Annotated in this window: 48 protein-coding genes and 2 tRNA genes (1 of these 50 running past the window's edge); 27 read left to right on the top strand and 23 right to left on the bottom strand. The window is 72.1% G+C overall.

The genetic code is table 11. The features are described 5' to 3' along the window. Positions 1-194 precede the first annotated feature (194 nt). Both ACFFJB_RS04365 and ACFFJB_RS04360 read left to right on the top strand, forming a co-directional pair. On the top strand, positions 195-2657 hold the full coding sequence (locus tag ACFFJB_RS04365; protein WP_376829822.1) for an ATP-dependent helicase: 2463 nt from the start codon (positions 195-197) through the stop codon (positions 2655-2657). A gap of 254 nt (positions 2658-2911) precedes the next feature. Then, complete coding sequence (locus ACFFJB_RS04360; protein WP_376829820.1) at positions 2912-3343, top strand: hypothetical protein; 432 nt, start codon at positions 2912-2914, stop codon at positions 3341-3343. 366 nt (positions 3344-3709) lie between these two features. Here the strand turns inward: ACFFJB_RS04360 and ACFFJB_RS04355 are convergent, their stop codons facing one another. Together ACFFJB_RS04355 and ACFFJB_RS04350 are read right to left on the bottom strand one after the other, a co-directional pair. Further along, a complete protein-coding gene (locus ACFFJB_RS04355) occupies positions 3710-4444 on the bottom strand; it encodes a carbonic anhydrase (RefSeq protein ID WP_376829818.1) in 735 nt (244 codons plus the stop codon). A 346-nt stretch (positions 4445-4790) separates the two neighbouring features. Further along, positions 4791-6614: an aminopeptidase P family protein gene (locus tag ACFFJB_RS04350; protein WP_376829816.1), complete on the bottom strand. Its 1824-nt coding sequence runs from the start codon at positions 6612-6614 to the stop codon at positions 4791-4793. A gap of 343 nt (positions 6615-6957) precedes the next feature. Here ACFFJB_RS04350 and ACFFJB_RS04345 point away from each other — a divergent pair, with 343 nt between their 5' ends. Beyond that, complete coding sequence (locus ACFFJB_RS04345) at positions 6958-7185, top strand: hypothetical protein (protein ID WP_376829814.1); 228 nt, start codon at positions 6958-6960, stop codon at positions 7183-7185. A 214-nt stretch (positions 7186-7399) separates the two neighbouring features. Here ACFFJB_RS04345 and ACFFJB_RS04340 read toward each other — a convergent pair whose 3' ends face one another. Next, positions 7400-8320: a 50S ribosomal protein L11 methyltransferase gene (locus ACFFJB_RS04340; RefSeq protein WP_376829812.1), complete on the bottom strand. Its 921-nt coding sequence runs from the start codon at positions 8318-8320 to the stop codon at positions 7400-7402. A gap of 251 nt (positions 8321-8571) precedes the next feature. Here ACFFJB_RS04340 and hisS point away from each other — a divergent pair, with 251 nt between their 5' ends. The 4 genes from hisS (at position 8572) to ACFFJB_RS04320 (ending at position 13166) form a co-directional block, all read left to right on the top strand. Further along, the gene (hisS, locus tag ACFFJB_RS04335) at positions 8572-10128 is read left to right on the top strand and encodes a histidine--tRNA ligase (protein ID WP_376829810.1); all 1557 of its coding nucleotides are present in this window, start codon (positions 8572-8574) and stop codon (positions 10126-10128) included. Positions 10129-10348: 220 nt separating this feature from the next. Then, positions 10349-11482, top strand: a complete 1134-nt coding sequence (locus tag ACFFJB_RS04330; protein WP_376829808.1) for an ATP phosphoribosyltransferase regulatory subunit — start codon at positions 10349-10351, stop codon at positions 11480-11482. An 18-nt stretch (positions 11483-11500) separates the two neighbouring features. Continuing rightward, the gene (gene hisG / locus ACFFJB_RS04325) at positions 11501-12484 is read left to right on the top strand and encodes an ATP phosphoribosyltransferase (protein WP_376829806.1); all 984 of its coding nucleotides are present in this window, start codon (positions 11501-11503) and stop codon (positions 12482-12484) included. Between the two features lie 283 nt (positions 12485-12767). Next, the gene (locus ACFFJB_RS04320) at positions 12768-13166 is read left to right on the top strand and encodes an META domain-containing protein (RefSeq protein WP_376832534.1); all 399 of its coding nucleotides are present in this window, start codon (positions 12768-12770) and stop codon (positions 13164-13166) included. A 406-nt stretch (positions 13167-13572) separates the two neighbouring features. Here ACFFJB_RS04320 and ACFFJB_RS04315 read toward each other — a convergent pair whose 3' ends face one another. The 3 genes from ACFFJB_RS04315 to groES all read right to left on the bottom strand — a co-directional run bounded on the left by ACFFJB_RS04315 (position 13573) and on the right by groES (position 18208). Beyond that, positions 13573-15369 carry an ABC transporter ATP-binding protein/permease gene (locus tag ACFFJB_RS04315; RefSeq protein WP_376829804.1) on the bottom strand — a complete coding sequence of 599 codons (1797 nt, stop codon included), beginning with the start codon at positions 15367-15369 and terminating at the stop codon, positions 13573-13575. A gap of 777 nt (positions 15370-16146) precedes the next feature. Beyond that, positions 16147-17787, bottom strand: coding sequence for a chaperonin GroEL (groL, locus tag ACFFJB_RS04310; RefSeq protein WP_376829802.1), 1641 nt, complete (start codon positions 17785-17787; stop codon positions 16147-16149). Between the two features lie 133 nt (positions 17788-17920). Further along, the gene (groES, locus tag ACFFJB_RS04305; RefSeq protein WP_376829800.1) at positions 17921-18208 is read right to left on the bottom strand and encodes a co-chaperone GroES; all 288 of its coding nucleotides are present in this window, start codon (positions 18206-18208) and stop codon (positions 17921-17923) included. 277 nt (positions 18209-18485) lie between these two features. Here groES and ACFFJB_RS04300 point away from each other — a divergent pair, with 277 nt between their 5' ends. After that, positions 18486-19001, top strand: a complete 516-nt coding sequence (locus ACFFJB_RS04300) for a MarR family winged helix-turn-helix transcriptional regulator (protein ID WP_376829798.1) — start codon at positions 18486-18488, stop codon at positions 18999-19001. 71 nt (positions 19002-19072) lie between these two features. Here ACFFJB_RS04300 and ACFFJB_RS04295 read toward each other — a convergent pair whose 3' ends face one another. Beyond that, positions 19073-19933 (bottom strand): DUF2076 domain-containing protein, encoded by an 861-nt coding sequence (locus tag ACFFJB_RS04295; RefSeq protein ID WP_376829796.1) that lies wholly within the window; start codon positions 19931-19933, stop codon positions 19073-19075. Positions 19934-20187: 254 nt separating this feature from the next. Here ACFFJB_RS04295 and ACFFJB_RS04290 point away from each other — a divergent pair, with 254 nt between their 5' ends. From ACFFJB_RS04290 to bfr, 7 genes are all read left to right on the top strand, one after another. Further along, on the top strand, positions 20188-20628 hold the full coding sequence (locus ACFFJB_RS04290) for a c-type cytochrome (protein ID WP_376829794.1): 441 nt from the start codon (positions 20188-20190) through the stop codon (positions 20626-20628). 303 nt (positions 20629-20931) lie between these two features. Beyond that, complete coding sequence (locus tag ACFFJB_RS04285; RefSeq protein ID WP_376829792.1) at positions 20932-21798, top strand: (Fe-S)-binding protein; 867 nt, start codon at positions 20932-20934, stop codon at positions 21796-21798. Continuing rightward, the gene (locus ACFFJB_RS04280) at positions 21795-23264 is read left to right on the top strand and encodes a lactate utilization protein B (protein WP_376829790.1); all 1470 of its coding nucleotides are present in this window, start codon (positions 21795-21797) and stop codon (positions 23262-23264) included. Before ACFFJB_RS04285 ends, ACFFJB_RS04280 begins: the two co-directional genes overlap by 4 nt. Next, positions 23261-23959, top strand: a complete 699-nt coding sequence (locus ACFFJB_RS04275) for a LutC/YkgG family protein (RefSeq protein ID WP_376829788.1) — start codon at positions 23261-23263, stop codon at positions 23957-23959. Before ACFFJB_RS04280 ends, ACFFJB_RS04275 begins: the two co-directional genes overlap by 4 nt. A gap of 77 nt (positions 23960-24036) precedes the next feature. Continuing rightward, entirely contained in the window at positions 24037-24273 is a 237-nt protein-coding gene (locus ACFFJB_RS04270; RefSeq protein ID WP_376829786.1) for a hypothetical protein, read from the top strand. 310 nt (positions 24274-24583) lie between these two features. Further along, the gene (locus ACFFJB_RS04265) at positions 24584-25045 is read left to right on the top strand and encodes a (2Fe-2S)-binding protein (protein ID WP_376829784.1); all 462 of its coding nucleotides are present in this window, start codon (positions 24584-24586) and stop codon (positions 25043-25045) included. 319 nt (positions 25046-25364) lie between these two features. Further along, complete coding sequence (gene bfr / locus ACFFJB_RS04260) at positions 25365-25844, top strand: bacterioferritin (protein ID WP_376829782.1); 480 nt, start codon at positions 25365-25367, stop codon at positions 25842-25844. Between the two features lie 165 nt (positions 25845-26009). On the opposite strand, the gene ACFFJB_RS04255 is transcribed toward bfr, so the two are convergent. Next, positions 26010-28985 (bottom strand): ATP-binding protein, encoded by a 2976-nt coding sequence (locus tag ACFFJB_RS04255; RefSeq protein WP_376829780.1) that lies wholly within the window; start codon positions 28983-28985, stop codon positions 26010-26012. 476 nt (positions 28986-29461) lie between these two features. On the opposite strand from ACFFJB_RS04255, the gene ACFFJB_RS04250 reads away from it, so the two are divergent. Further along, a tRNA-His gene (locus ACFFJB_RS04250) sits at positions 29462-29538 on the top strand. Between the two features lie 174 nt (positions 29539-29712). Here the strand turns inward: ACFFJB_RS04250 and ACFFJB_RS04245 are convergent. Both ACFFJB_RS04245 and ACFFJB_RS04240 read right to left on the bottom strand, forming a co-directional pair. Then, positions 29713-30831: a helix-turn-helix transcriptional regulator gene (locus tag ACFFJB_RS04245; RefSeq protein ID WP_376829778.1), complete on the bottom strand. Its 1119-nt coding sequence runs from the start codon at positions 30829-30831 to the stop codon at positions 29713-29715. A gap of 746 nt (positions 30832-31577) precedes the next feature. Then, on the bottom strand, positions 31578-32096 hold the full coding sequence (locus ACFFJB_RS04240) for a Ros/MucR family transcriptional regulator (RefSeq protein WP_376829776.1): 519 nt from the start codon (positions 32094-32096) through the stop codon (positions 31578-31580). A gap of 941 nt (positions 32097-33037) precedes the next feature. Between ACFFJB_RS04240 and ACFFJB_RS04235 the strand changes: the two genes are divergently transcribed. Further along, complete coding sequence (locus tag ACFFJB_RS04235) at positions 33038-33304, top strand: hypothetical protein (RefSeq protein WP_376829775.1); 267 nt, start codon at positions 33038-33040, stop codon at positions 33302-33304. A gap of 118 nt (positions 33305-33422) precedes the next feature. On the opposite strand, the gene ACFFJB_RS04230 is transcribed toward ACFFJB_RS04235, so the two are convergent. From ACFFJB_RS04230 to hemA, 5 genes are all read right to left on the bottom strand, one after another. Next, the gene (locus ACFFJB_RS04230) at positions 33423-34400 is read right to left on the bottom strand and encodes an NAD(P)H-dependent flavin oxidoreductase (RefSeq protein ID WP_376829773.1); all 978 of its coding nucleotides are present in this window, start codon (positions 34398-34400) and stop codon (positions 33423-33425) included. Between the two features lie 518 nt (positions 34401-34918). After that, positions 34919-35200, bottom strand: a complete 282-nt coding sequence (locus ACFFJB_RS04225) for a hypothetical protein (protein WP_376829771.1) — start codon at positions 35198-35200, stop codon at positions 34919-34921. 290 nt (positions 35201-35490) lie between these two features. Next, positions 35491-37038: an acetyl-CoA acetyltransferase gene (locus tag ACFFJB_RS04220; RefSeq protein WP_376829769.1), complete on the bottom strand. Its 1548-nt coding sequence runs from the start codon at positions 37036-37038 to the stop codon at positions 35491-35493. Positions 37039-37289: 251 nt separating this feature from the next. Continuing rightward, a tRNA-Thr gene (locus ACFFJB_RS04215) sits at positions 37290-37364 on the bottom strand. A 229-nt stretch (positions 37365-37593) separates the two neighbouring features. Further along, positions 37594-38817, bottom strand: coding sequence for a 5-aminolevulinate synthase (hemA, locus tag ACFFJB_RS04210; protein WP_376829767.1), 1224 nt, complete (start codon positions 38815-38817; stop codon positions 37594-37596). A 319-nt stretch (positions 38818-39136) separates the two neighbouring features. Here hemA and ACFFJB_RS04205 point away from each other — a divergent pair, with 319 nt between their 5' ends. Both ACFFJB_RS04205 and murA read left to right on the top strand, forming a co-directional pair. Continuing rightward, positions 39137-39313 (top strand): hypothetical protein, encoded by a 177-nt coding sequence (locus tag ACFFJB_RS04205; protein WP_376829765.1) that lies wholly within the window; start codon positions 39137-39139, stop codon positions 39311-39313. A gap of 358 nt (positions 39314-39671) precedes the next feature. Beyond that, positions 39672-40967, top strand: a complete 1296-nt coding sequence (gene murA, locus ACFFJB_RS04200) for a UDP-N-acetylglucosamine 1-carboxyvinyltransferase (RefSeq protein ID WP_376829763.1) — start codon at positions 39672-39674, stop codon at positions 40965-40967. Positions 40968-41134: 167 nt separating this feature from the next. Here the strand turns inward: murA and ACFFJB_RS04195 are convergent, their stop codons facing one another. Beyond that, entirely contained in the window at positions 41135-41266 is a 132-nt protein-coding gene (locus tag ACFFJB_RS04195) for a hypothetical protein (protein WP_376829761.1), read from the bottom strand. A gap of 494 nt (positions 41267-41760) precedes the next feature. Between ACFFJB_RS04195 and ACFFJB_RS04190 the strand changes: the two genes are divergently transcribed. The 4 genes from ACFFJB_RS04190 (at position 41761) to ACFFJB_RS04175 (ending at position 44759) form a co-directional block, all read left to right on the top strand. Beyond that, a complete protein-coding gene (locus tag ACFFJB_RS04190) occupies positions 41761-42219 on the top strand; it encodes a DUF2948 family protein (protein ID WP_376829759.1) in 459 nt (152 codons plus the stop codon). A gap of 2 nt (positions 42220-42221) precedes the next feature. After that, a complete protein-coding gene (gene hisD, locus ACFFJB_RS04185; RefSeq protein WP_376829757.1) occupies positions 42222-43538 on the top strand; it encodes a histidinol dehydrogenase in 1317 nt (438 codons plus the stop codon). Between the two features lie 181 nt (positions 43539-43719). Continuing rightward, the gene (locus ACFFJB_RS04180) at positions 43720-44253 is read left to right on the top strand and encodes a UPF0262 family protein (protein WP_376829755.1); all 534 of its coding nucleotides are present in this window, start codon (positions 43720-43722) and stop codon (positions 44251-44253) included. Between the two features lie 23 nt (positions 44254-44276). Then, positions 44277-44759, top strand: coding sequence for an arsenate reductase ArsC (locus ACFFJB_RS04175; protein WP_376832532.1), 483 nt, complete (start codon positions 44277-44279; stop codon positions 44757-44759). Positions 44760-44791: 32 nt separating this feature from the next. Here ACFFJB_RS04175 and ACFFJB_RS04170 read toward each other — a convergent pair whose 3' ends face one another. From ACFFJB_RS04170 to ACFFJB_RS04155, 4 genes are all read right to left on the bottom strand, one after another. Continuing rightward, a complete protein-coding gene (locus ACFFJB_RS04170) occupies positions 44792-45511 on the bottom strand; it encodes a TerC family protein (protein WP_376829753.1) in 720 nt (239 codons plus the stop codon). A gap of 201 nt (positions 45512-45712) precedes the next feature. Then, positions 45713-46900 (bottom strand): serine hydrolase domain-containing protein, encoded by a 1188-nt coding sequence (locus ACFFJB_RS04165; RefSeq protein WP_376829751.1) that lies wholly within the window; start codon positions 46898-46900, stop codon positions 45713-45715. 60 nt (positions 46901-46960) lie between these two features. Further along, on the bottom strand, positions 46961-47569 hold the full coding sequence (locus tag ACFFJB_RS04160; protein ID WP_376832530.1) for an NUDIX hydrolase: 609 nt from the start codon (positions 47567-47569) through the stop codon (positions 46961-46963). Positions 47570-47646: 77 nt separating this feature from the next. Beyond that, positions 47647-49182 carry an acyl-CoA synthetase gene (locus tag ACFFJB_RS04155; protein ID WP_376829749.1) on the bottom strand — a complete coding sequence of 512 codons (1536 nt, stop codon included), beginning with the start codon at positions 49180-49182 and terminating at the stop codon, positions 47647-47649. Between the two features lie 395 nt (positions 49183-49577). Here ACFFJB_RS04155 and ACFFJB_RS04150 point away from each other — a divergent pair, with 395 nt between their 5' ends. The 3 genes from ACFFJB_RS04150 to ACFFJB_RS04140 all read left to right on the top strand — a co-directional run bounded on the left by ACFFJB_RS04150 (position 49578) and on the right by ACFFJB_RS04140 (position 52286). Further along, the gene (locus tag ACFFJB_RS04150; protein WP_376829747.1) at positions 49578-50480 is read left to right on the top strand and encodes a DMT family transporter; all 903 of its coding nucleotides are present in this window, start codon (positions 49578-49580) and stop codon (positions 50478-50480) included. 220 nt (positions 50481-50700) lie between these two features. Next, positions 50701-51966: an alpha/beta hydrolase gene (locus ACFFJB_RS04145; protein ID WP_376829745.1), complete on the top strand. Its 1266-nt coding sequence runs from the start codon at positions 50701-50703 to the stop codon at positions 51964-51966. A 116-nt stretch (positions 51967-52082) separates the two neighbouring features. Beyond that, on the top strand, positions 52083-52286 hold the full coding sequence (locus ACFFJB_RS04140; protein ID WP_376829743.1) for a hypothetical protein: 204 nt from the start codon (positions 52083-52085) through the stop codon (positions 52284-52286). 152 nt (positions 52287-52438) lie between these two features. Here ACFFJB_RS04140 and ACFFJB_RS04135 read toward each other — a convergent pair whose 3' ends face one another. From ACFFJB_RS04135 to mscL, 3 genes are all read right to left on the bottom strand, one after another. Beyond that, the gene (locus ACFFJB_RS04135) at positions 52439-52762 is read right to left on the bottom strand and encodes a hypothetical protein (protein WP_376829741.1); all 324 of its coding nucleotides are present in this window, start codon (positions 52760-52762) and stop codon (positions 52439-52441) included. Positions 52763-52910: 148 nt separating this feature from the next. Then, entirely contained in the window at positions 52911-53225 is a 315-nt protein-coding gene (locus ACFFJB_RS04130; protein WP_376829739.1) for a GCG_CRPN prefix-to-repeats domain-containing protein, read from the bottom strand. 348 nt (positions 53226-53573) lie between these two features. Then, a complete protein-coding gene (gene mscL, locus ACFFJB_RS04125) occupies positions 53574-53987 on the bottom strand; it encodes a large conductance mechanosensitive channel protein MscL (protein ID WP_376829738.1) in 414 nt (137 codons plus the stop codon). Between the two features lie 261 nt (positions 53988-54248). On the opposite strand from mscL, the gene ACFFJB_RS04120 reads away from it, so the two are divergent. Further along, positions 54249-55690, top strand: the start of a protein-coding gene (locus tag ACFFJB_RS04120) for a PAS domain-containing hybrid sensor histidine kinase/response regulator (protein WP_376829736.1). It continues 2095 nt past the right edge of the window; 1442 of the gene's 3537 nt are visible here — the first part of the coding sequence; its start codon is at positions 54249-54251; its stop codon lies beyond the right edge, outside the window.

The following is a 55690-nucleotide window of genomic DNA, read 5'->3' as shown; positions in this document are numbered from 1 at the left end:
ATGGCCGCCGGGCGGACCGCCGAAGGGGCCGCCCGTCCTGGCCGGCCCGGGCGCGAAGCCAGTGGTCATGAATCTTCGGGCCATGAATCTTCGGGCCACAAATCTTTCGGCCATGGACCGCCCGGCCGCGGCGCCATGGCCTTGGCGGCGGCGGACAGGCGCCGCGCCGGCCGGACGGAAACAGAAGCAGGTCGATGCACGGTTCTGACGACACTTCCGGGCGCACGCCCGCGCCCGCCCATTCCCCGCGCCCAGGCGGCGTCGCCGCGCGCGCCCGCGCCGCCGCGGACGGCGACGCCGGTCCGCGCGCCGTGGCCCCGCGGCCGGCCGCCGGCTATCTCGACGGGCTGAACCCGGAGCAGCGTCGCGCCGTCGAGACCACGGAAGGCCCGGTGCTGGTGCTGGCCGGCGCCGGCACCGGCAAGACGCGGGTGCTCACCACCCGCATCGCCCATATCCTGGCCACCGGCCGCGCCCTGCCGTCGCAGATTCTCGCCGTCACCTTCACCAACAAGGCGGCGCGGGAAATGAAGGAGCGCGTCGGCCAGCTGGTGGGCCCGGCGGCGGAGGGCATGCCCTGGCTCGGCACCTTCCATTCCATCAGCACGCGGCTGCTGCGCCGCCACGCCGAACTGGCCGGGCTGAAGCCCACCTTCACCATCCTGGACACGGACGACCAGATCCGGCTGATGAAACAGGTTCTGCAGCTGGAGGGCGTCGATGAGAAGCGCTGGCCGGCGCGCCAGCTCGCCGGCCTCATCGACGGCTGGAAGAACCGGGCGCTGGGACCGTCGCAGGTTCCGGCCGGGGAAGGCGCCGCCTTCGCCAACGGCCGCGGCGTGAAGCTCTACGCCATGTACCAGGAGCGGCTGAAGACGCTGAACGCGGCGGATTTCGGCGACCTGCTGCTGGAGACCATCCGGCTGTTCCGCGAGCACCCGGACGTGCTGGCGCAATACCAGCAGCGCTTCCGCTACATTCTGGTGGACGAATACCAGGACACCAATGTCGCCCAGTACCTGTGGCTGCGCCTGCTGGCCCAGGGGCGGGCGCCGGAGGCGCGCAACATCTGCTGCGTCGGCGACGACGACCAGTCGATCTACGGCTGGCGCGGGGCCGAGGTGGACAACATCCTGCGCTTTGAGCACGACTTCCCCGGCGCCGCGGTGGTGCGGCTGGAGCTGAACTACCGCTCCACCGGTCACATCCTGCACGCCGCCTCGGAGCTCATCGCCCACAATGAGGGGCGGCTGGGCAAGCGGCTGCGCACCGAGGACGAGGACGGCGAGAAGGTCGTCATCACCGGCGCATGGGATTCTGAGGAGGAGGCGCGGCTCATCGGCGAGGAGATCGAGGCGCTGCAGGCCAGGGGCCACTCCCCCGGCGACATGGCCATTCTGGTGCGCATCTCCGCCCAGATGCGGGAGATCGAGGACCGGCTGGTGCAGCTGGGCGTCCCCTACCAGGTGATCGGCGGCCCGCGCTTCTACGAGCGCATGGAGATCCGCGACGCCCTCGCCTATCTGCGCTGCGTGGTTTCGCCCGCGGACGACCTCGCCTTCGAGCGCATCGTCAACACGCCCAAACGCGGCCTTGGCGACGCCACGCTGCAGGCGCTGCACGCCCACGCCCGCGCCGCGCGCATTCCGCTGATGGAGGCCGCGCGCTTCCTGGTGGAGACCGAGGAGCTGAAGCCGAAGGCGCGCAAGACCCTGCGCGACCTGCTGGCCGACTTCGCCCGCTGGAGCGCCGCCGCCAGCCACATGCGCCAGGGCGAGCTGGCCGAGCTGGTGCTGGAGGAGTCCGGCTATGTCGAGATGTGGCGGCGCGACCGCTCGGCCGAAGCCAGCGGGCGGCTGGACAACCTGAAGGAGCTGGTGCGCTCGCTGGAGGAGTTTCCGGACCTGCCCGCCTTCCTTGAGCACGTGTCGCTGGTGATGGAGGCGGCGGAGGGCGAGACAGGCGAGCGCGTGTCGCTGATGACGCTGCACGCCGCCAAGGGGCTGGAGTTCGACACGGTGTTCCTGCCCGGCTGGGAGGAAGGGCTGTTCCCCAACCAGCGCGCCCTCGACGAAAGCGGCCTCGCCGGCCTGGAGGAGGAGCGCCGCCTCGCCCATGTGGGCCTCACCCGCGCCCGCCGGCGGGCGCGCATCTATTTCGCCAGCAACCGGCGCATCCACGGCATGTGGAACGCCACCATCCCCTCGCGTTTCATCGACGAACTGCCGGAAAGCGCGGTGGAGGTGGCGGACGCGCCCGCCTCCTCTTACGGCGGTTATGGCCAGAGCCGCTTCTCCCGGGGAGAATACGCCGGGGCCATGCCCTCCAGCTACGCCACGCCCGGCTGGCGGCGGGCGGAGGCGCGCGGCTTCGGCCAGGGCGGTTTCGGCCGCGACGGCTACGGCGGCTCGCAGTTCGCCGCCGGCCGCGGCGGCGGGCGGGCCCGCGCCGGGGCGCGGCGCGACGGCCCGGTGATTGAGGGCGAGCTGGTGGCGCGCTCGACCGGCGTCTCCGCCTTCCAGGTGGGGGCGCGCATCTTCCACCAGAAGTTCGGCCCCGGCTCGGTGACCATGGTGGACGGCAACAAGCTGACGGTGGAGTTCGACAAGGCCGGCCGCAAGACGGTGCTGGACAGCTTCGTCGAGGCGGCGGGCTGACGGCCGCCGGGCGGCGCCGGCGCGGGCGGCCGTTGCGCATGGCGCCAAATCACCCGATGATGCGGCTAACCATTCGCGCAGGCCGCACGGGAATTGCGCGCAAACCGGATTGCGCCGCCACCGGCGCGCGCGGCAGGATGTCGGCAGCGCGCGACACGTTCATTCCGTTGCAGGGGCTGTTCCGGCGCGCCGCCGCGCCCCGCAACCGCCACGGTGCAGCGCCACCGCTCAACGTCGTTACAAGGAGATTCCGCATGGCGAACATCCCCCCGGCTTCCGATGCAGGCGACGCCGCCACACTTCCCGCCCTTGGCCTGCGGTGGGCCGCCCTGCGCGGCATGCTGGGCTCGCCGCTGATCGACGCCGAGGACCAGCGCGAGCTGCGGCGCGAGCTGCTGCAGGAACTGAAAACCGTCGAGCAGTCGATGTCGCGCGTGGCCGCCCGCAGCGGTCTGGAGCTGTCGACCAAGATCGACGTGCTCGCCCAGGCGCTGCGGGAGCTGAGCTTCCCTGACGGCCGCAACGCCCTTGACCTGCTGGAGAGCATCCGCGCCGACGTCGCCACCCTGGTGCCGCGCAATCCGGAGAAGCCCACGCATCTCAGCCGCGGCCCGATCCTGCAGCGCCCTGCGGACAGCAACCCGGGCGTTTCCTCCGGCCCGTCCGCCTCCGGCGGCGCCAGCTGAGCCGCTGCCGGCCGGCGCGCCTGAGGCGCCGGCAGGCGGCGCAGAGGCCGGCGTGAACATGGCCGCGCGGGCTCCCGCGCGGCCTTTTTGCTGCGCCCCGCCGTCGGCTCCCTGGCCTGACCGGGCCGCGGCCCGGCGCAGCCCCCATGGACCGCCGCCGCCGAAACGCCAAGACCGGGGACGCGCCGTGACCAGGGACGCGTCACGACCAGGGGGCGTCATGACCTGAGTCGCGTCATGACCTTGCCGGCCATGGCCCGGCGACGCCGCACGGCGGCGCGCTCCCCGGCGCTCCGCTCCCGTATTGCGACGCCCCGGCGTCTCTCCACGGTGTCGCCGCGTCCGGAGCCCCTGCGGAGGGCGGCCTCAGCCCTCGAGCGGCAGCACCCGGCCGGAAGCGATGTCGTAATAGGCGGCGGCGACCAGCAGGCGCCCCTGTCGCGCCGCCCCGGAGACGACGGCGCTCTGCGCCATGATGCGCCCGGCGGAATCACGGGCGGCTGCGGCGATGGCGCCCTCCAGCCGCATCTGGGCCGGCCAGCTGGCGGGCATGGCGCGCAGCGCCGCCCCAACCGCCGGCGTCAGCGCCGCCACCACGTCGCGGATGTGTCCGCCGGGCCGGGCGCCGCCCTCGATGGCGGCGACGGCGGCCTTCACCGCCCCGCAGCCGCTGTGGCCGATCACCAGCAGCAGCGGCGCTCCCAGTTCGGCGACCGCGTATTCGATGCTGCCGATGGACTGGGCGTCGGGCGCGGCGCCGGCGTTGCGCACGACGAAGATGTCGCCGAGGCCCTGGTCCAGGATGATTTCCGGCGCGACGCGCGAGTCGGCGCAGATGAACACGACGGCGAAGGGAGACTGCCCGCCGGCCAGCCGCCGGCGTTCGCCGGCGCCGACCGGCCGCCGCCCGGCGCCGCGGCGGAAACGTGCGTTGCCGGCCATGAGCCGCGCCATCGCCGCCTGCGGCGACGGCTGGGCGGCCGCGAGGGCCGCCTCCGCAGCCCGCGCCAGCGGACCGCCGGCGGCCATGAGCGAGGCCGCCGCCAGGCCGCCGAGAAAACGTCGCCGTCCCCACGCCGCAGGCTGGCACTGGTCGCACATGCGCGCGCTCCTCTCGTCAGGAGACCATCACGTCGTCAGGAGACCATCACGGGCGCCCGCCGGGAAAACCCGCCGGCGGGAAGAACCTCCGACAGGAAAACCCTCCGCCGGACCGAACCATCGCCTGGGCGGCACCGGAAACCGGGCCGCATTTCCGGAACATGCCGGCGCGGCCGCCCGTATCCCGCCCCGTCGCCCGGAACAACGGCTGGCCACGACCGCAGGCCGCCTGAAAAACAGGGCGGCGGACGCCGTATTTACGGTAACATGCGGAAAATTGCTTGCGGATATGCTAATGGACGGCGACGGCCGGCGCAATCGCCGGCGCCGTCCGGGGCGCTGCGGATCAGATCGGGCGGGTGGCGGCGCGCAGCCAGGCGCGGGCGGCCGCGTCGGCCACCTGCGGGGCCAGCTCCTCATGCACCCGGGCGTGATAGGCGTTGAGCCACGCCCGCTCGCTGTCCGTCAGCAGCGCCGGCTCCACCAGGCGCAGGTCGATGGGCGCCAGGGTGAGCGTCCCGAAGCCCAGCATGGGCCGTTCGGCCCCGGGGATCTCCCGCTCCTCCACCACCAGCAGGTTCTCGATGCGGATGCCCCAGGCGCCGGCCTTGTAGTAGCCCGGCTCGTTGGAGACGATCATGCCCGGCTCCAGCGCCACATTGCCGAGGCGGGAGATGCGCTGCGGCCCCTCATGCACCGAGAGGAAGCTGCCGACGCCATGGCCCGTGCCGTGGTCGAAGTCGAGGCCGGCCTCCCACAGCGGCCGGCGGGCGAAGCTGTCCAGCTGCGCCCCCCAGGTTCCGGCCGGGAACACGGCGGTGGCCACGGCGATGTGGCCCCTGAGCACCCGGGTGAAGCGGTCGCGCATTTCGGCGTCCGGCTCGCCCACGGCGATGGTGCGGGTGATGTCGGTGGTGCCGTCGCGATACTGGGCGCCGGAGTCGATCAGGAACAGGCCGGGGCCGATGGGGGCGTTGCTGGCGCCGGTGACGCGGTAGTGCACCACCGCGCCGTTGGGGCCGGCGCCGGCGATGGTGGGGAAGGAGATGTCCTCCAGCAGGTTGGTCTCGCGGCGGAAGGTCTCCAGCGCGGCCACGGCGTCGATTTCGGTGAGGCCGCCGCCGGGGGCAGCCGTGTCGAACCAGTGCAGGAAGCGGCAGACGGCGACGCCGTCGCGCAGGTGGGCGGCGCGGGCGCCGGCCAGCTCCACGGCGTTCTTGCGCGCCTTCATCAGCGTCAGCGGATCCTCGCCGACGTCAGCCTCGCCGCCGGCGTCGCGCACGATGCCGGCGAGGGCGGCGGCGCCGGTGGCGGAGTCGATGCGGATGCGGGCGCCGCCCGCGGCGCGGGCGCGCAGCCGCTCGGTCAGGGCGGCGGGCGGCGTGACGGCGGCGAAGGGCTCCAGCGCCGCGGCGGCCTCGCTGGTCAGCTTGCGCGCGTCAAGAAACAGCTCCGCCCTGCCCTCCAGCGGCACGAAAGCGTAGCCGAGGGCGAGCGGCGTGTGCGGCACGTCGGCGCCGCGGATGTTGAACAGCCAGGCGACGTTATGCGGATCGCTGACCAGCAGCCCGTCCACGCCCTGGCGCCCCAGCGCCTCGCGCAGGCGGCCGAGACGCGCGCCGGCGCTCTCGCCGGCGAGACTCTCCGGATGCACCCGCACCGGGGCGGCCGGCGCCGGCGGCCGGTCGCTCCAGACGGCGTCCACCGGATTGCCGTTCACCGCCACCAGCTCGCCGCCGGCGGCCCGGGCGGCGGCGCGGTAACGCTCCGCGGCGGCCTCCACATGCAGCCATGGGTCGTAACCGAGGCGCGCCCCTGCCGGCAGGCAGTCACGGATCCACGCCTCCGGCGCCGTCTGCGCCAGCGGAATCACCTCGATCACCGAGCCGTCCACCTGGCGCGGCGCCTGGAGCACGTAGCGGCCGTCCACGAACAGGGCGGCGCGATCCATCAGGATGACGGCGCAGCCGGCCGAGCCGGTGAAGCCGGTGAGCCAGGCCAGGCGTTCGGCGCAGGGCGGCACGTATTCGCCCTGGTGCTCGTCGGCGCGCGGCGCGATGAAGCCGTCCAGCCCGCGCCGGCGCAGCTCGGCCCGCAGCCGGCCGATCCGCTCCGCGCCGGCGGCCGCGGCGACGCCCTCGCCGAAGTCCTGAAACACTGCCCGGAACATGCCGCCCTCCGCTGTGGTCTTCCGCGCAGGGGATATGGCCGCAATCGCCGGCGCCGCGCAAGCGCGGCCGGGGGCGCGGCGGACGGCGCGGACCGCTGGCGGTACGACATGGCGCATGTCAAGTACCGGAAAGTACCAATTACGGAAAGTAATGTACGTGACTGATAACAGTCATCGTGACGCATCCGTACCGGATGCTTCTGTAACCAGTGCGGTCATGCGCTGGCGGGATGGCTCCCATGCGACGCAGATACTACTAAGGTCGCAGACAAAGTCATAGGTAAGGGCCACACAAGAACATAGAGGAACGCTGGGGCTGTCTTGCTTATCTGGAGATAGACCAATGGCTACCGCCACCCTCGCCAATGTTTCCGCCCGTCCGGCCGTCGTCCGCTCGCAGGACGCGTCCCGCCTCGGCGCCGCCATCCGTTCCTTCTTCGCCGGCTTCCGCAGCGCTGGCGTTCCGCATGACACGCTGCAGCTCGCCGCCCGGCTTGGCCCGGAGCAGCTGAAGGAAGTGGGCGGCTGCCAGGACCCGCAGACCGGCCTGGTATACGGTTCGCTGCGCTGAGCGCCCGCCCGGGCGCGCCGGTCCCCCCGGCGGCGGCGCCCGCCGGCCGCGCGACTGACGGCGAAACGCCGCCGGCCCGTCCGGCGGCCCAATGGCCAGACGCACGCGTCTGGCCATTGTTTTTTGCATGCTCCCCGTCACGGCCGGCCGAAACGGAAAGGGCGCCGCCCTGCGGCGACGCCCCTGAATTCTCCGTTGCGGCGGATGCGACCGGTCAGGCCGCGGCCAGCGGCCGGGGCGCGGCGCCGCCGCGCCGCAGCGTCAGCGTCGACCAGCCGTCGCGATCGCGGCGCTCCCACAGGGCGAGCCCCTGGGCGCGGTAGGCGGAGAGCACCCCCGGCACGTCGCGCGGCAGCAGGCCGGAGAGCACCAGCACGCCGCCCGGAGCCACGGCGCGGGCGAGCGACGGGGCCATCAGCCGCAGCGGCCGCGCCAGGATGTTGGCGAACACCAGCTCGAACCGGCGGCCGCGGGCGAGCGCGTGATCCACGCCCGGGGCGACGTAATAGCTGACGAGACCGGCGACGCCGTTGCCGCGGGCGTTGCCGGCCGCCACCTCGATGGCCACCGGATCAAGGTCGCCGGCCACCACCGGAACCTTCAGCCATTTGGCCGCGGCGATGGCGAGAATGCCGGTGCCGGTGCCGACGTCCAGAATGGAGCGCGGCCGGCGGCGGCTGGCGATGCGCGCCAGCGCGTCGAGACAGCCGGCGGTGGTGCCGTGATGGCCGGTGCCGAAGGCGAGCGCCGCCTCGATCTCCAGCCCCACGTCATTGGACCTGGCGACGCCGCGGTCATGGCCGCCATGGACGAGGATCCGGCCGGCGCGCACCGGCTTCAGCCCGTCGAGGGACGCGCGCACCCAGTCCTGCTCGCGGATGTCGTCGAAGGTCGCGGCGTTGGCCGCGGCCTCGCCGACGATGGGGCGAATGACGTCGATGATCATCTCCTCGTCCGGCGGCGTGGCGAAATAGGCTTCGAACAGCCAGCCGGCGTCAGTCTCGAACGTGGAGACGGCGGTTTCGGCGGGATCGAAAATCTCGCCGAGAATCTCGGTGATCTGGCGGGCGCGGGCTTCGTCGGTGATGAAGCGCATGACGCGCGTGGCCTTCTGGGGTTGCAGTCCTTCGATCATGGCGTCCGCCCTAGCACGACAGCCGCGCCGCGGCGAGGCGAAAGACGTCGCAAGCCAGCGCGGAGAGCGCCCCGGCCGCGTGATCACCGGCTGCAGGCCCCAGCTGTCCCCGGCGGGGCGTCCTGACGTTTTCCCTCTCCCCTGCATGCGCCCTCCTCTTTTGGGCTTCTTTCCGCCGCCGGGCGCGGAAACGGCGCCGCGCGCGCAATACCGCCTTGCCCGCGGACCTGTCGCGGAGTAATGCGAACCCCATGTCCCGGAACGACCTGACCAACGCCAGCGCCGGCAGCGAGGCGCAGTCGCAGCCCTCCGCGAAGGAGAAGGCGAAAGAGCGCCCGAAGGCGCGGCTCGCCCGCGGCTTCGTGGACCGCGGCCCCGTGGAGATCGCGGCCAGCGCCCGCATGCTGGAGAAGATCCGCGAAACCTACGAATTTTACGGGTTCGACGCGCTCGAAACGCCGTTTCTCGAGTATACCGACGCGCTGGGCAAGTTCCTGCCCGACCAGGACCGCCCCAATGAGGGCGTGTTCTCGCTGCAGGACGACGACGGCCAGTGGCTGTCGCTGCGCTACGATCTCACGGCTCCCCTCGCCCGCTACGTGGCCGAGAATTTTGACCGGCTGCCGAAGCCCTACAAGAGTTACCGCTGCGGCTGGGTGTTCCGCAACGAGAAGCCGGGTCCGGGCCGGTTTCGCCAGTTCATGCAGTTTGACGCCGACATCGTCGGCGCCGCTTCGGTCGCCGCCGACGCGGAGGTCTGCATGATGGCGGCGGACACGCTCGACGCCCTCGGCCTCGCCGGCAAGTACGTGATCCGCATCAACAACCGCAAGGTGCTGGACGGCGTGCTGGAGGCCATCGGCCTTGGCGGCGCGGAGAACGCCCAGCGCCGCCTCACCGTGCTGCGCGCCATGGACAAGCTCGACAAGGTGGGCGTGGACGGCGTGCGCGACCTGCTCGGCGAGGGCCGCTGGGAGCATCCGGAGACGCAGAGCGGCGACTTCACCAGGGGCGCCGGGCTCGCGCCGGAAGCAGCGGATCAGGTGCTGGCGGTGCTCGCCGCCCGCGGCGACGGCAACGCCGCCACCGTGGCGCGCATGGCGCAGGCGTTCTCCGGCACCGCCACCGGCCGCGAAGGCTGCGCCGAGCTGGCCGAGATCGCCCGCCTGCTCGCCGCCGCCGGCTATGACGACGGGCGCGTGATCATCGATCCCTCGGTGGTGCGCGGGCTTGAGTATTACACCGGCCCGGTGTTCGAGGCGGAGCTGACCTTCGAGGTGAAGGACGAGAAAGGCCGCCCGGTGCGCTTCGGCTCGGTGGGCGGCGGCGGCCGCTATGACGGCCTTGTCGGCCGCTTCCGCGGCGAGGACACGCCGGCCACCGGCTTCTCCATCGGCGTGTCGCGCCTGCTGGCGGCGCTGATGGCGGTGAAGAGCCCGGTCGTGGCGGTGGAGCCGCCGCCCGGCCCGGTGGTGGTGCTGACCCTCGACCGCGACCGCATGGACGATTACCAGGCCATGGTGGGGCGCCTGCGCGCCGCCGGCCTGCGGGCCGAGCTTTACATGGGCCAGGCCGGCATGCAGGCGCAGATCCGCTACGCCGACCGGCGCGGCTCGGTCTGCGTGGTCATTCAGGGCAGCAACGAGAAGGAAAAGCGCGAGGTCACCATCAAGGACCTGCGCCTCGGCGCCACGCTGCGCCAGATCAGCGACCGTGAGACCTATCTGGCCCAGCAGGCCAGGGCGCAGTTCTCCGTGCCCGAGTCCGAGCTGGAGAGCGCGGTGCGGCAGGTGCTCGCCCGCTACTGAACGGCGTCCCGCGGCCGCTCCGCCGCCGGTCGCAGGCGGGGCCAGTTGCTGGTATGTAGCGCCCGGGCAGGGGCTGGCCGCCCCCGGAGACTGGCTCCGGACGGGCCAGGCCCCGCCGTTTTTGTGGATTTCGCCGGAGCTTCCGCGCCGCCGCGCCGGAGAAGGCTTCCGGCGCATGCGCCGCCCGGCGCCGGCCGGCGGGCAGCACGGATGGAATGCGATGTCGCCGCAGCTGACTGACGAACCAGCCACGCAAGAGGCCTGCGAACGCCTGCTGGCGCTGTTCGCGCGCGAGGGTTACCGCCGCGTGGAGCCCCCCGTGCTGCAGCCGGCGGAGGTATTTCTGGACCTTTCCGGCGAGGACATCCGCCGGCGGCTGTTCGTCACCGCCAGCGGCGACGGCGCCGAGCTGTGCCTGCGGCCGGAATACACCATTCCGGTCACGCGCATGCTGCTGGCCGGCCATGACGGCGGGCCGCTGCGGGCGGCGGTGAGCTATCTCGGCCCGGTGTTCCGCCTGCGCGCCGGCGAAACCGGCGAGTTTCCGCAGGCGGGCGTCGAGTCGTTCGGCCGCGAGGACACTGGCGCCGCCGACGCGGAGATCCTGTCGCTGGCCATGGAGGCGGCGGCGGCGCTCGGCCTGCGCGATCCGGTGGTGCGCCTCGGCGACATGGGGCTGCTCAACGCGGTGGTGACGGCGCTGGGCGCCGACGCGCCGACGCGCCGGCGGCTGCTGCGCGGCGTGGCCGCCGGCCAGCCGCTGGCGGCGCTGGCCGGCAATGGCGACGGCGACGGCGACTACGCCGGACTGCTCGACGCCCTCGCCGGCCAGGATCCGCGCGCCGCCCAGGCGTTCGTGGAGGACGTGCTGGCCATCGCCGGCATTTCGCGGGTGGGCGGACGCAGCGCCAGCGACATCGCCCGGCGCTTCCTCGCCCGCGCCGAGCGGCGCGCCGCGGCCTTCGGCGATGAAAAGCGCGCCGTGCTGGAGCGTTACCTCGCCATCGCCGGCGATCCGGACGACGCGGTGACCGAACTGCGGCGGCTGGCCGCCGACGCCGGCCTCGACATTGGCGCGGCGGTGGACCTGTTTGAGGAGCGCCTCGGCTTCTTCGCCGCCCGCGACGTGGCGGTGGAGCGCATCCGTTTCTCGGCGCGCTTCGCCCGCAACCTCGACTATTATTCCGGCTTCATCTTCGAGATTGACGATCCGGCGCGGCCGGACCGGCGTCCGGTCGCGGCGGGCGGGCGCTATGACGGCCTGGCCGAGCGCCTCGGCGCCGCGGCGCCGGTTCCGGCCGTCGGCTGCGCCCTGTGGCTCGACCGTTTCGACAGCCTCACCCTGACCGCCTGATCTTTCGGGGAATCCATCATGTCCGCCGACGCCCCGCTCATCATCGCCGTTCCGTCCAAGGGCCGCCTGCAGGAGAACGCCGCCGCCTTTTTCTCGCGCGCCGGCCTTGAGCTGCACCGGCCCGGCGGCGCCCGCGACTACCGCGGCGCCATCAGGGGGCTGCCCGGGGTGGAGGTGATGTTTCTCTCCGCCTCGGAGATCGTCACCCAGCTGGCCAGCGGCGCGGCGCATCTGGGCATCACCGGCGAGGACCTGGTGCGCGAGCAGGCGCCCGACGCCGACGAGGCCATGGAGCTGCTGACGCCGCTCGGCTTCGGCAACGCCAATGTGGTGGTGGCGGTGCCGCAGGCGTGGATCGACGTGCGCACCATGGCCGATCTCGACGACGTGGCCTCGGAAATGCGCGCGCGCACCGGCGAGCGCATGCGCGTGGCGACGAAATACGTCAACCTCACCCGCAGCTTCTTCGCCGCCCATGGCCTCGCCGACTACCGCATCGTCGAGAGTCTCGGCGCCACGGAGGGCGCGCCGGCGGCGGGCTCGGCGGAGATCATCGTCGACATCACCACCACCGGCGCGACGCTGGCGGCCAACGATCTCAAGGTTCTGGACGACGGCGTGATCCTGCGCTCATGGGCGAATCTGGTGGCGTCGCTGCGGGCGCCGTGGGGACCGGCGGCGCGTCAGGCGGCGGCCGCCATTCTCACCCGCATCAACGCCGAGGAGACGGCCCGCGCCAGCCGCGAGGTCACGGCGCTGGCGCCAGGGCATGACGCGGAGGCGCTGGCCGCGCTGGCGGCCCGTTTCGGCGCCAGCCTGCCGTGGGGCGCGCCGGTCGCCGGCGGCCCGGCGACGCTGCTGTGCCCGGCGGAGCAGACCTTCGCCCTGGCGGAGGCGCTGTCGGCGGCCGGCGCCGACCATGTCAGCGTGCGGCGGGTGGACTACGTCTTCCGCCGGCACAATCCGCTGGCGGACCGGCTGTTCGCCCGTCTTGGCCGCTGAGGACGCGGCCCGGCCGGCGCGGACGCGCGGGGCGCGGAGCCGTCCGGCGACCGGGCCGTCCTTGCCCGGCGCTTGCAAAGTCTGCGACATTACGGGAAAAGACGCGGCGACAGCGACGGACGCCGTTTCGCCGGCAGGCCGGCCGCGCGGGCGTTCCGGAGCGGCGGCCCCGCCGCCCCGTCGTGACGCAGCGCCAGCACGCGCCTGGTTGAGGGAGAGGATGCACGTGAAGACAGTTCGCCTTGCACTGACAGCCGTCGCGCTCGCAGCCGGCGCCCTGACCATGGCCCCGGCTCACGCCCAGCAGGCGACGCGGACGGCGCCGCTGCAGCCCAGGAAGATCGAGAAGAACTTCCCGCTGGGCAAGAACTGGATCGCGGTCAGCCTGAACGGAAAGCGCTACACTGGCGCGGAACGTCCGTCCTTCGTGCTGGACTCCCAGTTCCGCGCCCGCGGTTTCGGCGGCTGCAACACGTTCAGCGCCGTGGCCTTCCCGCTGCGCGACCAGGGCATCGCCGTCGGCCCGCTGGCCCTCACCCGCCGCGCCTGCGACAGGCACGTCCAGGCGGCCGAGACGGCCTTTCTTACGGCGCTGCGTTACGCGCAGAAGTGGGATCTGGTGGGCGGCCAGCTGGTGCTGAAGGGCCCCGCCGGCGAGCTGCGCTTCGACCGCACCTTCTGACGGCTCCTCCCGGGGCGACGGTCCCGGACCGTCATGACCCGTGCGGGCGCGCCCGGCCGCGCCGGAGGGGCGCGCGGCGTCGCCCTGGCCGCGCCCCGAATGGCCCGATCAGGTCCGGCCATAACCGTCTCCGCAGCCGCGCCGGACGCAACGCGCCTCCGGCCTCATGCCCGGGCCTGGCCGGGCGTCCGTCCAGGCGCCGCGGCGCGACGCGCACGGAAAACAGGCGCGTAAAACAGCAAACAAAAGCCGGGTCACGTCCGGCCATGGCGGCGCCGGCGCCCGCATGGCGGCGGCGCAGGCCGGGCCATGCCCGCCGCCGGCGCACCCCCGACCGGCACGGCTCCGGCCGGGCCGGGGAGCGGCGCCCGGCGCCCGCGCCGGGGAGGCGACCCGCCGCGGCGCCCTACCCCGCCGCCGGAGCCGCGTCATAAACATCCCGCGGCTCGAACACCCGGCCGCCGACATTGATCATGTCGATGCGCCGCGCGTGCAGCGCGTGCAGCGTGGAGCGGTGACCGATCGACACGATCGTCGCCTGCGGCAGCGCCCGCGCCAGCAGGCCGTAGGACGAGGCCTCCAGCCCCTCGTCCATGGCGGAGGTCGCCTCGTCGAGGAACAGCCAGTCCGGACGCGCCAGCAGGGCGCGGGCAAGGGCGAGGCGCTGCTGCTCGCCCAGCGACAGCGTCTGCGCCCAGTGGTCCTCCTCGTCCAGCCGCGCGACGAGATGCGGCAGCTGCACCGCCGCCAGCGCTTCAGCCAGCTCCCCCGTGCTCCACGCGTCCGGCGCGGCGGGATAGCAGGCGGCGGCGCGCAGCGTTCCCACCGGCAGATAGGGCCGCTGCGGCAGCAGCAGCAGCGACGCCCCGTGCGGCAGGCGGATGTCGCCCGAGCCGAACGGCCAGATGCCGGCGATGGCGCGGAACAGCGTCGACTTTCCGGAGCCTGAAGGCCCGGTCAGCAGCGTGGTTTCGCCCGGGCGCAGGGTCAGCGCGCCCACCCGCACCACCTCGCGCCCGTCCGGCAGGCTGAGCGAGAGGTTGCGGATCTCGAGATTCGCGTCCGCGCCCTCCTCCCGCCGCAGCCGGGAGGCTCCGGAGCCGGCGATGCGCGCCGTCTCCACCGCGCTGGTGAAGGTGGTGAGGCGGTCCACCACCGCCTTGTAGTCGGCGAGCGTGGTGTAGGCGCTGATGAAGAACGACAGGCTGTCGCTCACCCGGTTGAAGGCGCTGGCGGTCTGCTGCATGCCGCCGAGGGTCACCTTGCCCGCGAAATAGTATGGCGCCACCAGGATGTAGGGGATGACGTTGCTGATCTGGGCGTAGGCGGCGGTCACCGCCGTCAGCTTCTTGGTGCGGCTGACGATGGCGAGGAAATTGTCGATCACCGAGCCGAAGCGCCCGGCGAGGTGGCGCTTCTCCGCCGGGGCGCCGCCGGTCAGCGCCACCTGCTCGCCGTATTCGCGCAGGCGCGCCAGCGAGAAACGGAAGTCCGCCTCATACTTCTCCTGCTCGAAGTTCAGCCGGATCAGCGGCCGGCCCACCCGGTGCGTCAGCCAGGTGGCGGCAATGGCGAAGACCAGGGCGCCCCACAGCAGGAAGCCCGGAACCCGCAGGTCAGTGCCCGGCAGGGTGAAGCTGGCGGACAGCTGCCACAGCACCACGGCGAAGGAGACCAGCGTCGACACCGACGACAGCAGCCCGAGGAACAGCTCCATGGTGCGCACGATGAAGGAATCGATGTCCTGCTGGATGCGCTGGTCCGGGTTGTCGGCGCCATGGCCGAGCAGCTGCATGTGGTAGTGGGCGTTGTGGTCGAGCCAGTGGCTGACGTAGCGCGCGGTGAGAAAGGCGCGCCAGCGGATGCGCAGGTAGGACTTCAGCGCGTACTGGTAGATGGCCGCCACGATGTAGATGACCGCCCAGAACATGAACACGGTCAGCAGCAGCGTCCAGAAGCTGGCGGCGTCCCTGTTCTGGATGGCGTTGAACCAGTCGCGCGAGAAATAGGACAGGCGCACGTTGATCGCCACCAGCGCGAATTCGATGCTGATGATCACCGCCGCGAAAATGAACGCCAGCAAGCGCTGCTGCACGGCGAAGGCCGGGAACGGCCAGATGCGCGCCTCGGTGAGCTCGCGGGAGGTGAAATAGGGCAGCGTGAGCCGCCAGATGTCTGTGAGAGCCTTTTTCAGTCCGTGCATGTCATCCGCCGGCTGGGGCGCGGCGCGCCCCGGGAAATGATGGAATGTCCGGGCGGTCAGGCGCGTCCGCCCCGCCGGGCCGCGGCCTGGCGGACGGCGCCCGGACCGCCCTCGCGGAAACGGGCGTGGCGGCCGCTCCGGCGGCGCAGCTCCTGCGCCGGGCGCCGGAAAGGCGCCGCTCCGGCCCCGCCCTCGCCGGACGACGCCGCGGCCGGCGACGGCCGCGGCCGGCCGCCCGCATGATCTTTAGAAAACTGATTGTGACATTTCCCATTAATCTTTTGTCATCATCTGCGACTGCGGGGCGGAAAAGAAAAAACGCGCCCCGGACGGGACGCGTTTCTCGCGCCGCAGGCGCGGCGCCATGGCGGATGCTTGCGCCTGCGGACCACGGCCCCGCCCTTTCAGGCGGAAGCCGCCGCCGGGCGGGCCGGGACTCAGCCGAAGATGTGCCAGCCGACGACGACGCAGGCGACGACGCCGAGAAGCAGGCTCCACCACACGCCCGAGACCGGGCTGTCGATATCGTCTTGCATGATGCACCTCTTGAGCTCACCGGAGCCGGATCGGCCCCACGGGCCCGGACCGGCCCATGCGCGCCTTCCGCGCGCTCCGGGCGATAATGGTCAGGGTCTGTCTAGCCTGTCGCCGGCGCGAAGGCAAACGGGGCCGGCGCCGGGAAGGTGAAAAACTGCGCGCTCCCGGCCCCTGCCGGCGGGCGACAAAAAAGGGGCTCCGGAACATCCGGAGCCCCCGTGACTGCGGTCGCAGCGTGGATCAGAAGTCCATGCCGCCCATGCCGCCCATGCCGCCCGGAGCCGGGGCCGTCTCCTTCTTCGGAGCGTCGGCGACCAGCGCCTCGGTGGTGATGAGCAGGCCGGCCACCGAAGCGGCGTCCTTCAGGGCGGTGCGGACGACCTTGGCCGGGTCGACGATGCCCGCCTGCATCAGGTCGCAGTACTCTTCGGTCTGGGCGTTGAAGCCGAAGGTGTTGCTCGAGGTGTTCTCGAGGATCTTGCCGACGACGATCGAACCGTCGACGCCCGCGTTCTCGGCGATCTGGCGGATCGGGGCCTCAAGGGCGCGGGCCACGATCTTGATGCCGGCGCGGATGTCGGCGTTGTCGGAGTCGAGCTTCTCGACCGCGGCCTTGGCGCGCAGCAGGGCGGTGCCGCCGCCAGGAACGATGCCCTCCTCGACCGCCGCGCGGGTGGCGTTCAGGGCGTCGTCGACGCGGTCCTTCTTCTCCTTGACCTCGACCTCGGTGGAGCCGCCGACGCGGATCACCGCGACGCCGCCAGCGAGCTTGGCCAGACGCTCCTGGAGCTTCTCACGGTCGTAGTCGGAGGTGGTCTCCTCGATCTGGGCCTTGATCTGGGCGACGCGGGCCTCGATGTCCTTGCGCGAGCCGGCGCCGTCGATGATCGTGGTGTTCTCCTTCTCGATGCGGACGCGCTTGGCGCGGCCCAGCATGTCGAGGGTGACGTTCTCGAGCTTGATGCCGAGATCCTCGGAGATGGTCTGGCCGTTGGTGAGGATGGCGATGTCCTCGAGCATGGCCTTGCGACGGTCGCCGAAGCCCGGAGCCTTGACGGCGGCGACCTTCAGACCGCCGCGGAGCTTGTTGACCACCAGGGTGGCCAGGGCCTCGCCCTCGACGTCCTCGGCGATGATCAGCAGCGGCTTGCCGGTCTGCACCACGGCCTCAAGCACGGGCAGCAGCGGCTGCAGCGAGGAGAGCTTCTTCTCGTGGATCAGGATGTAGGGATCCTCGAGGTCGGCGACCATCTTCTCGGCGTTGGTGACGAAGTACGGCGAGAGATAGCCGCGGTCGAACTGCATGCCCTCGACGATCTCGACCTCGGTCTCGGCGGTCTTGGCCTCCTCGACGGTGATCACGCCGTCGTTGCCGACCTTCTGCATCGCCTTGGCGATCTCCTCGCCGATGAAGCGGTCGCCGTTGGCGGAAATGGTGCCGACCTGGGCGATCTCCGAGGAGTCGGAAACCTTCTTGGCGCGGGCGGCGATGTCGTCCAGGGCCGCGGCGACGGCCATGTCAATGCCGCGCTTCAGGTCCATCGGGTTCATGCCGGCGGCGACAGCCTTGGCGCCTTCCTTCACGATGGCCTGGGCAAGGACGGTAGCGGTCGTGGTGCCGTCGCCGGCCTTGTCGTTGGTCTTCGAGGCCACCTCGCGCACCATCTGCGCGCCCATGTTCTCGAACTTGTCGGCCAGCTCGATCTCCTTGGCGACCGACACGCCGTCCTTGGTGATGCGCGGAGCGCCGAAGGACTTCTCCAGCACGACGTTGCGGCCCTTCGGACCCAGCGTGACCTTCACGGCGTTGGCGAGGATGTCCACGCCGCGCAGCATCTTGTCGCGGGCTTCGCTACCGAATTTTACTTCCTTGGCAGCCATGTGTGCTTGCTCCTGTTATCGGGTCCGGCGGCGTCTCGCGCCCGGGACCCCCTGTCCCTGGCCGGCGCTCGCGCGGCCCTGAAATCACTGTCGGGGAAAAATCCAGAAACCCGTTTCGCGCGTCAGCCGCTGGTCAGCCGATCACGCCGAGGATGTCCGACTCCTTCATGATCAGCAGCTCTTCGCCGTCGATCTTGACCTCGGTGCCGGACCACTTGCCGAACAGCACGCGATCGCCAGCCTTCACGTCGAGCGGAACCAGCTTGCCCTGCTCGTCGCGGGCGCCCGGTCCAACGGCCACGACCTCGCCCTCCTGGGGCTTCTCCTTGGCGGTGTCCGGGATGATAATGCCGCCCTTCGTCTTCTCCTCGCTCTCGATGCGGCGAACGACGACGCGATCATGCAGCGGACGGAACTTCATGGACCATTCCTCTTGATGGAGCGCAGGACGCGCATTGTGAAAACGGATCGTTAGCACTGTCGGCTGGTGAGTGCTAACCGATGGCCCGGAGATAGGACTGCCCCGGATGGGTGTCAAGGGACGCCCCGGCGGGCCCGGCGCCAAATTTTTCGTCGCCGTGAGGACGCCCGTTGCAGCCGCCGCGGCGTTTACCGCGGGCGCGCCCTGCGCCATGCTCCCCCGCCGCAGGCGCGCCGGCGCGTACGGGCGCGCCGCCAGCCGGGGAGCGAAACCGCCGATGACCAGCAGCGACGCCCGCGCCAGCCGCAAGCCCGCGCAACCGCCGGCGCAGCCGCGCGCTCCGGCCGGGCCGGAGGAGCGCTGCGCCTGCCTTGAGGCGCGCATGACGGCGCGCGCCCTCACCCGCATGTATGACGCGGCGCTGCGGCCCGCCCGGCTGAAGGCGACGCAGTATTCGCTGCTGGCGGCGCTCGAACGCGGCGCCGCAGGCTCGATCAGCGCCCTGGCGGAGGCGCTGGCGCTGGAGCGCACCAGCCTCACCCGCAACCTGCGGCTGCTGGAGACGGCCGGGCTGATCGCGCCGCGGCCTGGCGGCGGACGGGCGGTGGGCTACGCGCTCACCGAAGCTGGCCGCGCCGCGCTGGCCCAGGCGACGCCGCTGTGGCGCAAGGCCCAGGCCCGGGTGCTGGCGGCGCTGGGCGAGACCGGCCAGGCGCAGGCCTACGCCGGCCTGCGCGCGCTGCGCGAGGCGGCGCGCGCGACGCCCGGAACCGCGGACCGGGGCGAGGGCTGAAGCGGTGCCCGCCCGGCCGCGAACGGCCGGGCGCGTCCGCGCGCCCGGCATGCCGGTGGCCAACGGCCGGCTCAGACCCAGTCGCCGCCGTCGCCGCCGTCCCAGCCGCCGCCGTCGTCCCACGCGCCGCCGTCATCCCAGCCGGCGTTGTCCCAGCCGCCAGTGTCGTTGCTCCACCCGTCCTGACCGGGATCGGCATGACCGGCGGTCTGCACGGCCGCGTCGCCCTGGTCGCTGGCGGCGGGCTGGACGTCGCCGGTCGCGCCGGCGTCCCTGGCCGCGTCGGCGGCGGTCTGCGGCTGGGCCAGCGGCGTGGCCGAGGCGGCCGACGAGCCGCCCATCATGCCTTTCACCGCGTCAAACAGCAGCGCGCCGCCGGCGACGCCCGCCGCCGTGGCCAGCGCCGAGCGCAGGAAGCCGCCGCCAGCAGGCGGCTGCGGCGCGGCCTGCGGCTGGCCGCCCCACGGGCCGGCCGGCTGCTGCGGCCCGCGGCTCCACGGGCCGCCGGGCGCGCCGCCCGCCGCGGGACCGCGGGCGAACGGACCCTGCTGCGGCGCGGCCGCGCCCTGGGCGGAGCCCGCAGCGGAGCGGCCCACCGGGGGCACGCTGGTGCGGCCGCCGCCAAAAAGGCCGGAGAGGAAGCCGCCCGGCTGGCCGGACTGCGGCGCGGCCGTGGGCTGCTGCTCCCGGGCCTGGCGCAGCTCGTCCTCCAGCTGGCGCACGCGCGTCTCCAGCTCCTCGTTGCGCCGGGTGAGCTGCTGCACCGCCATGTCCTGGACATAGACGGCCTGGGCGAGGGCGTAAGGCGCGTAGGGCTGGCGCGCCACCAGCTCCGCGATATGGCGCTCCGCCTCCGGATCCCGCGGCGCGTTTTCGACGTCCTTCAGCCGGTTGAAAATGCCGTCAATGACTTCGCGTTCGTGGGGATCCATCGATTCCTTCTCCTGGAGTTCGTTCCGTCCGTCCCGGGACGTCGGGAACTGAGATGGGAACGCGGCGGCCGCTGCGCCAGAGCCGCCGCGCGCAAAATCGGCGCCCGCGCGTATGGCGATGCGGCGACGGGTAGCGTGGACCCCGCCGCCGGCGCGGGCCAGGATCCCCGCCTGCAGACCGCCTTCTCGCGCAGCCGGCGCCTGCGGCCGACGCAGCCCCTCCCCCGGCCGGCCGCGACGCACAGGGAGCCGACATGACCATTCGCCCCCCCGCCCTTCCCCGCTTCGTCCGGCGCCGGCGCCCCTGGGCCGGCGTGCTCGCCGCCTGCGCGGCGGCGGCGCTCGCCACGGCCGCCCACGCCGGAGACCCGGAAGCCGGCGCGCGGGTGTTCATGAAATGCCGCGCCTGCCACCAGATCGGCGAAGGAGCGAAGCACACCGCCGGACCGCAGCTCAACGCCCTCATCGGCCGCAAGGCGGGAACGGTGGACGGCTACCGCTTCTCCGACGCCATGAAGAACTCCGGCCTCACCTGGGACGAAGCCACCCTGCGCGACTATCTGAAGGCGCCGCGCGCGAAGGTGCCCGGCACGCGCATGATTTTCCTTGGCGTCACAAGGGAAAGCGAGATGGACAACCTGCTCGCCTATCTGCGCCAGTTCGACGCCGACGGAAAAATCCGCCCGGCGCAGTAGCGGCGCCGGCGCGCGGCCGGGCCGCCATATGTGCAGTCGCCCGGGCCCGCAGCCCGGATCCAGCCGCCCAGGCGCCGTCGCCCCTGTTCCGGCACGCCATATCCGCCTGCCCACGGCGCCGCCGGACCGGCGGCTGTTTTGCCCTGCGCCCGGCGCTGTCCGGCCGGGGGCTGTATTACCTTACGTAAAGCATGCGACGCGGCCGCAGCTGATTTGATCGCTGCGGCCGTTTGCCGGAACGGCCGCCGGCGTTAATCTGCTGCGGCGGCGCGGCCTGCGCCGCGCAGACAGAAAGCCGTCGCCATGTCGCATCCGTCCCGGCCGGCCCCGCAGCGCCCGCGCGTGGGGCTTCTCGTCACCTGTCTCGTGGACCTGATGCGCCCCTCGGTGGGCTTCGCCGCGGCGAAGCTGCTGGAGGACGCCGGGTGCGTGGTGGAGGTTCCCCCGCAGACCTGCTGCGGCCAGCCGGCGTTCAACTCCGGCGACCGCCGCACCGCCGCGGACCTGGCGCTGGCCATGATCCGCGCCTTCCGCCACTGCGACTATGTGGTGGCGCCCTCCGGCTCCTGCGCCGGCATGGCCCGCCGGCACTATCCGGAGCTGTTTCCCGACGATCCGGAGCTGCAGCGCGAGGCGCGCGCCTTCGCCGACCGCACGTGGGAGCTGACCAGCTTCCTCGTCGACGTGATGGGCGTCACCGCGGTGAAAGCGCGGTTTGAGGGAACGGCGACCTATCACGATTCCTGCGCGGGCCTGCGCGAGATGCAGGTGCATGACCAGCCGCGCCGCCTGCTGGCCTCGGTGGAGGGGCTCACCCTCACCGAAATGGCCGACGCCGACGTGTGCTGCGGCTTCGGCGGAACCTTCGCGGTGAAATATGGCGAGATCTCCGACGCCATCGTCAGCGAGAAGACGGCGCGGATCCGCGAGAGCGGCGCGCCCATGGTGCTGGCCGGCGATCTTGGCTGTCTCATGAACATCGCCGGCAAGCTCTCCCGCCAGGGCGCCGCCGTGCAGGTCCGCCATGTGGCCGAGGTGCTGGCCGGCATGACCGGCGCGCCGCCCGTCGGCGCGCCGGCGGCGCAGACCGCTACCGGGGCCGGAGCCCCCGCCGCGGCGGGGACCAGAGACGCCGCCCCCGCGGCGGCGGGCGCGGAGGCGCGGTCATGAACGCGCCTGTCGCGACCACCCCCGCCTTCCGCGACAACGCCCGCCGCGCCCTGCAGGACGACGGGCTGCAGAAGGTGCTGGCCACCATGCGCGGCGGCTTTTCGGCGAAGCGCGCCGAGGCCGCCGCCGCCCTGCCCGAATTCGAGGCGCTGCGCGACAGCGCCCGGGACATCAAGAACCACACCCTCGCCCATCTCGACATCTACCTCGAGCAGTTCGAGGCGCAGGTGAAGGCGGCCGGCGGCCACGTGCATTACGCCCGCGACGCTGCGGAGGCGCGCCGCATCGTCGCCGGCATCTGCCGCGACCTTGGCGCGAAAACCGTGACCAAGGGCAAGTCGATGATCTCGGAGGAGATCGGCCTGAACGCCCATCTTGAGGCCGAAGGCTTCACCCCTGTCGAGACCGATCTTGGCGAATACATCATCCAGCTGCGCGGCGAGACGCCCTCGCACATCATCGCGCCGGCGTTTCACCTCAGCGCCGCCCAGGTGGAGCAGGACTTCCGCCGCGCCCACACGCAGCTGCCGCCGGAGCGCGACCTCTCCGACCCGGTGAACCTGCTCAACGAGGCGCGCCAGGTGCTGCGCCAGCGCTTCCTCACCGCGGACGTCGGCGTCACCGGCGCCAATTTCCTCATCGCCGAAACCGGCGCCTCGGTCATCGTCACCAATGAGGGCAACGGCGACCTCACCCAGACGCTGGCCAAAGCGCACGTCGTGCTGGCCTCCATCGAGAAGCTGGCGCCCACGCTCGAGGACTGCGCCCAGATGCTGCGGGTGCTGGCGCGCTCGGCCACGGGCCAGGACAGTTCGGTGTACGTCACCTTCTCCGCCGGGGCGCGGCGCGACGGCGATCCGGACGGTCCGGGCGAATATCATGTGGTGCTGCTGGACAACGGCCGTTCGGCCATGCTCGGCACGTCGTTCCAGGAGATGCTGCGCTGCATCCGCTGCGGCGCCTGCATGAATCACTGCCCGGTGTACCAGGCGGTGGGCGGCCACGCCTATGGCTGGATCTATCCGGGGCCGATGGGCGCGGTGCTGACGCCGTCGCTGATCGGCGTGGAGAAAGGCGGACAGCTGCCCAACGCCTCGACCTTCTGCGGCCGCTGCGAGGCGGTGTGCCCGGTGCGCATTCCGCTGCCGAAGCTGATGCGCCACTGGCGCGAGCGCGAGTTCGAGCGGCGTCTTGCGCCGGCGACAGTGCGCTCGGGCCTGGCCTTCTGGGGCTTCTTCGCCCGCCGTCCGTGGCTTTACCGCCAGGCGACGCGGGCCGGCGCGGCGCTGATGGCGCTTGCGGCGCGCGGGCGCGGCCGCTTCCGGCGCCTGCCGTTCGCGACAGGCTGGACTGACAGCCGTGATTTTCCGGCGCCGGAAGGCGAAACCTTCCAGGCCATGTGGGCGAGGCGGCAGGCGCGCCGCGCGGCGGCGGGCGCCGGCGACAGGCGGGAGGGCGGACAGTGAGCGACGCGCGCGACGACATTCTCGCCAGCATCCGCCGGTCCCTCGGCGTCAGCCCCGACGACGCCCCGCGCCGCGCCGAGGCGCTGGCGCGGCTGGCGCGCCCGCCGCGGGGCGTCATCCCGCAACGCGGCCAGGCCAGCGGCCGGGCGGCCGTCGAAACCTTCATCCGTTATGCCGAGGCCGCGCAGGCCAGCGTCAGCGTGGCGCCGGCGCCGGAGGCGGTTCCGGCCGAAGCGGCGCGCTGGCTCAGCGCCCGCAACCTGCCGCCCACGGCGCGCATGGGCGCGGACCCGCGCCTCGCCGCCATGCCGTGGGGCGAAACCGCGCTGGAGGTGAGCCATGGCCCCAGCGCCGGCCAGGATCTCACCGGCGTCAGCCACGCCTTCGCGGGCATCATCGAAACCGGCTCGCTGGTCCTGCTCTCCGGGCCGGACAATCCCACCACCCTCAACTTCCTGCCGGACAACCATATCGTCGTGCTGGACAGCGCCGACCTGGTTCCGTCGCTGGAGGACGTGTGGGCGCGGCTGCGGCGCGAGGTCGCCGGCGCGCCGCCGCGCACGATCAACATGATCACCGGTCCGTCGCGCTCCGGCGACATCGACCGCACGATCTTCCTCGGAGCGCACGGGCCGCGCGCCCTGCACGTCATCCTCATCGACCGCGACGGCGCGGCGGGAACCAGCGGTCCCTGAGCGGCGTTGGCCTCCATGTCGCGACGGCGCCCGGACCGGGACCGCAGCGGCGCGCCACGCGCGAAAGGAGGCGAATCATGAACGACAACCAGCCAGGCCGTAGGCGGCCGCAGGATCACCTCCCGGAGAAGGAGCGCGCCCGCAGGGAGCGCGCCCATGAGGAGGCGCAGCTGGACGAATCGATCGAAGAAAGCTTCCCGGCCAGCGACCCCTCGTCGGTGACGCGCGCGCCGCGCGAGCACCGCTATACGGTGGAGCCGCCGGAGGAAGGCGCCGACCGCAGGACGCCGGCCAATCCCGGCCCGGAGGCCTGAGGCGCCGGCCGGACGCGCGGCGGCGGACAGGCCTGGCCGCCACGCCGCCCACTGTGGGCGCCCGGCAGGGCGCCCTTTTCTTTCAGGAACGCCCGTTTCCCCCGCAGGAACAGCCCCGGCCCGGCGGCGCTGACGCGCGGCAGATAGCCGCGCCGCCGCGCCGTGACGGCCCGCGCCGCCCCCGGTCGCGCCTGCGCCCGCGCGCGGGGCGCAGGGGGCATGCGCCCCATGGCGCTTGACCCGGACAACGGAACGCGCGATTAGCAAGTCACTGAAACATCTGCACTTTTTAAACTTTCTAAAGAACGCGATGATCGTTTGTTCGTGCAACCAGCTGACCGATAGCCAGGTGCGGGACGCCCTGACGGGGGATTCCGGAACGCGCCCGCGTTCGCCCGGACAGGTCTATCTGTGCCTTGGCTGCAAGCCCAACTGCGGCCGGTGCGTCAGCCAGATCCGGCAGATGTTTTCAGACATCACCGCGGGCAAGGCGTGCCAGATCGGCTGCGCCTCATGCCCCGGCGAAACCGCGGCGCAGGCCATCGCCGCGCAAATCACGGCCCCGCCGCGCGCGCCGGCCGGCGGCGCGCCGCGCCGGCGCTTCGTGGTGCCGGAGGCGCAGCGTTACCGGCCGGCGCCGCGCCCCGCCGCCCGGGCTCCGGGCGCCCACGCCCAGACTTCCCAGGCCCAGGCTGCCCTCGCGCTCCCCGCCAGTCCGGCCCGCCCGGCCAGCGGGAATGCCCCGCTGCCGGCGCGCATCGCCGCCGAGTAACGCCGGCAGGGCGCGCCTGCCCCGCCCGCCGCCGCCTTTCCGGGAGCCGCGCCGCCCCGCCCGTTTCCAGCGGCGGCGCGCGCTTCCCTTTCCCCCTGCTTTCGCTGACATTTGCGCGAGGTCATTGCGCGCGCCCCCCGGGGCGCGGACCCTTGTCGCATGCGTCGCCGCGGGTCGCGCCCGGTCCTGCCGCGGGTTCCGGGCTTCGCCGCCGGAAGCGCGGGCCTGGGCCAGGCCCTCCCCCGCCGCCGGCGGAAAACGCTTGCCTGGCGGAGGAGACCGGCCTAAATTAGAGCCATTCTAAAAAAGGAGCCCTCCGATGCAAGGCGATCCGAAGGTCATTGAGTATCTCAACCGTGGCCTGCGCAGCGAACTCACCGCCATCAACCAGTACTGGCTGCACTTCCGGATCCTCGACAACTGGGGCCTGAAGAAACTGGCGCAGTTCTGGCGCAAGGAGTCGATCGAGGAAATGCATCATGCGGATCGCTTCACGGACCGCATCCTGTTCCTTGAAGGCTTCCCGAACATGCAGGTGCTGGATCCGCTGCGCATCGGCCAGACGGTCACCGAGATCATCGAGGCGGACCTGGCGGCGGAGCGCGAGGCCCGCGCCCTTTACCAGGAGGCGGCGGCCTACTGCCTTGAGGTGAAGGACTATCCGTCGCGCGACCTGTTCGTCGACCTGATGACGGACGAGGAAGGCCACATCGACTTCCTCGAGACCCAGCTGGACCTGATCAACCGCCTCGGCGAAGCGCTGTACTGCCAGCACCACATGGGCGAGCTCGGCGAATAAGCCTGGCGGCCGGCGTGGGGGACGGGCCGCCCCGGCGGCGCCAGGGGCGCCGGAAAACATGCCCCCGGGACAACTGCGGCGCCCGCGGCCGGAAACGGCGCGCGGGCGCCGTCATGTCCGGAGCCGTCACGCCCGGCGCCGGTCCCGCGGCGGTAGCGGCGCGCTTCAGCCGGCGAGCACGCGCGCGGCCGGCAGCGTCACCTCCACCAGCGTGCCCTCGCCGGGCTTGCTGGCGATGCGCAGGCGGCCGCGATTGGCCTCGGTGAGCGCGGCGGTGAGCGGCAGGCCAAGGCCGGTGCCGGGCGCCTTGCGGCCGGGCGCGAGGCGCCGGAACGGCTTGAGCGCCTCCTGCGCCTCCTCCTCCGTCATGCCGATGCCGGTGTCGCGCACGCGGATCACCACCTCTGCGGCCTCGTTGCGCAGCGAGGAGACGATCACCTGGCCGCCGGCGTCGGTGAATTTCAGGGCGTTGCCGATGATGTTGAGGGCGATCTGGCGCATGGAGCGCTCGTCCGCCACCACCGGCGGCAGCGCGGGGTCCAGCGAGCTGCGCAGCACCACCCGCGCCTTGGCCGCCTGCGGCTGCATCAGCGCCACGCAGGAGGAGAGCACGGCGTTGAGATCGATGCTGGCGAAGTTCAGCTCCATCCTGCCAGCCTCGATCCGCGCCAGGTCCAGCAGGTCGTTGACGAGGCTGATGACGTACTGGCCGGACTCGTGAATGTCGCGGATGTATTCGCGGTAGCGGGGGTTGGCGATCGGCCCCAGCCGCTCTTCCAGCATCAGCTCGGCGAAACCGATCATCGCCCCCAGCGGCGTGCGCACCTCATGGCTCATGCGGGCGAGAAAATCGGACTTCTGGGCGTTGGCGGCCTCGGCCCGCTCGCGTGATTCGATGAGGTCGTGCTCGGTCTTCTTCCAGGCGGTGACGTCGCGCAGCACGGCGCAGAAGCGCTCGCCAGAGGCGGAGGGCGTGCGGCCCAGGGTCATGAACAGGTGGCACTCGCCGCCCTGGCGCACGCGGCCGACGATCTCCCGGCCGTCATTGAGCAGGCTGGCCGGGCCGCCGGCGCGCATCAGCGCCAGATAGTCCATGGCGGTCTGGTGGCTGGCGCCGTCCAGCAGGCGGGTGACCGGCTCCCCCACCAGCTCGTTCTGCTCATAGCCGAACAGCGCCTCGGCGGAGCGGTTGACCGAGAGGATGCGCCCCTGGGCGTCCAGCAGCAGCACGCCGTCGGTGGCGGTGTCGAGAATGGCGCGCAGCTCCGCCTCGCGGGCGCTGAGGCTGGCCGCCTCCGACTCCAGATGGCGGGCGCGGGCCTCGGCCTCGGCGGACGGATCGCGGGTGGCGAAGGTGAGCAGCGCCTCGCCGCCATCCCATGGCGCGCTGAGGCAGACGAGTATCACCGGCGTGCGCACGCCGCGCGCCCCGAGCAGCGCCGCCCGGCCATGGAAGCCGCGCGCCGGGACTGCCTCCGGAAACAGGCCGCTCACGCCGGCGCGGGCCAGCTCGGCGAAGCCGGAATAGCGCGACAGGGCGACGAAATCCTGGTTGGCGTGCAGCACCGCGTCGCCGCGACTGACCAGCATGGCCACCGGCGCGGACTGCATCATCTGGCGCACGGCGGCGACCGCAGCCCCGGCCCGCACGGCGGCGAGATCCGGCGCCGGCGCGGGCGCCGCTGACGCGCCCTGGTTGACCACCGGCGCGGCGGCGGCCGGCGCGGGAATCGCCCGCGCCGCCTGAGCCTCGCCCGCCCTGCCGGGCGCGGATGGGGCCGGCCTGGCCGCGCCCGGAGCGCGTTCGCCTTCCGGGCCGTCTGGAAGCGCGGCGTCAGAACGGGCCGCGTCGGGATGACCGGCGTCAGGATGGGGAGCGCCCTGCCCGTCATGGCGCGGCCCGTGCGCCTCGGCGGCGATCTCGGCCGCCAGGTCCCGCAGGCTGCGGGCATGGGTTGCGGCATGGGCCGCGACATGGGCGGACGGGCGCGGCGCGTGCGCCCTGCTGCGGCCGGTCCGGGCCGTGGCGTGGCGGGCGGGCGGAGGCCCCTCCCCCGCCGTCTGCGGATCCCCCCCGGGCTCCGGCTCCACCTTCGCTCCCAGGGCGCGGGCGATGTCGCGCAGCGTCTGCCGGTCGCCGGCGCTCAGCCGCGGCGGCCGGCGCGGCGCCGTGGCCGGCCCACGGGCGGCGTCCGGCGGAGGCAGGGGACGACCGGCCGGGACGTCGTCAGCGGCGGCAGGCGACGCGACGGTTTCACCGGCGGCGGGAGGCGAGACCGCGCCGGGCTCATGCGCCGGCGCGCGGCGCGCATGGTCATGGGCGGAGGCTCCGGCCTGCAGGGGCGCGGGCGCGTCCGGCGGCGCCGGCGCGGCGCGCCGCGACGTCGCCTGGCGCGGGACGTCACCGGCGTTGTCCGGCGTTTCGCCGGCGCGGGCCGTGCGTGCCGTCGGCGTGCGCGCCGCCGGCTCCGCCGCCTCGTCGAGGCGGATGAGGCCATAACCGCGCTGGCCGTCGGGACGTCCCTGCGCGTCACGCACGGGCGCGGCGCCGAACTCCACCGGCGCGCTGACGCCGCTGTCGCCCAGCCGCCATACGGCGACCAGTCCCGACCATGCCCGGGCGGACATGACATGGGCGTCCAGCGCCGCCGCCGCGTCGATATGGTCCCCCATGTCGCCCCACCGCCGGCCAACGGGCAGCGCCTCCGGCGGCAGCACGCGCGCCAGCGCCGCTGACACGGAGCGCACCACGCCGTCCGGACCCGCGCGCCAGACGAATCGCAGCGTCGGCCGCCCCCCCGCCGCCCGGCGCAGCTGCGCCAGCGGCCCCGCCTCTGCCGGGCCGGCGGCGCCGCGCGCCGGCGGAACCCATGCCCGCGGAAGCGGATCGCGCACGGTGAGACGCACCCCGCCGCCGGCCTGCGCGCCGCACCGGGCGTGAAACAGATGGCCGCCGGCGCGCAGCGTCAGGTCGCAGGGCTGGAAGCCGGCCCCGCCGGCCGCCGCCGCCAGCGCCGCGATCCGCGCCCGCGACGGCCGGTCCAGACGCGCCGCCAGCGCACGGCCGGCGGCCGTGGCCGAGACCAGCGCGCCGTCCGCCCCGAACAGGCAGACGACGTCATGCGGCGACGCTTCCGTCATGACGGGATCTCCGGGCGCTCGCTGCGCGGCCATGGCGCCGGCTCACACATGCATCATCCGTTACTACGTCCCTGGCGTGGGCGCCGCGCGGCGGCGGCCGGCGCGCGCCCGTCATCCTGACAATCATAACAGACATTTCCGGAGACCTAGCGCGCGCCGGCAGGCGAGCGGCGCACACGGTTAACGGGGCGTCGCGGCCTGGCTTGTGGACAATGCGTCTGCGGCGGCGCGCCCGGCGAAACGGCGGCGACGGCCGCCGGGCCTGGGCCGCCGCCCAACCGCGCCCGGCCAGGGCGCTGTGACGCCGCCATTTTTCGCCCGCGCCGCGGCGCGGGCCGCCACGACGGGAGGGCCGCCGCGGCCGGCGACTGCGCGTGAGGCGTGATGTCGCAAAAGAACCCGCTGAATAACTGCGCCGGCGCGACGCGAAGGGTCTTGCCATTCCGCGACTGTCGCCATAGGTTCCGCGCAACGATGCAGCTGTAGCTCAGTTGGTTAGAGCGCTAGATTGTGGATCTAGAGGTCCCCCGTTCGAGCCGGGGCAGCTGTACCACTCCCCATTCTTCCGCACCCGGGGAGAGCGGCGGCCGCAGGCCGCTTTTTTCATGCCCGCAATCCCTGTGAACCGCCGGCGCGCCGCGCATCCCCGCCCCGCGCGGCCGCGCACGAAAAACGGCCCGCCGCCGGAAGGCGCCGGGCCGCACGCGGCGTCTGACAGCCGTCCTGCTCAGCCTTCGGCGCGGCGCAGGCCGCCGAGATCCGCCTCATGGCGCGCGTCCGGCTCCGGCGTCAGCCGGAACGGCGACATGGTGAGAATGTAGAGCAGGAAGAACTCCGAGCGCCGGTTGATGCCCAGCTTGAGCATGATGCGCTTCAGATAGGTGCGCACCGTCGCCTCGGTGAGGTTGAGGCGCGCGGCGATGTTCACGGGCGTGACGCCGGTGAGCACCAGACGCACCACCTTCTGCTCCGCCTGGGTGAGGCCGTAGAGCGAGGCCAGACGCCGCGCGCCCTCGTCGCCGTCCACCGCCGGCAGCACGATGACCGCCGTGGACGGCGCCTCCTGCACCGGACAGGGGGCGATGATGGCGAAGCGCGGCAGGCCGACGTCGGTGGCCAGCGGCACGATGGACGTGCGCCGCCCTTCGGAGGCGACGTCGCGCAGGGCGCGGCGCACGGCGTTGCGCAGCTCCTCATGGCCGCAGCCGGAGACGCTGACCAGCCGGCCGCCGACCTCGCGCAGCACGGTTCCGTCCGCGATTTCCCGGCGGGCGGCGTCGTTCATGGAGACGACGCCCATGCGCTCGTCGACGCGGAACACCGGCGACACCACCGAATTGAACAGGTCGAATCCGGCCTGCGGCGCCGGACTGTCCGCACATGCGGGGGACGCGAAAGCCCCCGAGAAGGTGTCCCGCAGCGTATCGCCGGCGCGGGCGAGCATCTCCGCCTCGTCTTCGCCGAGCGCCTCGGCGCGCCAGCCGGCGACCATCACCAGATCAAGACCCTGGGGGCAGCGCACCCGGCCGACCACGCTGTGCACCAGGGGCGGCGGCGCGTCGCCAAGACATTTCTGGACCAGGGTATGGCACGGCGTCAGCGAGCGGAACACGCAGTCGCCCTGCGGAGCGTGACGGGCCAGCAGCGCCGGCTCCGTCCCGTCCCGCGCGTGGCCAGCCGCGGCGTGGCCAACCCGCAGGGAGTCCAGCACCTTGCCGCCGGAGTCGACCACCATCAGCAACCCTGACTGGCACGACGCCAGCTTCACCAACATCTCGCCGCACAGCTTCAGCCTGTCGTCGGCGCACCCATCTGTAACGGAATCACTGGTTACAAGGAAAACCACCACGCACCACCAGTGCCCCCAATCGCCCCGGCAAACACTCTCATAGTAGTATGTATGAAAAAAATATAACAACTCTATGACAAAATAAAATCTTTCTCATAGATTGTTATAATGTATAACAATAAATATTCAGAAAGAACCCAAACCGTCAAGACACACAGAATGATTTTCCACGTCAATCCTTGTAATTATATCAGACCTCCTTACACGATCGTGACGAAGGATACGAGCTTTTCGCCCCTGCCGCACCACAGACCTTATTCCAGGTCCGGCAGCCCCCCGGACATGCGGCCACGCGCGCGGGGGGGGCCGGGAATACCGCCGCAGATGGCCAGAACATGGCGCGACGCGGAACCGCGACCACAGGCCGCGACCGGCGGGTCATGCGGCCGCCAGGAGGCGTTACGCTGGCGGGAAAGGGTAAAGACGGCGACGGCCGGCGACGGCGGCGCAGCGGCGCGTCGCCGCCAGGCGCGCCCCGGCGGGAACGCACTGAAAGCCGGAAGACAGGGAGAGACTGCGAACTGCACCGCAGGCGCGGGCCGCGCCGGCAGGACGGACGCCCCCAAAACAGACGGCGGAGCCCGCTCCATGGGGGGAGCGGCGACTCCGCCGGCAAGACGCCCGCGCCGGCGGCGCGGACTTGTCCCGGGACAGGGCGTCCAGGCCCGTCAGGGGCCGTGGACAGCGGCCGGCGGACAGACGCACGGCCATGACGGCGCCACTCCGGCCCGCCGTTCCGTCGCTTATGCTTCGTCGCCCTTCGCCGGCCCGCGCTTGCGGGTGCTGGTCGCGGCGGTCTTGGCGGCGGAACGGCTGGAAGACGGGGCAGCCGCGCCAGCGTCGCCGCCAGCCCGGCGGCGGCGCTGCTGGCCGATCCCCATGGACTTGGCCAGGGCAGAGCGCGACGCAGCGTAATTGGGCGCGACCATCGGGTAATCCGACGGCAGCCCCCACTTCGCCCGGTACTGCTCCGGCGTCATGTTGTACGACGTGCGCAGGTGCCGCTTGAGCGACTTGAACTTCTTTCCGTCCTCCAGACAGATGATGTAGTCCGGAGTCACGGAACGCTTGATCGGCACGGCCGGCTGCTGCGGCTCGGCCTCCGGCTCGTTCGCGCCAGTGGCGAGCTTCGTGAGCGAAGCATGCACCGAAGCGATCAGATCGCCCAGCTGAACGCCGTCCAGCTGGTTGTTGGCGACGTAGGCCGCAACGATGTCTGCGGTCAACTCGATGAGATTGGGCGTCTGGGTGGAATCAACCATTGAATCATCCCTCGTATCAAGCAGAACGTTAACCAGCCCGCAGCAGATTGCAATAGTTAATTCCGAAACACGAAATATTTGTCACAGCAATCGACCGAACGCTGAATACAAACAACAGGTCCGCACGCCTGCCCCGGGACGGAATCTCGCCCCGACCCGGCGCCGCCTGCCTGTTTTTACCAAGGGGAAACGTCATGGCCGCCGCGCCCGGCGGTCATGTCCCCCGGTCATTCAGGGAAACGCCATTGCTCCGCTGCGTGACCTGCAGGTTTCGCCACGGGCCGTCTGCGCCCGCCGGATGTTCGTCCGTATATGGCGCCATAACGCAAGAATACAATAACTTCGTTTCACTTTTTCAGTTAAGTCTGGACCATTGAGGCCCCGTATATCAACTGATCAGGCAGGAGTTTCGCTTTGCGTGATCCGTAATCGCGGGAGCAGCGAAGTCGCCATATCCACCCCGGCGCAAGCCGCCGGTTTCCCCGCCGCCGCCCGCCGGCCAAGAGCTTTCATTATAAATTTCATAGGCTTATACAGACTTCGCCCCACTTTCCTGAATACAGATGTAAATGTAACCAGTTTTCGCCGCCCCGCCGCCAGTATGCGTCGCCCCGCCGCCTGGTCCGCCTGCAGACGCCCGTCCGATCAAAACTGCGTTAATGCGCCGCATGCCGCCCCCGCGGGCCGTGACGCCCGCCCGCGCCGGAGAACCGCGCCGCCCGGACGCCGCAACGGCGACTCACCCGCGCGAAACCAGGCGCGCCTGCCGGCTGCCGCGACGTAAGATTGAAGTCGCCGCGGTTGACGCGCCCTGCCTGCAATGAAAATTCTGTCGCGGCGCCGGCGAATGCCGGATAGGCTGGCGCCTGCGTCGCGCGCCCGTCCGGAGCCCGCGACCGCTTGGACCAGAACCGCCGCGCCTGCGTGAAACGGGAGCCGTCATGCCCGCTGCGACCGTCAACCGACTGCTGGAACGCCTCGCCGCCGCCCCGGCCGATGACCCGGCCGGCGACGGGCGCCTGCAGCTGGAGCTCGAGGCCTTCCGCCGCGAGCGGGAGGCCGCCGGCGGCCCCATCAGCGAGCAGCAGTGGCGCGGCATCCTGCTCTCCGCCATCGACCTGCTCGATCCCGAAGCGCCCGGCCAGGCGGCCATTCGCGAGGCGCTGCAGCGGCTGATCCTGCGCCTGCGCAACGACGCCACCGCCTGAGCGGCGGCGGCCCCTTCCCTGTCCGGTTCCTGCGCCGGCCGCGCGTCACGTCAAGAGAAAAAGAGAAAACGGCCGGGAAACCCCGGCCGTTCCGTCTGCGTCGCCCGCGCGGCGCGGCTCAGCTGTCGGCGAAGGCCGTGAGGCGGCCCTTGATGATGTCCCTTGCCTGGGAGATGATCCGGTCGATCAGCTCCTGCACGGTCGGGATGTCGTGGATCAGGCCCGCGACCATGCCGCAGCTCCACGCGCCGGCGTCCATGTCGCCGTCCTTCATGATGCGCGGGTAGACGCCGGCCACTTCCGCAGCGATGTCCTCAAAGCGGATGTTCGCGCCCAGCGCCTTTTCCTTCTCGAGCAGGCGGTCCACGGCGGCGTTGCGCAGCACGCGCTCGGTGTTGCGCAGCGGGCGCATGATGAGGCGGGTGTCGGTTTCGGAGGCGGCGAGGATCGCCTTCTTCACGTTCTCATGCACCGGCGCTTCCCTGGTGGCGATGAAGCGGGTGCCCATGTTCACGCCGTCGGCGCCAAGGGCCATGGCGGCCACCAGGCTGCGGCCGTCGGCCATGCCGCCGGAGGCGATGAACGGCACCTTCAGCTCCTCCTGGGCGCGGGCCAGCAGGATGAAATTCGGGATGTCGTCCTCCCCCGGGTGACCGCCGCACTCGAAGCCGTCCACCGAGAGCGCGTCCACGCCGAGGCTCTGCGCCTTCAGCGAATGGCGGATGGTGGTGCACTTGTGGATCACCTTGACGCCGCCGGCCTTGAGCATCTCCACCCACTTGCCGGGGTTGTTGCCGGCGGTCTCCACGATGCGGATGCCGCTGTCGATGATGGTCTTTACGTAACCGGGATAGTCGGGCTGGTTGACGACCGGCAGGAAGGTCAGGTTCACGCCCAGCGGCTTGTCGGTGAGCTTCTGCGCCTTCTCGATTTCGCGGGCCAGATGGTCCGGCGTCGGCTGGGTCAGCGCGGTGATGATGCCGAGACCGCCGGCGTTGGAGACGGCCGCGGCCAGCTCGGCGAGGCCCACATAGTGCATGCCGCCCTGGACGATCGGATATTTGATGCCGAACAGCTCGGTAATGCGCGTCTTCATTGGTGTTTACTTCCTTCCCACAATCAGCCGCCGCGACAGGACCCGCCCGCGCCCGGCCCTTGTTCAGATGTTATTGTGACGCCGCCGCCGTGCGCCGGCCGCGCGCCCGCGCGGCGCCGCTCGCCACGGCGCCGTCCGCGGACGCAGGCCCAGCCCGTGGGTCCAGGCGTCTCCTGGCTGCTGATAGAGCGCCCGGCAGGCGTTCGCAACCGATTCCGGCCGCGCCGGCGCGTCTTCCTTTCGGGCTGTCGATGGCCGCCTGGCCGCCATGCTCGCGGATGCGCGCGCCCAGGCGGCGTCCACGCCGGCGTCGATGATGTCGATGGTCCTGTTGGCCACATGGATGTTGCGCGCCGCCCGGGCGCCCGGGCGGCGGCCCTGGGTCCGGCGCGCAGGCCGGACCTGGCGCCGGCGAGCGCCGCGCGGCCCCTGCCGCCGCGCAGCAAGGCGGCGCCGGGGAGAAAGATCGCGCCATGGCGCAGCATCACGCGCGCCGCCTGACCGGTCCGCCGCGATACTCAGTTATTGTGATAATGGCGCCCGTGGCCCGGCGGCGCGCCATGGGCGCCTGGCGGCGGGTCGCGGCGCAACATGTGGCGGCGTCCGCCGCGCCGCTGCATGCGCCAGTCGCGGTGACGCGGCGGCCGGCGGTAGTAGCAGCCGTACAGGCCGCAGACGAAGCCGGCCGGCTGCAGCAGCGGCGCGGGCGGCGCCGCCGTCGCCGGAGCGGCCGGAGCGGCCGGCGCCGCGCCGGCGCCGAAAGCGGCCAGCATGAAGAAAGCACAGAGCAACGGCCTCATGATCGAGCCTCCCTGCCGGGAATGGGGCCGCGCAGGGACGCGCCGGCCGCAGCCGGCGTGAGGCGCGTTCCGCGCCTGACCGCAGCCGGCCGCGCGTCCGCAGGGGGCGGGGTCCGGAGCGGCCGGCGCGGAGCGCGCCGGCGTCGCCCGCGACGGCGACGGGCGCGCCGCGCTCCGGCAGGCGCGGGCGCCGTTCATGTAACGGCGCCGGCGCAGCCGCCGTTCCATCACGGTTGCGCCGCCTGGCCGCGGCGGAGCGGCGCCCGCTGGCCGTCCCGCCGCGGACGGGGTCAGGCCGGGGTGAAGATGTTGCGGCCGTCCTCATGGCGCACGTGGCCGGGCCGTCCCAGCCCCTCGCGCGCCTGCAGGTCCTTCAGCAGCGCCACGTCGCGCGGGGTGTTGGCGAGGAAGCGCTCGCCGGTGGCGTCGAGCCGGCCGATGACGATGCCGAAGTCCGGCTCGGTCTTGCCGTACATGATGGCGTAGGTCTCGATGGTCGCCGGACCGCTGGCGACCTCGGTGAGCGGCGCCTTCGGCAGGGCGTCCAGCTCGCGCTGGAGCACGGCCGGGTCCTGGCGCCGCCACGGCCCGGGGGTGGGGGTGGTGGAATAGACGCCGAAGGAGTGCTTGGTGACGTAATTGCCGTTGGCGGTGACGAGGCCGAAGCTGCCGGGTTTCGACCGCACCCGCCGCATCATCTCCGAGATGGAGTGCACCACATAGCTGTTGCCCGGACCGCCGAAAAACGGCAGGCCGCCGGTGACGGTGAGGCCGCGCGGATCATCCTCGGCGAGGCCCGTCTCCTGGCAGGCGATCTCCACCGCCGACGGGAAGCAGCTGTAGAGGTCGATGAAGTCCATGTCGGCGATGGTCCTGCCCGCCATGTCGAGGGCGAGGCGCGCCCCCTTGCGGATGGCGGCAGAGCCGGCGAGCACGGCGCGTTCGGACAGGAACCAGTGGTCGTGGCCGTCGGCGCAGCCGTGCAGGAACACCCATTTGCTCTCCGGCACGCCGAGTTCGCGCGCCACGCCCACCGAGGTCATCACCAGGGCGGCGGCCTGGTCGATATAGGCGTTGGCGTTCATCAGCCGCGGATAGGGAAAGCCGATCCAGCGGTTCTCCGGGGTGATGGCCGACAGCTGCTCGGCCGTGTAGCCCTCGCGGCGGGTGGCCAGCGGATTGTCCCTCGCCACGGCGGCGAAACGGGCGAACAGGCGGCCCATTTCCTTCAGGTGCGTGTCGACGTCGCGCCCGCGCGCGCCGCGGATGGCGTTTTCGATGAGCGGATACATGGCGATGGCGGCGCGCATGAGGTGCCGCTCCTCATAGTCGCTCCAGCCGCGCCGCGGATCGCCGATTTCCTCCGGCTCTCCGCCGGGATCCTCGGACCAGTCGGCCCTGACGTCGCTGCGGGTGGCGCCGTGCTGGGTGCGAAGCGCCTCGCCGCCAGCGATGAGCGCGCCGCGCAGCTCGCCGGCCGCGATCTGCTCGGCGAACATGTTGACCAGGTACTGCGGCATGTTGCCGCCGTTCCAGGTGTAGATGCAGCGGGCGGGATTGAGGCCCAGACGCCGGGCCACGCTCTTCGGCGGATTGGTCGAACGGCCGAAACTGGTGCTGAAGCGCGGCGCGGCGTCGGCGAACATGCGCAGCATGGCCACCGCGTCGATCACGCCGCCGATTCCCGGCGCGCCGGCGTCGTCCAGCGCCTTGCGGCCGGCCTGGGCGATCAGGTCGAGCGGCGAGCGCGCGGCGGTCGCCGGCGTGGTCAGGTCGGTGACGTCGCCGCAGCCCACGAGCACCGGCGTGTTCGCCTCAATCATCCTGTCTGGAGTCATCTGTCGTTCCCTGCCCTGCTTCAGCGCGCCGCCGCCCGCTCCGGGCGCGCGGCGCCGGGCGCGGACGCGCCGGCCGCACGGGCGCGGCGGGCTCCGTCGCCGTCATCCCACTGCATAAGGCCAAACGGGCGGCTCCGGCAGGCGCCGGCCCGCGGTTCACGCCGCCGGCGCATGCGGCCCGCTCATGACGCAGGTGAACGCGCCGCCGGATGGCGCTGGCCAGGGTTCAGGAAAAAAAATTCAGGACGGGATGGTGCCGCAGGGGAGGATCGAACTCCCGACCTCACCCTTACCAAGGGTGTGCTCTACCACTGAGCTACTGCGGCCTGAGCCGGAAAGCGCCCCGAATGTCCGAGGATATCTTCGCTGGTCGAAGGCATCTTCGTGTGGGCGCGGCCCGTCGATGGGCGCTCCAATGCCACAGGCCCCGGCGGGGCGCAAGCGGCTCGTGACGTTTGCCTGTGGAATGCGACCTTGTCGCGCCCCCCGGGCGCTGGTTATGCACTGGCGCGCGTCCGGCCGCCGCGGGGCCGGACGCGCGCCCTTTCGCGGGCTTCAGGCGGCGCGACGCTCGCCGAAGGCAAGGCCAAGCTCGGCCCATGTGGCGACCAGCGCCTCGGCCAGCTGCCCGATCAGCTCGTCGGTGTGATAGGGCGTGGGCGTGATGCGCAGCCGCTCCGTGCCGCGCGGCACGGTGGGATAGTTGATCGGCTGCACGTAAATGCCGTGCTTTTCGATCAGCAGGTCGCTGGCGGCCTTGGCGAGACGGGCGTCGCCCACCATCAGCGGCACGATGTGGGTGCTGTTGGGCATCACCGGCAGGCCGAGCGCCTCAAGGCGCGCCTTGGTCCTGGCCACCTGGGCCTGGTGCCGGGCCCGCTCGGCGCCGCTCACCTTGAGATGTTCGATGGCGGCGCGGGCGGCGGCGGCCACCGGCGGCGGCAGCGCCGTGGTGAAGATGAAGCCCGGCGCGTGCGAGCGGATGGCGTCGATCACCGTCTCCCTGCCGGTGAGATAGCCGCCGAGGCAGCCGAAGCCCTTGGCCAGCGTGGCCTCGATGACGTCGATGCGGTGCATGGCGCCCACTTCCTCGGCGTAGCCGGCGCCGCGCGGCCCGTAGAGCCCCACCGCATGCACCTCGTCGATATAGGTCATGGCGTTGTAGCGCTCGGCGAGGTCGCAGATGGCGTGGATCGGCGCCACGTCGCCGTCCATGGAGTAGACGCTCTCGAATATGATGACCTTGGCGCGGTCAGGACCGGCGGCCTTCAGGATCTCCTCGAGATGGGCGAGATCGTTGTGACGGAAGATGCGCTTCTCCGCGCCGGAGCGGCGCACGCCCTCGATCATCGAATTGTGGTTGAGGGCGTCGGAAATCAGCAGCGGCTCGGGCAGCAGTTTCGCCAGGGTCGAGATGCCGGTTTCATTGGAGACATAGCCGGAGGTGAACACCAGCGCCGCCTCCTTGCCGTGCAGGTCGGCGAGCGAGGCCTCCAGGTCGACGATCGGCTTGGAGGTGCCGGCGATGTTGCGGGTGCCGCCGGCTCCCACGCCGATGTCGCGGGCGCAGGCGGCCATGGCCTCGATCACCTTCGGGTGGCGGCCCATGCCGAGATAGTCGTTGGTGCACCAGACGGTGACCTCCCGGGCTCCGTCAGGACCGTGCCACGTGGCGCGCGGAAACCGCTTCACATCATGTTCAATGGTCACAAACACCCGGTAGCGACGCTCGTTCCTGAGCGCTGTCAGGGCGTCCTCGAAATATGTGTCGTAATTCATCACGGGGTTCCGTTCCGCGCTGCCTGGGCCTTCCCGCGCCGTCAGGACGCGACGCCGCGCCGGCAGGTCGCGCCGCATGCGATGCAGGCGGCCGCGCGGCCGCCGCAGACACAGGATGTCGCCGCCCAATATGCGACCACTTCTGGAAACATTCCAGAGATAACGGCCGGTCAGGTGACGTACAATCGTCGCACGCGTCCTGAAACCCGCGCGGCGGGCGCTTGCGCGCGCGCCGCGCGGGCGGCATGCATGCGCGCGTCTGCGCCGGCCGTCGCGAAGCGCCCGGCGCAGACGCGCGCAACACAGGCGGAGACGTAAGGTGAGCAGCGGCGACGCATCCGACAGGAAACAGCGCCTTGCCGAGGCGCTTCGCGCCAACCTGCGCAAGCGCAAGGCCCAGGCCCGCGAACGCATGACCGCGGCGCCCGCGCCGGAGGCAGGCGCGGCGGCGCAGCCGCCGGAGCAGCGCCGCGAGGCGCCGGAGCGGCGCGACTGACGGGCGCGCCCCGAAGGGTGGCCGGAAGGGCGGCGGCGTGTGGCATTCCTGCGCTTGTTTGCCTCACCGCCCTCTGCCAAAGTCCGGCGTCATTCGGGAATCAGCCGGAAAAACTGGCGCGCCTGTCCCGGCGGCATGCGTGACCAGGGCGTATTCCTCTGGGGAAGCCGGCGGACGGGCCCGCCCGTCCCTGCGGCCGGTCGCGGCGGCAGCCCAGGCGCAGCCTGCGGCGCCGGCCGCCAGAGGCCGCGGCGTGATCCGGAGATCGTCGCCCCGGCGCGGCGCGGCCGGCGGGGCGGCGCAAGACCACATACGGCACAGGACACCACAAGGGCGGCCTGCCGCCTGGAGCAACTGAATGGACCGAATCCGGATCACGGGCGGCGCGCCGCTCAATGGCGTCATCCCCATTTCGGGCGCCAAGAACGCCGCCCTGCCGCTGATGATCGCCAGCCTCCTGACCCGTGAGCCCCTAGAGCTGCACAACGTGCCGCGCCTCGCCGACGTGCAGCTGCTGCTGCGCATTCTCGGCAACCATGGCGTGGACGCGGCCATCGCCGGCAAGCGTCCCGGCCAGACCCAGGAGACCGGCCAGACCATCCGCCTCACCGCCGCCTCGATCATCGACACCACCGCGCCCTATGAGCTGGTGTCGCGCATGCGCGCCAGCTTCTGGGTGCTGGCGCCGCTGGTGGCGCGCATGGGCCACGCCCGGGTATCGCTGCCGGGCGGCTGCGCCATCGGCACGCGCCCGGTGGACCTGCTGATCATGGCCATGGAGAAGCTGGGCGCGAAGGTGACCATCGAGGGCGGCTATGTGGTGGCCGAGGCCCCCGCCGGCGGCCTGCGCGGCGCCCACATCACCTTCCCGAAAGTCACCGTGGGCGGCACCCACACCGCGCTGATGGGCGCGGTGCTGGCCCAGGGCGAAACCGTCATTGACAACGCCGCCCGCGAGCCGGAGGTGGCGGATCTCGCCGCCTGCCTCGCCGCCATGGGCGCGAAGATCGAGGGCGCCGGCGAGTCGCGCATCGTGGTGCAGGGCGTGGGCAGCCTTGGCGGCGCCAGCCACTCCGTGGTGCCGGACCGGATCGAGACCGGCACCTACGCCATGGCCGTGGCCATGACCGGGGGCGACGTGCTGCTGGAAGGCGCCCGGCCGGAGCTGCTGCAGGCGGCGCTGGACGTGCTGGCGCAGACCGGCGCCGAAATCACCGCCACCAACGCCGGCGTGCGCGTGCGCCGCAACGGCGGCGGCATCAATCCGGTGGACGTGACCACCGAACCGTTCCCCGGCTTCCCGACCGACCTGCAGGCGCAGCTGATGGCGCTGCTCACCCGGGCGCGCGGCACCAGCCGCATCCGCGAGACCATATTCGAGAACCGCTTCATGCACGTGCAGGAGCTGGCGCGGCTCGGCGCCCGCATCCGCCTCGACGGCGACGTCGCGTGGATCGACGGCGTGGAGCGTCTCACCGGCGCCCCGGTGATGGCCACCGACCTGCGCGCCTCGGTGTCGCTGGTGATCGCGGCGCTGGCCGCCGACGGCGAAACCACCGTCAACCGCGTCTATCATCTGGACCGCGGCTTCGAGGCGCTGGAGGCCAAGCTCGGCCGCTGCGGCGCCCAGGTGCAGCGCATTTCCGGCGACTGACCGGCGCGCAAGGCGCCGCGCCGCGGCGGCGGCCGCCTGCTGGCCGCAAACCGTGGCGGCGGGAATTGCGGACATGAAATGCGGACATGAAAAAGGCGGGGTCCTCCCCGCCTTTTTCCGTTTCGTTCCGTTTTCAGGGCGTCGCCCGGTCGCCGGCTCCCCCGGCGTCAGTAGGCGACGGCGCCGCGCTTCCAGCCGAAGCCGGGGATGTCGCAGCGGCACGGCGCGCCGGCCGGCAGCGGAATCGACGGGCAGGCGCCGCGCGAGGTCACGCACACCGGGCCGCGCGGCGGCCGCATGTAGGCCGGCGGCGGAGGCGGAGGCGGCGGCGGCGGACGGAAGCCCGGAGGCGGCGGAGGCGGCGGAGGCCGGTACGGCGGCGGCGGAGGCGGACGGAAGCCCGGAGGCGGCGGAGGCGGCGGCGCGCGGTAACCAGGGGGGGGCGGAGGACGCCCCGGATCATAAGGCTGCGCGCTGGCGGAAAGCGGCGTCAGAGCCGCCATCGCCGCGGCCGCCAGCAGCAGCGCCGCAATTTTACGGACTGGCATACGTTTCTCCCGCCTTGCCCGGATAACCGCGTCCGGTGGCGGGCAAGGCCTGAGCATGACCGGAGCGGCGCGCCCAATTTGACAAATCCGGCGGTACGACACAATTGGCGGCGATCCCGGACGGCGCCGGCCCCGGCGGCGACCACGCGCCCCGCCGCACACGGATTGATCGCGCCGGCGGGCCTGACGCACAATCGCGCCGCCGGCGCGCCCGCGCCGCGCAAGGCCCGCCAACGGACACGCCCATGTTCCGCCGAAAGAACAAAACCGAATCCGGGGCGCCGCTCAGCCTGATCGCCCTCGACGCCGAGGATCTGGCGGTGATCTCCGCCCATCTGCAGGACGCGGTGCTGAAGCCGGCCGACATCGCCTGGCGGCCGGCGCGCGGCCAGCTGACGCTGTGCGTGCGACGCTTTGACTGGGCCTCGCCGCGGCTGCGACCGCAGCGACGCCTGAGCGCGGTGCATTTCACCCGCGTCACGCGCGTCGTCCACAAGGGCGTGGACCTGCAGGCGCCGGCGCTGAATCTTCTGGCAATTTCTTTCGAACCAGGCGAAGCCCCCTCCGGAGCCCTGCGGCTCGACTTCTCCGGCGGCGGCGTCATCCGCGCCGAAGCGGAATGCATCGAGGCGCAGCTGAAGGATCTCGGCCCGGCCTGGCGCGCCGCCCGCCGCCCGGTCCACAACCCCGACGGAGAGCTTTGACCATGGCTGCAGGCAACGCCGACCGCCCCGCCTTCCGGCTGGACGCCCGCGACCCCGGTTTCCGGGACGCCTTCGTCCGCCTGCTGGCGCAAAAGCGCGAGGTCTCCGTCGACGTGGACGAGGCGGTGCGCGACATCCTGGCGGACGTGGCCGCGCGCGGCGACGCGGCGGTGGCCGAGCTGACCGCCCGCTTCGACCGCGTGGACGTCTCCGGCGGGCGCATGCGCGTGAGCCGCGAGGAGATCGAGGCGGCGAAGGCCGCCTGCCGGCCGGAGGAGCTGGAGGCGCTCGCCCTCGCCTGGAAGCGCATCCAGGCCTATCACGCCCGCCAGAAGCCGCAGGACGAAACCTTCACCGACGCCGCCGGCGTCACCATGGGCTGGCGCTGGACCCCCATCGACGCCGTGGGCCTCTATGTGCCCGGCGGCACCGCCAGCTATCCCTCCTCGGTGCTGATGAACGCCGCCCCCGCGCGTGTCGCCGGCGTGCCGCGCATCGTCATGGCCGCGCCCACGCCGGACGGCGCCGTCAACCCGCTGGTGCTGGCGGCGGCGGATCTTGCCGGCGTGCATGAAATTTACCGCATCGGCGGCGCCCAGGCCATCGGGGCCCTCGCCTACGGCACCGCCACCATCCGGCCGGTATACAAGATCGTCGGCCCCGGCAACGCCTGGGTGGCGGCGGCCAAGCGCCGGGTGTTCGGCACGGTGGGCATCGACATGATCGCCGGTCCCTCCGAGGTTCTGGTGATCGCCGACGGGCACGCCAATCCGGCGTGGATCGCCGCCGACCTGCTGGCCCAGGCGGAGCACGACGCCGCCGCCCAGTGCATCCTGATCACCGACAGCCCCGCCCTCGCCGACGCGGTGGAGGCTGCGGTGGCCGGCCAGCTGAAGACGCTGCCGCGCGCCGACATCGCCCGCGCCAGCTGGCGCGACAACGGCGCCGTCATCCTCGTGCCGGACCTCGCGCAGGCGGCGGAGCTGGCCAACGCCATCGCGCCCGAACACCTGGAGATCGAGACCGCCAGCGCGGCGGAGCTGGCGGCGCAGGTGCGCAACGCCGGCGCCATCTTCCTCGGCGCCCATACCCCGGAGGCGGTGGGCGACTATGTGGGCGGCCCCAATCACGTGCTGCCGACGGCGCGCTCGGCCCGCTTCTCCTCCGGCCTCGGCGTGCTGGACTTCATGAAGCGCACCTCGATCCTCAGCTGCTCCACTGACGCGCTGCGGGCGCTGGGCCCGGCGGCCGTCGCCCTCGCCCGCTCCGAGGGGCTGGAGGCCCACGCCCGCTCGGTGGCCATCCGCATGAACCTGTGACGGACGCCCCTGGCGGCGCGTCCTGCGGGCGGACCGTCCACGAACGGCGCTTGCCGTTCGCGGACGAACCCGTACCATGGCGTGCGATGGCTCCCGGGCGAAGCGCCGCGGCGCCATGGAACGGGCGATGGGCTGGCGATGGGGCCGGAGCCACACCGACGGGGGAAGGCGGCGACGCGCGATGAACGATGAGGCGCCGGCGAAGCCCAGCCAGCAGGGCGACAGGAGCCAGCGGGACCGCCTGCGCGCGGTGACGCTGGACCCGAACTCCATCGGCCATGGCTCGCCAGAGCAGGAGCACGAGCGCCACGCCGCCATCTGGGACATTCTCGAGCGCAACAGCTTCCAGGTGAACGGCCAGGATCTCGGGCCGTATGCGCTGGAGCTGGCCATGGTGGAGAAGCGCCTCGCGCTCGTCGTGCGCCAGGCGCCGGAGGACCAGCCGGGGCCCGGCGAGGTGGTGGCCGCGCATTACCTGTCGCTGACGCCGTTCCGCCGGGTGATCCGCGACTACGAGCTGGTCTGCAACAGCTATTTCGAAGCGGTGCGCAGCGCCTCGCCGCAGCAGATCGAGGCCATCGACATGGGCCGGCGCGGCCTGCACGACGAGGCCGCCGGCCTGTTGCAGGAGCGGCTGGCCGGCAAGCTGACCGTGGATTTCGACACGGCCCGGCGCCTGTTCACGCTGATCTTCGCGCTGCACTGGAAGGGTTGAGCTTGGTCGCGGCGCCTCCAGTCATGGCGCCGGCGGCGAACCCGCCGGACGCCGCCGGCAGGAAACCGGCGAGCCGCGTGCAGGCCACGCTGTTTCTCTGCGCCTTCAATTCGGTGCGCTCGCCCATGGCCGAGGCGCTGGCCCGCCACTACTTCGGCCGCAGCCTCTACGTGCAGTCGGCCGGCGTGCGCAAGAAAGATCCCGACCCCTTCGCCATCGCCGTTCTGGACGAGCTGGGCGTGGACGCCAGCCGCCACCGCCCCCGCACCCTCGCCGAGCTGGAGGAATATGAGGGGCTGAACTTTGACCTCATCATCACCCTGTCGCCGGAGGCCCACCACGCGGCGCTGGAGCTGACGCGCACCAACGCCGTGGAGGTGGAGTACTGGCCCACCCCCGACGCCACCGCCGCCCAGGGCTCGCGCGAACAGGTGCTGCAGGCCTATCGCGAGGTGCGCGACCTGCTGCAGGAGCGCATTCTGGCGCGCTTCCGCGATCACGCCTGAACGGCGCCCGGCGCAAGCCGCGCCGGCGCGGATCAGATGCCGCCCCCGGCCTCGGCTTCGGCGCGCTTCGCCCGGCGGCGGCGCTGGCGCTCGCGCGCCAGCCAGCCGAGGGCCAGCACCACGACGACGCCGGCGACTTCGGCGGGAATCTTCCACGCCGCGGCGGTCTCCGCGCCAAGATGGCGGCCGGTCCACGGATCGGTGACGACCATGCCGCCGGCCACCCAGCCCAGCAGCGCCGCGCCCACCCACACCAGCACTGGCAGGCGGTCCAGCAGCCGCACCAGCATGTTGGCGCCGAAGATGATCAGCGGGATCGACAGCGCAAGGCCGAACGCCAGCATGCCGACGTGATCCTGGGCGACCGCGGCGATGGCGATCACATTGTCGAGGCTCATCACCGCGTCGGCCACCACAATGGTCCACACCGCGCCCCACAGCCTGCCGGATTCACGGATGTGGGCGTGCTCCTCCCCGTCCTGCCCCCTGGCGAGGCCCACGGCGATTCGCACCAGCAGCAGCGCGCCGATGATCTTCAGGAAGGGCGTCTGCAGCAGCTGGATGATGAGCAGGGCGAAGAGCACGCGCAGCATGATGGCCGCCGCCGCGCCGAGAATGACGCCCCACCTGCGCTGCTTTTCAGGAAGGCCGCGGCAGGCCAGGGCGATCACCACCGCGTTGTCGCCGGACAGCACCAGATCGATCCAGACGATCTTGGCCATGGCGACGAGTTCAGGCCAGACAGCGCTCATGCCGGCTCCGTTCAGTTTCGCGCCGGCTCGGCGAGCGGGCGCCGGGCGTGACGCCCGCGACAGTCAGGACAGGCCGCACGGCCCTGGCGGAGGCGCGCCGCGGACCGGAAGACCGCCGCGCGCCCCCGTTATTATTCCATACGGCCCGTGTCTGCACGTGGCCGGAGGGCCGCGCCCGGGCGCAAGGCGCGGACGGGCGGCTCAGTCGGCGAAGGCCGCATAGGCGAGATTGCGGAACAGCAGCCGGTATTCCTCGCGCAGCTCCGGCGGAACCTGGATCATCAGCAGGGCGAAAAACTCCTCCTGCGGATCGACCCAGAAGGTGGTGCCGGCGATGCCGCTCCAGAAATACTGGCCCACGGAGCCTGGCGTGGGCGAGAGGCCCGGAGCGGCGCGCACCGCAAAGCCGAGGCCGAAGCCGTGACCGGGCGGCAGCAGGTCGGAGCCGACGCGCGCGCCCGGCGGCAGGTGATCGGCGGTCATGAACGCCACCGTCTTGCGGCTGAGCAGCCGCGCCGGGCCCAGCGCGCCGCCGTTCTGCAGCATCTGGATGAAGCGGGCGTAGTCCATGGCGGTGGAGACAAGGCCGCCGCCGCCGGACTCGAACGGATAGGGTTTCGTCACGTCCAGCAGCTTCACCGGCGCGCCGGTGAGCGGATGCACGGGCAGCGGCTCGGCCAGCCGGTCAAGCGCCTCGGGGCGGACGCAAAAGCCGGTGTCAGTCATGCCCAGCGGGCCGAAAATGTTGTCCTGCAGCGCCTCGCCGAGGCTCTGGCCGGTGATGACCTCGACGATGGCCCCGAGCACGTCGGTGGAGCGGCCGTAATCCCACTGCTCGCCGGGGTGGCTGTTCAGCGGCAGCTTCGCCAGCGCCTCGGCGTGCTCCATGCTGGTCCAGTTGCGGCGGAAGATCTTCGCGTCCATGTAGAGCTTCTGCAGCTCCGGCGCGGCGAGGAATTCATAGCTGAGGCCGGAAGTATGGCGCAGCAGGTCGTGCACGGTGATCTCCCGGCGCGGCTCCTCCAGCTGCATGCGGCCGTCGCGCACGACGCCCACCTTCACCCCGGCGTAGGCGGGAATGTATTTCGACACCGGATCGGTGAGCAGCAGCTGGCCGCGCTCGGCCAGCATCATCGCCATCACCGACACCACCGGCTTGGTCATGGAGTAGCAGCGGAACACGGCGTCCGCGCGCATGGGGTCGCCGGAGACCGGATCGCGCGCGCCCACCGCCTCAAGATGGGCGATCTTGCCGTAGCGCGACAGCAGGAACACCGCGCCGGCGAGGCGGCGGCGCTCCACGTGCTCGCGGAACACGGCGCCGATGCGCGCAAGGCGCTCCGCGGAAAACCCGGCTTCTTCCGGCCGGATGACTGGCAGGCTGCTCATCTGGACGTTTCCCTCCCCTGCGCGCCCGGCCGCCGGCGCGGGCGGCGCGACATGCGTGGCCTATTTCCACGCGAACACCGGCTGCTCCAGCTCATGCACGCGGGTGACGCGGCCGGCGAGCGCCTCGCGAAACTGGTAGATCACCGCCGCGGTCGGCGCATGGATGTGGCTTTCGCCGAGGCGCAGGCGGATGACCTTGCGCGGGCTCTCCGGGATGTCGACGAAGCTCACCACGTCATGGCGCGTCACATGGGCGAGCGGAATGAAGTGCACCGAGGCCACCTCCGCCGGATTGGGGACGACGGCGCCCGGATCGCCCGCCCAGGTCACCACCGGCGTCATCAGATAGCCGGAGCGGGTCGGATAGTCGTCGAGCACGCCGAGCACGGCGCTTTCATCCAGCGCCAGGCCAATTTCCTCCCGCAGCTCGCGCAGCGCCGTCTGGGTCACCGTCTCGCCAGGGTCGCAGCGCCCGCCCGGCAGGGCCCACTGGCCGCCGTGCGAGCGCAGGCCCCGGGCCCGTCTGGTGAGCACGAAGGCCAGCTCGCCGCGCTGTTCGGGGTGCTCCACCACCGCCAGCGCCACCGCGGCGCGCTTCAGCCCCGCGTGGTCACGCTCCAGCGACAGGCGCTCGAAGCGGGCGAAAGCGCGGGCCATGCCGGCCCGCATCTCCTCGAAAATGTCGGTCACTCCTGTTACGCCCCGTACTGTCGCCGGCGCCGCGCCGCGACCGCCGCCCGCGGCCCTCACGCGCCGGTCTCCTTCACGAACTGCCCGCGCAGGGTGGGCTTGTGCACCTTGCCGGTGGCGTTGCGCGGCAGCGCCTCCACGAACACGACGTCGCGCGGGCACTTGAAGCGCGCCAGCCGGCCGCGGCAGTGCCCGTGCACCTGTTCCGCGGTGAGCTCCATGCCGGGCTTCACCACCACGACGGCGAGGCCGGTCTCGCCCCAGCGCCCGTCGGGCACGCCGATCACCGCCGCCTCCGCCACCTGCGGCAGCTGGTAGAGCACGTCCTCCACCTCCGCCGGGTATACGTTTTCGCCGCCGGAGATGTACATGTCCTTCCAGCGGTCGACGATGTAGTAATAGCCCTCCCCGTCAACGCGCACGGCGTCGCCGGTGTGCAGCCAGCCGTCGGTGAACGAGCTCTCGTTGGCGTCAGGCCGGTTCCAGTAGCCGGGGGTGACGTTGGGCCCGCGCACCCACAGCTCGCCGATCTCGCCCGGGGCGGCGTCCACGCCGTCCTCGCGCACCACCCGCACCTCGGTGTGCAGCACCGGCTTGCCGGCCGAGCCCGCCTTGCGGGCGGCGTCCTCCTGGTCCAGGGCGAGCACGGAGGGGCTGGTTTCGGTCATGCCGTAGCCCTGCTGCAGGGCCACGCCCCGCTCCTCCCAGATCTTCAGCAGCGGCACCGGCATGGGCGCGCCGCCGACGCCGCAGATGCGCAGGCCCGAAAGGTCGGCGCGCTCAAAATCGGGATGCTGGCACATGAACTGGTAGATGGAGGGCACGCCGAACAGCAGGTTGAGCCCCCAGGCCCGCTCGTGAACCAGCCGCAGCGCCTCGCCGGGATCGAAACTGCGCATGAGCAGCACCCGCCCGCCGGCGTGCAGCACCGGATTGACGTAACAGTTGAGGCCCCCGGTGTGGAACAGCGGCAGCGTCACCAGCTGCACGGAGGTGGCGTCCACCCGCGCCACCGCTCCCAGGTTGACGCAGTTATAGAAGGTCATGCCGTGGGTGATCATCGCCCCCTTCGGCCGCCCGGTGGTGCCGGAGGTGTACATGATGGTGGAGACGTCGTCGTGGGTGACCACGGCCCATTCCGTGCGCGGCAGCGGCGCTTCGGCGGCGAGGGCGGCCTCGAAGCCGCCGTCCGGGCCCAACAGCAGCGCCGCCGGAACGCCGCAGGCTGCGACCACCTCACGGGCCAGCGGCTCCAGGCTGGAGTCGAACACCATGACGCGCGGAGCGCAGTCGCCGACGATATAGTTCAGCTCCGGCGCGGTGAGGCGGACGTTGAGCGGCACGAAAATGGCGCCCAGCCGGCCGCAGGCGAACTGCACCTCCAGCGTTTCGGTCGTGTTCAGCGCCAGCACCGCCACGCGGTCGCCGGCGCCGACGCCGAAGCGGCGGCGCAGCGCGGCGGCGAGGCGGCCGATGCGCCCGTCGAACTGCGCGTAGGAGGTCTCGCACCCGGTCGCCAGATTCACCACGGCGAGACGGTCAGGCGTGCGCGTCGCGTGATGCGCGATCCAGTCGTAGTAACGGACGGCCATGGACGTTTCCTCCAGCTCCGCCCCGGGTTCTTGTCTGTGGCGGGGCACGTCGCCGTTCAGGGTTCTACGAAATTCCACCCCAGGCAAGGGCGCGCGGTCACGCCGCCGACGTCCGGCGGCGTCGGCGGCCGCGACGCGGGACCCCGCCGAGCCATGCGCGCCGCGCATTCCGCCGCGGGGGCGCCCCGCCGCCAGCGCATTTGTGATAACAGCCGCGCCGTTGCACAAGCTCATCCGGTCGCAAACGCCGGCGACCGGCAAGGCGCGGGCGCAAGCCGGGCGGCGCGCGCCGCCGCTGCGCGAACCGCGTTCCATCCAGTGGCGCAACCGGGAGGGGGCAGCCGCCAGGCGCCGCCGCAGGGCGGGGCGCGGCCGCCGGGAGACAGGCACGAGCAATGCAGGCTTACTCCACCCGCGCCAACCTGTTTCTCGTCACCCTGCTCGGCCTGATCTGGGGCTTCAACTGGCCCATCGTGAAGCTGGCGATCGTCGAATACGGGCCATGGACCACGCGCGCGCTCAGCCTTTCCGGCGCGACGGCGGTGATGGCGCTGATGGCGTGGCGGCGCGGCGACAGCCTGCGCCTGCCGCTGCGCCAGCAGTGGCGCGCCTTCGTTCCGGCTGTGGTCGGCATGGCCATGGTCAACATTCTCAACGCCTATGCGCAGATGGTGATGGCCACCGGCCGCACCGCAATCATCGCCTTCTCCATGCCGGTGTGGGCCACGGCGCTGGCGGTGGTCGTCCTCGGCGAGCGGCTGGACGGGCGGCGGGCGCTGGGGCTGGCGCTCGGCGTGTGCGGCCTTGCGGCGCTGGCCTGGCCGTCGCTGGCCCAGGGCGGCTTCTCCGCCGGCGTCGCCCTGGCGCTGGCCTCGGCCATCTGCTGGGCCTGCGGCGCGGTGTTCATGAAGCGATTTCCGGTGGAATCGCCGCCGCTCGCCTTCGCCACCTGGCAGATGGGCTACGCCGCGCTGCTGCTGACGGCGGGCATGCTGGCGTTTGAGGGTCCCGCGCCGGCGTGGCGCGGCTTCACCCCCGGTTTCTGGGGTCTCGCCTACAACATCGTCGCCGCCCAGGCGCTGGGCACCTGGATCTGGTTCGGCGTGCTGACGCGCTCGCCGGCCTCGGTGGCGGCCATCGGCACGCTGATGACGCCCGGCGTGGGCGTGGTGGGGGCCATGCTGCTGCTGGGAGAGATCCCCTCCCCGGCCGACTGGACGGGCCTGGCGCTGGTGGTGGGGGCCTGCGCCGTCGTGCTGGGGGCGCGGCCTGCGCCCGCGCCGCGCTCCGCCGCATGACGGCGGGCGGCGTGAAAAACAGCGGCGTGAACAGCGGGCGCGGCCGCATCCCGTCGCTGGCGCAGGCTGGAACGGCGCGCTAATGTTCGCGGCGACCACTGTCACGCATCATGCAACGTTCCCGATCCGCCGGCGGCGCCGGACCGGCCGGCCCCGCAAGGCGACGGCGGGAGGCCCGGAGAGCGTTGCGCCCGCCACGCCCCGGGAGCCAGACCGACGCATGCGCCGTTCCATTGTCATGGTCCTGATGTCCGTGCTCATCGCCGCCATGACGGCGGCGTGCGCGGGCCGCCCCAAGAACCTGCTCTTCCCGGCGGGAGACGTCGCCGCGCCCGGCGCCGCCCGGGTCAGCATGCTGGTGGCCACCACCCGCAATCCGCAGGGCGCGCTGCCCGGGCAGATCTTCACCGGCGAACGCGGCCGGCAGATCAGCTTCGCGGACATCACCGTGTCGATCCCGCCGGACTCCGCGCGCAAGATCGGCGAGGTGCAGTGGCCGAAGCAGCTGCCGGCCAACCCGGCCACGGATTTCGTCACCATCAGCGCCGACGTGCTGGACCAGAAACAGGCGCTGGCGGTGTTCAACCAGCGCATGCGGCGCATGGGCGAGCGGCGGGTGATGGTGTTCGTGCACGGCTACAACACCACCTTTGAGGAGGCGGTGTACCGTTTCGCCCAGATCATCCACGATTCAGGCGCGCCGGTGATGCCGGTGCTGTTCACCTGGCCGTCGCGCGGGCGGCTGCTGGCTTATGGCTATGACTATGAGAGCGGCACCATCTCCCGCGACGCGCTGGAGGGGCTGCTGCTGGCGCTCAACCGCGATCCCAATGTCCAGGAGATCTCGATTCTGGCCCACTCCATGGGCAACTGGGTGACGCTGGAGGCGCTGCGGCAGATGGCGATCCGCACCGGCCGCGTGGCGCCCAAGATCAACAGCGTGATGCTGGCCGCGCCGGACGTCGGCTTCGACGTGTTCCGCCGCCAGATCGCCGCCATCGGGCAGAAGCGGCCGCCGTTCGTCATCTTCACCTCGCAGGACGACGAGGCGCTGGCCATGTCGCAGCGGGTGTGGGGCGGCTCGCGCCTCGGCGCGATCGATCCCGACACCGAGCCTTACCGCTCGCTGCTGGCGCGCGAGGACATCACCGTGGTCGACCTGACCAGGCTGAAGGGCACGGACGCCTTCAACCACGGCAAGTACACCCAGTCGCAGGTGGTGCAGCTGATCGGCCAGCGTCTGGTGGCCGGCCAGACCCTCTCCGACTCCGGCGCGGGTCTGGGCGACCGCATCGGCCGCATGGCGGTGGGGGCGGCCTCCACCGTGGGCTCGGCGGCCAGCATCGCCGTCTCGGCCCCGATCGCCATCGTCGATCCGCGCACCCGCGAAGGGCTCGGCGACCAGCTCCAGGTTCTGGGCGCCAGCGTGGCCGACACCCTCGCCCTGCCGCCGCCGCGCAACGCCGGGCCGGCGCCCGCGCCATGATCCGCGCCGGCGTCGCCGCGCGGCCCGGCGGCTGGCGCACGGGGCCCCGCGCGCCGCCATCGCCAGACCTGCCGCCGGTCCGCCGGCGGCGCAACCTTCCTGACAGGCAGACTGACATGATGACCCCGCCCACCCGCACGCCGCGCTCCGCCGTCTCCGCTCCCGGGCGCGCCCGCGCCCGCCTCGCCCGGGCGCTGCTGCGCGGCGGCGCGGCGCTCGCCCTCGCCCTTGCCCTCACGGCCTGCGACAAGTGCGGCCGCCTGACGCCGGTCAACAAGCCGTGGAGCACGGCCTGCGAGTCCGGCCCCGCACAGCGCTGACGCGGACTGCGCCCACAAAAAAACGGCCGCTGCAGGCGGCCGCAGGACAGTTCTTGCACAGAGGTTCGGGCATGGCGCGGGCCGCATGCGCGGCGCGCCCCCGCAAGGCCCTGGCGGGGCGGGCTCCGCCGGCCGGCGGAGCCCTGTCCGCCTCAGCGGCAGACCCGCACGGGACCGCGCGGCGTGCTCTTCACATGGCAGCGCGGCGGCGGCGGCGGCGCGCGGCGCACGTGCGGCGGCGGCGCATAGCGGTGCGCGGCGCGCACGCAGCGGCCGCCCGGGCCGCGCACCCAGCCGGCGCCGCAGCCGCCGGCCGTGAGCGAAATGGCCGGATCGCCATGGCCGACCCCGGCGCCGAGAGCGCCGGCCGCCGGCGCGGCGGCCGCGCCGCCCGCAAACAGCGCGCCGGCGAACAGGGCGGCGACTCCCAGACCGAGCGCGCCGCGCGGCGCGCGCCTCACGTGAACTTCCGTCATTGGCATTCTCTCCTGCGCCGGCCGGCCGATCCGCCGCGCCGCGCTCCAGATTGGGGGGACGAACAAAAGCGTCCCCGGGTTAAGAAATTTCCCTGACGCCTTTCCCTCGCGCCGGCCGGGATGAGCCGGCCAGGAGCGTGCGGAGGGCTCAGCGGCAGACGCGCCGCGGTCCGTGCGGGGTGTGACGCACCACGCAGTGGCGCGGCGGCGGACCCCAGCGGTGGCGGTGATAGTGGCCGTGCCGGTAACGCGGCGGCGGCGGCCGGTGATAGACGCAGCGTCCGCCTCGCGTGCGGTAGCCGCCAGGACCGCAGCCCTGCGCGACTTCGGTGAGCAGGTCATGCTGCTGCGCCAGGCTCCTGGCGCCAGCCGCGCCGGGCGTGGTCGCGCCCGGCAGGGCCGCCGCGCCGGTGGCGAACAGGGCGATGCCGGCGAAAGCTCCCAGCAGTGCGTGCACTCTCATGGCGAAACCTCCGGTGAGCGCCATCATTACCGTAGGGGAACGTCGCCCCTGACGATTGGTTGCATCTCATCCGGAATTTTCGGCGCAAATTCGCAAGGCGGCGGGCAATTTCCGTTCAGGCGACCAAAGGCGAGAACATGGTGAACGCGGCGAAATTCACCAGCGCGCCCAGAGCCATGGCCGCCGCGCCGGCCGCCTCCCGCCCGCGGCGGCGGGGCGCGACGCCACATTTGCGCCCGAGAGGTAAAGGCGCGCCGCCCTCCCGTCCGCGACGACGCCCGGGCCCGGCGCCGGGGGCGCGGCGCCGGAAGGCCGCCTGCTGCGGGCGGAATGGCGGGCGGGGAGCGCTCAGGCGCCCTTCTGCTGCCTGAGCAGGTCGCGGATCTCGGTGAGCAGCTGCACGTCCGCCGGCGTCTCGGCCTTTTCCTCCTCCCTGGCGCGCAGGCGGTTGATGAGGCGCACGAACAGGAACAGCACCCAGGCGACGATGAGGAAATTCACCGCAAGGGTGATGAAGCGGCCATAGCCGATGACGGCGCCCTGCTTCCTGGCTTCCTCATAGGACAGCGCGGTGACGTCCTTGCCCAGCGGGATGAAATAGTTGGAGAAATCGAGGCCGCCGGTGATCCAGCCGATCACCGGCATGAACACGTCCGCCACCAGCGAATTGACGATATTGCCGAAAGCGGCGCCGATGATCACGCCGATGGCGAGATCGACGACATTGCCGCGCATGGCGAACTTCTTGAACTCAGTCAGCATGCGATGCTCCTCGGTCGTTGCAGGGAAACGCCGGCGCGGCGGGTAACCGGAACGGTCGGGGCGCGCCGCGCATCACGCGTCATGCTTAGCCCGAAACCGGCGTCCGTGGCATACACAACCATGAACGCGGTCGACGGAACATGAAAAATCCGGGAGCCGTTCCGCCCGGGCGGCGCGCCGCGGCCATGGCGGCGGGGCGCGGGCTGTCGTATGCTCCGCCCGGCCGCGCGGGGGGCGGCGACGCCGGAGAACGGACGCTCCATGCCTGACAGCTGGATGGTCGTTGCGACCGCTCTGCTTTATCTCACGTTCCTGTTCGGCGTCGCATGGACGTTCGGCCGGCGCCGGCGCAACTGGCTGGACGGCCGCGCCCGGCTGCTGGTCTATCCGCTGACGGTGGCGGTCTACTGCAGCTCGTGGACGTTTTACGGCTCGGTGGGCTACGCCGCCCGCTCCGGGCTCGACTTCCTCATGATCTATGTGGGCCCGGCGCTGGCGCTGATCTTCGGCGCGCCGCTGGTGATGCGGATCATCGCCCTGGCGCGGGCGCAGAACCTCACCTCCGTCGCCGACTTCGTCGCCGCCCGCTACGGCAAGAGCCAGAAAGTGGCGGTGATCGTGGCGCTGATCGCCATCACCGGCGTCGCGCCCTACATGGCGCTGCAGCTGAAGGCGGTGTCGGCGTCGCTGACCGTGTTCCTGCACGCCGCCGGCCAGGGCGACGGCGCCTGGACGCCGTGGACCAGCGCCATCACCGCCGCGGTGCTGGCGCTGTTCGCCATCGCCTTTGGCGCCCGCAAGGTGGACGCCACCGAGCACCAGGAGGGGCTGGTGGCGGCCATCGCCGTGGAGTCGGTGGTGAAGCTGGCCGCCTTTCTCGCCGTGGGCGCGTTCATCGTTTACGGCATTTTCGGCGGCATGGCCGACATCGTCGGGCGCGCCGGCGACGGTGGGCAGGATTTCTTCGCGCGCACGTCCGGCCCGACCACGCTGGGGGCGCTGGCGCTGCTCTCGGCCTGCGCGGCGCTTCTGCTGCCGCGCCAGTTCCACATGATCGTGGTCGAGAACCGCCGCCGGGACGACGCGCCCCGCATGGCGTGGATGTTCAGCGGCTATCTGGCGCTCATCAACCTGTTCGTCATTCCGGTGGCGCTGGCCGGGCTCGCCACGCTGCCGCCGGACACCGACCGGGACATGATGCTGCTGCAGCTGCCGCTGCAGCACGGCGCCGGCTGGATGGCGCTGGTGGCCTTCGTCGGCGGGCTGTCGGCGGCGACGGCGATGATCATCGTCGACTCGGTGGCGCTGGCCATCATGATCTCCAACGACCTGGTGATGCCGCTGGTGCTGCGCTGGCGCTCGGCGCGGGCGGCGCGCGGCTACCGCATCCGCACGGACATGGCGCCGGTGGTGCTGGGCATCCGCCGCTGCTCGATCATGCTGGCGATGGCGCTGGCCTACCTTTATAACGCCCATGCCGGCGAGGCGGCGCTGGTGTCCACGGGGCTGCTGTCGTTCGCGGCCATCGCGCAGATCGCGCCGGCTTTTTTCGGCGGCATGGCGTGGCGGCGCGGCACGGCGCTGGGCGCGGCCGCAGGCCTCGCCGCCGGCTGGCTGGCCTGGGCGTGGATGCTGCTGCTGCCGGCCATCGCCGATCCGGCCAGCCTGCGCGAGCCCTTCCTGACCGGCCCCTTCGGGGCGCA

Origin of the sequence: Camelimonas abortus (genome assembly GCF_042432745.1) — a bacterium.
GTDB classification, from domain to species: domain Bacteria; phylum Pseudomonadota; class Alphaproteobacteria; order Rhizobiales; family Beijerinckiaceae; genus Camelimonas; species Camelimonas abortus.
The sequence above is the reverse complement of the archived record's forward strand: the minus strand, read 5'-3'. Positions and strand labels throughout refer to the sequence as shown.

Bases quoted from the DNA above. Each gene is read 5' to 3' on its own strand.
- ACFFJB_RS04365 (WP_376829822.1), top strand. From the start codon at position 195: ATGCACGGTTCTGACGACACTTCCGGGCGCACGCCCGCGCCCGCCCAT.
- ACFFJB_RS04360 (WP_376829820.1), top strand. From the start codon at position 2,912: ATGGCGAACATCCCCCCGGCTTCCGATGCAGGCGACGCCGCCACACTT.
- ACFFJB_RS04355 (WP_376829818.1), bottom strand. From the start codon at position 4,444: ATGTGCGACCAGTGCCAGCCTGCGGCGTGGGGACGGCGACGTTTTCTC.
- ACFFJB_RS04350 (WP_376829816.1), bottom strand. From the start codon at position 6,614: ATGTTCCGGGCAGTGTTTCAGGACTTCGGCGAGGGCGTCGCCGCGGCC.
- ACFFJB_RS04345 (WP_376829814.1), top strand. From the start codon at position 6,958: ATGGCTACCGCCACCCTCGCCAATGTTTCCGCCCGTCCGGCCGTCGTC.
- ACFFJB_RS04340 (WP_376829812.1), bottom strand. From the start codon at position 8,320: ATGATCGAAGGACTGCAACCCCAGAAGGCCACGCGCGTCATGCGCTTC.
- hisS (WP_376829810.1), top strand. From the start codon at position 8,572: ATGTCCCGGAACGACCTGACCAACGCCAGCGCCGGCAGCGAGGCGCAG.
- ACFFJB_RS04330 (WP_376829808.1), top strand. From the start codon at position 10,349: ATGTCGCCGCAGCTGACTGACGAACCAGCCACGCAAGAGGCCTGCGAA.
- hisG (WP_376829806.1), top strand. From the start codon at position 11,501: ATGTCCGCCGACGCCCCGCTCATCATCGCCGTTCCGTCCAAGGGCCGC.
- ACFFJB_RS04320 (WP_376832534.1), top strand. From the start codon at position 12,768: ATGGCCCCGGCTCACGCCCAGCAGGCGACGCGGACGGCGCCGCTGCAG.
- ACFFJB_RS04315 (WP_376829804.1), bottom strand. From the start codon at position 15,369: ATGCACGGACTGAAAAAGGCTCTCACAGACATCTGGCGGCTCACGCTG.
- groL (WP_376829802.1), bottom strand. From the start codon at position 17,787: ATGGCTGCCAAGGAAGTAAAATTCGGTAGCGAAGCCCGCGACAAGATG.
- groES (WP_376829800.1), bottom strand. From the start codon at position 18,208: ATGAAGTTCCGTCCGCTGCATGATCGCGTCGTCGTTCGCCGCATCGAG.
- ACFFJB_RS04300 (WP_376829798.1), top strand. From the start codon at position 18,486: ATGACCAGCAGCGACGCCCGCGCCAGCCGCAAGCCCGCGCAACCGCCG.
- ACFFJB_RS04295 (WP_376829796.1), bottom strand. From the start codon at position 19,933: ATGGATCCCCACGAACGCGAAGTCATTGACGGCATTTTCAACCGGCTG.
- ACFFJB_RS04290 (WP_376829794.1), top strand. From the start codon at position 20,188: ATGACCATTCGCCCCCCCGCCCTTCCCCGCTTCGTCCGGCGCCGGCGC.
- ACFFJB_RS04285 (WP_376829792.1), top strand. From the start codon at position 20,932: ATGTCGCATCCGTCCCGGCCGGCCCCGCAGCGCCCGCGCGTGGGGCTT.
- ACFFJB_RS04280 (WP_376829790.1), top strand. From the start codon at position 21,795: ATGAACGCGCCTGTCGCGACCACCCCCGCCTTCCGCGACAACGCCCGC.
- ACFFJB_RS04270 (WP_376829786.1), top strand. From the start codon at position 24,037: ATGAACGACAACCAGCCAGGCCGTAGGCGGCCGCAGGATCACCTCCCG.
- ACFFJB_RS04265 (WP_376829784.1), top strand. From the start codon at position 24,584: ATGATCGTTTGTTCGTGCAACCAGCTGACCGATAGCCAGGTGCGGGAC.
- bfr (WP_376829782.1), top strand. From the start codon at position 25,365: ATGCAAGGCGATCCGAAGGTCATTGAGTATCTCAACCGTGGCCTGCGC.
- ACFFJB_RS04255 (WP_376829780.1), bottom strand. From the start codon at position 28,985: ATGACGGAAGCGTCGCCGCATGACGTCGTCTGCCTGTTCGGGGCGGAC.
- ACFFJB_RS04240 (WP_376829776.1), bottom strand. From the start codon at position 32,096: ATGGTTGATTCCACCCAGACGCCCAATCTCATCGAGTTGACCGCAGAC.
- ACFFJB_RS04235 (WP_376829775.1), top strand. From the start codon at position 33,038: ATGCCCGCTGCGACCGTCAACCGACTGCTGGAACGCCTCGCCGCCGCC.
- ACFFJB_RS04230 (WP_376829773.1), bottom strand. From the start codon at position 34,400: ATGAAGACGCGCATTACCGAGCTGTTCGGCATCAAATATCCGATCGTC.
- ACFFJB_RS04225 (WP_376829771.1), bottom strand. From the start codon at position 35,200: ATGAGGCCGTTGCTCTGTGCTTTCTTCATGCTGGCCGCTTTCGGCGCC.
- ACFFJB_RS04220 (WP_376829769.1), bottom strand. From the start codon at position 37,038: ATGACTCCAGACAGGATGATTGAGGCGAACACGCCGGTGCTCGTGGGC.
- hemA (WP_376829767.1), bottom strand. From the start codon at position 38,817: ATGAATTACGACACATATTTCGAGGACGCCCTGACAGCGCTCAGGAAC.
- murA (WP_376829763.1), top strand. From the start codon at position 39,672: ATGGACCGAATCCGGATCACGGGCGGCGCGCCGCTCAATGGCGTCATC.
- ACFFJB_RS04195 (WP_376829761.1), bottom strand. From the start codon at position 41,266: ATGCGGCCGCCGCGCGGCCCGGTGTGCGTGACCTCGCGCGGCGCCTGC.
- ACFFJB_RS04190 (WP_376829759.1), top strand. From the start codon at position 41,761: ATGTTCCGCCGAAAGAACAAAACCGAATCCGGGGCGCCGCTCAGCCTG.
- hisD (WP_376829757.1), top strand. From the start codon at position 42,222: ATGGCTGCAGGCAACGCCGACCGCCCCGCCTTCCGGCTGGACGCCCGC.
- ACFFJB_RS04180 (WP_376829755.1), top strand. From the start codon at position 43,720: ATGAACGATGAGGCGCCGGCGAAGCCCAGCCAGCAGGGCGACAGGAGC.
- ACFFJB_RS04175 (WP_376832532.1), top strand. From the start codon at position 44,277: ATGGCGCCGGCGGCGAACCCGCCGGACGCCGCCGGCAGGAAACCGGCG.
- ACFFJB_RS04170 (WP_376829753.1), bottom strand. From the start codon at position 45,511: ATGAGCGCTGTCTGGCCTGAACTCGTCGCCATGGCCAAGATCGTCTGG.
- ACFFJB_RS04165 (WP_376829751.1), bottom strand. From the start codon at position 46,900: ATGAGCAGCCTGCCAGTCATCCGGCCGGAAGAAGCCGGGTTTTCCGCG.
- ACFFJB_RS04160 (WP_376832530.1), bottom strand. From the start codon at position 47,569: ATGCGGGCCGGCATGGCCCGCGCTTTCGCCCGCTTCGAGCGCCTGTCG.
- ACFFJB_RS04155 (WP_376829749.1), bottom strand. From the start codon at position 49,182: ATGGCCGTCCGTTACTACGACTGGATCGCGCATCACGCGACGCGCACG.
- ACFFJB_RS04150 (WP_376829747.1), top strand. From the start codon at position 49,578: ATGCAGGCTTACTCCACCCGCGCCAACCTGTTTCTCGTCACCCTGCTC.
- ACFFJB_RS04145 (WP_376829745.1), top strand. From the start codon at position 50,701: ATGCGCCGTTCCATTGTCATGGTCCTGATGTCCGTGCTCATCGCCGCC.
- ACFFJB_RS04140 (WP_376829743.1), top strand. From the start codon at position 52,083: ATGATGACCCCGCCCACCCGCACGCCGCGCTCCGCCGTCTCCGCTCCC.
- ACFFJB_RS04135 (WP_376829741.1), bottom strand. From the start codon at position 52,762: ATGACGGAAGTTCACGTGAGGCGCGCGCCGCGCGGCGCGCTCGGTCTG.
- ACFFJB_RS04130 (WP_376829739.1), bottom strand. From the start codon at position 53,225: ATGAGAGTGCACGCACTGCTGGGAGCTTTCGCCGGCATCGCCCTGTTC.
- mscL (WP_376829738.1), bottom strand. From the start codon at position 53,987: ATGCTGACTGAGTTCAAGAAGTTCGCCATGCGCGGCAATGTCGTCGAT.